This window comes from Lacrimispora algidixylanolytica (genome assembly GCF_003609635.1).
Lineage (GTDB): Bacteria > Bacillota > Clostridia > Lachnospirales > Lachnospiraceae > Lacrimispora > Lacrimispora algidixylanolytica.
Window position 1 is genome coordinate 1 of sequence record NZ_MCIA01000018.1, and the last position, 57,671, is coordinate 57,671.

Sequence of the window (57,671 nt, forward strand, 5' to 3'; positions counted from 1 at the left end):
AGCATCGGCCGTTTTTTGCAGAGATATCATACGATTACTGTTCCGCTACCAACTGATCTAGTGACCTGAATTGATATCCCATTTCCTCGTATTTGGTTAACAGCTCATCAAGAATCTGTCCATTGGTTTTAGAGGTGCTGTGAAGCAAAATAATGGCACCTGGATGGACTCTGCCAAGAAGTTTTTTAAAGGCTTCTTCCTTTGATGGTTGCTTATCCTGATACCAGTCAACATAAGCCAGACTCCAGAAAAAGGTCTTATATCCCATATCCTTAGCCATCTGTAAGTTAGTTTCATTGTATTTGCCCTGTGGTGGACGGTAATATTTCCTCAAGGGCTGTCCTGTGGTTTTTTCATACAAAGTCTCTAAATCCTTTAACTCTTTTTCAAAGGACTCCTTGGAAGCCATCTTAGACATATCGGGATGGTGATAAGTATGATTTCCTACGGTGTGACCTTCTGCGACCATACGTTTCACAAGATCAGGAGCGGTTTCTATGTAGTTGCCTACGATAAAAAAGGTAGCGGGGGCATTGTGCTTCTTTAGAGCATCCAGTATCGCGGGAGTATTGCCGTTTTCATAACCAGCATCAAATGTAAGATACAATACTTTATCTTGTGTTTTCTGTGCGTAATAGGAATTAAACTGCTTTAGATAATCCATGGTGGCATTGGCTACGGGAGGTTGGCCTTCCTGCTGGAAACTAAGACCCCAGTTTCCATCTGCTGCGGCTGTAACCGTTTTCTGATGTGCCGTAAGCATGGCGCCCATACGACCTGCCATAAATGCACAGAGAAAAAGGAGAAAAATCTTAGCAGACCGTTTCCCAGTTTGAGGAGAAACAGGAATGGACCGGATTTTTTCTACTATCTTTAGATTTTTAAGAAACTTCATAAAATAGAACTCCGTCAGTACGTTTGTTTCAATATATGAAGACGGACTTGTCTCTATTCGGCAAAATCAGCGATCCGCTCACTTTTCGCCCCATGACATTCCAGGGTTTTTAATTAAATATGTTTATTTTTCATTTAATATGATTCCATGTGTTTCATTTAGATTCTTTGTAACTTTTTGGAAATCATATAGAATTAATGTAATAACTTGTCATTCAAAAAAATGGCGGGTAGTATGTTAAACATACTACCCGCCAAAATTACATAGGGGAAGATTTCCAAAAGATTAATCCTTAATAATCGTTCCAGCGTTATCTTCAAGGCTAGCCTTCGCCATTTGCAAAGAAGTAATAATCGCCTTTCTATTCTTACCATGTTCAATAAAATCAACAGAAGCCTCAATCTTTGGTAGCATGGAAGAAGATTCAAACTGTCCTTCTTGAATATAGTCAGCAGCTTCTTTTACGTTCATAAGGCCAATTGGTGTCTCATCTGCCTTTCCATAATTTAAATCTACGTTATCAACACCGGTTAAAATCATAAGTACTTCAGCATCGATTTCCTTTGCCAAAAGTCCAGCGGCACGGTCTTTTTCAATGACTGCACTGGCACCCTTTAACACACATCCCTGTTCCATAACCGGGATTCCGCCACCGCCACATGCAATTACGATCTGGTCTGCATCTAAGATAGCTTTGATGATATCAATCTCAACAATGGATACAGGTTTTGGAGAAGCAACCACCCTGCGGAAACCCTTACCAGAAACTTCTTCCACGTAATTTCCTTTTTCCTCCTCTACCTTTGCGTCCTCTTGTGACATAAAACGGCCAATCGGTTTCATGGGAGTGTAAAATGCCTCGTCATAAGGATTTACCATCATCTGGGTTAAAATTGTTGCCACAGATTTGTAAATGCCTCTCTTAAGTAGTTCTGCGCGGATACCGTTTTGTAGATCGTAACCAATGTAGCCCTGACTCATGGCAGAACATACGGACATGGGGGCGGAAGTATAACCGTCATGCTGCTTGCCGAACTCATTCATAGCGGTGTGGATCATACCAACCTGGGGCGCATTGCTGTGAGTGATGGCTACCTGCCAGCCGCCTTCAATAAAATCTGCGATCACTTTGGCGGTTTTGCCAACAGCTTCTTTTTGCTCGGGAAGGTTCGTTCCCAAAGCATTATGTCCCAACGCCATAACAATACGTTTTTTTGCCATATCAGTTTCCTCTCAGTTCAATCGTAATTTAATAAAAAAGATAAGAATATTATAGTATCCAGAGGTAAAAAAAGCAACAGGTTTTAAGTCATGGAAGAGTATGAAGAAAAAGGTATGGAATATTTTCGAAAGAATTATAAAAATAATTATGGATATCTTAAGATCAGGTGGTATAATGTTTAGAATGAAACAGAGAGGAAAGGACTCCATACACATGACATCACTGATCCTGCATCTGATACTTCCAATGTTTTTTTATACCGGAGTATCCAGCATTTTGTTTCTGAATCTAAACATAGGTGCATTATATGCCGCTGCCTTATCTTCCGTTATATGTGCTCCATTCTTATATTTCGTGTATTCGAGAGATCAGAAGCTGCGTAGCATAACACCAGCGATTCATTTAAGACTTAACGGCTGTTTTTTCTATATTCTGCTACTTGGTACTGCTTTATGCGTGTTTGGCAATGAGATTGTGGCGATGTCAGGATTGGACCACATATCACAGGCATATGAAGAGGCGAAAAACGCCATCTATATGCCAACGCTTCCAGTACAGATTGCAGCTGCCGGATTTATAATTCCATTGACCGAAGAATTGATCTTTCGGGGACTTTGCTTTGCCGCCTTAAGGGACAGACTGTCTTTTCTGCCATCTGCCTTTCTATCTGCGGCTTTGTTTGGAATTTATCATGGGAATCTCCCTCAGGGAGTGTATGCGTTTATCATTGGACTGGCGGTTGCCTGGCTTTATGAGGTGACTCAGACCTTACTGGCGCCTGTTATTCTTCATGTGATGGCTAATTTAGTATCCCTGATTGTTACAAATACAATTCTGGGGAATCTGCTGTCAGGGAGTAATAATCAGGGTGTAATGGCAATTATAGCCATTGTTTCTTTTATGGTATCATTATTATGCATCATACGTATTTACAGGAAAAACAATTTAAAGGAGGATATGGTGTGAAACTCTTATCTGTGGCAATTCCTTGCTATAATTCTGAATCTTATATGAGGCACTGCATTGACTCATTGCTGCCTGGAGGGGAAGAAGTGGAGATTCTTATCGTAAACGATGGCTCCACCAAAGACAATACTGCTGCTGTTGCCGATGAATATGAGAGCAGATATCCCAATATATGCCGGGCGATCCATCAAGAAAATGGAGGCCATGGAGAGGCAGTCAATGCCGGACTTAGGAATGCCACTGGAATCTATTTCAAAGTGGTGGACAGCGATGACTGGGTAGACTATTCTGCCTATATGGAGATTTTAAATACATTAAGGGACTTTGTTATAGGTGAAAAGACGCTTGATATGTTAATTAGTAATTTCGTTTATGAAAAGCAAGGCGTAAAACGAAAAAAAGTGATGAATTACCGCACGGCTCTACCAAAGAATGAATTATTCGACTGGGATGACGTAAAGGTATTTATACTGGGACAGTATATTCTTATGCATTCTGTCATTTATCGGACAGAACTTTTAAAACAATGCGGACTGGAGCTTCCAAAACACACCTTCTACGTGGACAATATCTTTGTATACCAACCTCTGCCTCACGTAAAGACCATGTATTATCTTGATGTAAACTTTTATCGGTATTTTATCGGAAGAGAAGATCAATCGGTAAACGAACAGGTGATGATTGGTCGAATCGATCAGCAGATCAACGTAACAAAATTAATGCTTGGTTACTATGACGTAATGAAGATTAAGCAGCGAAAACTTCGCAGGTATACGGTACGGTATCTAGAAATTATGATGACCATTTCGTCCATTCTGGCAATCAAATCTGGTTCAGAGGAAAATTTAGAAAAGAAAAAAGAACTTTGGCAGCATTTAAGAAAGCAGAATTTAAAGCTGTTTTTGCGCTTGAGATGGGGATTCATGGGACAGGGAGTTAACCTTCCAGGAAAAGGTGGCATGAAATTTCCAATCGCAATATATCAGATGACCCAGAAGTTTTTTGGGTTTAACTAGGAAAATCCCCGACAGTGATTATACTGTCGGGGATTTTTTAACCAATTGCCTTTTCGGACACTTTCTTTCTGCTAGGTTCATAACTTCCGGCATATACGAAATAATACATGATATAAGCCATTGCGATAGAACCAAAACCATCAATTGCGGAATGCTGCTTTAAAAATACAGTAGCCAGACAAATTGAAACCATGAGTACAAAGGAAGAGATCTTTAAAATGCCGTATTTGCTCAGACGTTCGCTTCTTAAAACTGCAAGGTGTACACAGATGGAATTATATACATGAATGCTTGGAAATACATTGGTGCAGGTATCTGCGGAATAGAGATAAGAAACTATTTTAGCAAATACATTCTTTGAGGGATCTATTAAAGGCCTAAAATCCGTACCGTTTGGAAACACGGTGCAAACCAAAAGACTAATAGTCATTCCTGTAAAAAGCATGGTACATAGTTTATAATAGCTTTTCACATCAGTAAAAAAGAAATACGCTACAGCGCCAGCCACATATAGAAACCATAAAAGATATGGTATAATGAAAAATTCGTTAAAAGGAATCAAGTCATCAAGTGCAATATACATGATATGGTAATTGCTCGTTACCGTTTTTTCCAGGTATAAAAACCATGGAAGATAAATAAAAGCGTAGCCCAGTAACCAGACATGGCTGTATTTTTTTAAAGTGCTTTTCATTTTAAGTCACCATTCTCCATTCTTATGGTCAGGAATCAATTGATCAACTTTGGTGGATTATATCATACTCGATTTCACAGTACAATAGTATTTCAAAAATGTTAAGTTTTTATTCTGATAAGTTTTACTTTTTAGTGAAAATTTACCAAACTTAAAAATAATCTTTTTATAAAATAGTTGATACAGCGCCAATCTTTGTGTATAGTATATAAGCAGACTTTAATGAGCAGAAGTTGGAAATCAGGAGAACATAAGGGTGAAAGACTGCAGGCAGAGGCTGAATGGCCAGCCTGTTTGATAACCATAGGAAATCCAGTATTCTAGCTGTGGCAGAAGGCCTGACATTGTATGGCTTTCACTTACGGCATTCTAAGATTCTGGTAGGAAGAAGGACAGAATGGAACGAAAGAATGAAGAGGGATTGACGGAAAAGGATTTTCTTTTACAGTATCGTCCGGGGGATTATGAACGTCCGTCGGTGACGGTTGATGTGCTGATTTTTGCGGTGGATCTAGAAGAAGAGGAAGCAGAAGCGGAAATTCTTTTAATTCGTCGGAAGAATCATCCTTACATCGGACATTGGGCCATACCAGGTGGTTTTGCAGGTCTTGATGAGTCGCTGGAAGAGGCGGCTGCCAGAGAGCTTTATGAAGAGACAGGGGTAACAGACATTTGTTTGGAGCAGCTCTATACCTGGGGATCGATAAAACGTGACCCAAGAACAAGAGTAATATCAGTATCTTACTTAGCTGCCGTACCAAAGGATCAGATCAATCCCCAGGCTTCTGACGATGCGGAAAAAGCAGGTTGGTTTAAGGTAAAGAAAAAGAAACTTTCTGATCTGGAGAATGGATCTACTTATTCGCTTACTGTTGAAAATGACGAAGATCATATTTATATGACATATCGAATTACCGAAACTTATCAACGTCAGGGACTGATGTGGAAAAAGGAAACAGACATTGAGCTTTTACCAGCCATTGATATGCTGGATCAGGAAAAACTGGCATTTGATCATGCAGAGATTCTGAATGTTGCCATGGATCGGTTGGAAGAGCTGGAAAAAGAATATAGGGAACAGAATTTCTAGAAAAAACGCATTATCCTATTAGGGTGATGCGTTTTTTTGAATGTTTGTAAGAAAAACTTAATCTGAAAAATAGAAGATATATGATATACTGTTGGAAGAAATTACATGAATAGTGATATAAATACAGGAGAAGAAGGAAATGACAAAAAGATCACTCAGGCTGTGTAGTCTGGCAATTTGCTTTAGTTTAGTCGCATCAATCCCTACATTTGGTGATATCCCTGTTGTTACGCCTTTTCCGGATTCTTCCGGCCAAAAGACGGAAAACGCAGCAGGGCCTGGTGCCGGATTACCAACGGATCACTCTCAAAAAACAGAAACCAACACCACAGGAAGTACAGCAAATCCTGCAACTACAACAAATCCCGCGACAACTACAACAACAACTACTACAACAAATACGACCAACGCGGCAAATGTTACTCAACCTCAAATTGCATCTGAAGGTGCAGTTCTTTTGGATGCTCAAACTGGAACCATTCTTTATGGAAAGAATGCAGAGGCTAAATATTATCCGGCTAGCATCACAAAGCTAATGACGGCTCTTCTTGTAGCAGAACGTTCCAATCTTACGGATACCGTGGTATATTCAAAAGCGGCCACCACCAATCTGGAATCTGGAGCCGTTACCTTAGGACTTGTAGAAGGAGATAGGCTTACAGTAGAACAAAGTCTATACGGTCTTATGCTAAAATCGGCCAATGAAGTTGCTAACGGATTGGCTGAGCACGTTTCTGGCAGTGTAAGTGGTTTTGCCGCCCTTATGAATGCAAAAGCAAAGGAGCTTGGTTGTACCAACACGAAGTTTGTCAATCCAAATGGTCTTAACAATTCTGGACATTATACAACGCCTCATGATATGGCTTTAATCGCAAAAGCTGCATTTCAAAACGATAAGGTAAGAAAAGTGACCTCCACCGTGAGTTATCAGATCCCTGCTACCAAAAAGGCGGGAGCCAGAACTGTTACCATGGGACACAAGATGATTCATTCATCAGACTCCCGTTATTATTCAGGTGTCATTGGGGGAAAGACAGGTTATACTTCAGCAGCTGGCAATACTCTTGTCACCTGTGCAGAAAGAAATGGAGTCCGTCTCGTAGTCGTTGTGATGAAAAGTAAGTCAACCCACTATGCCGATACGAAAGCCCTTTTGGATTATGGATTTGCTGTAAAATCAGGAGGGACAACCTTATCCCAGAATTCGGTTAACGGATGGGAAAAGAACGGAACCAAATGGTTTTTTAAAAAACAAGATGGGAAAAAAGCAGCCAACCAGTGGATGAATGTGGATGGAGTCGACTATTATTTTGACCAAGACGGAACGATGGCTACAGAGTGGAGGCAGTTTTCAAACAGCTCATGGTATTACTTCAAACAAAGCGGTTCCATGGCACGCAATTACTGGGTAGAGAGTAGTGGAATATGGTATTACCTAGGAGGCGATGGGGTGATGTTAAAGAATACGACAACCCCAGATGGATACTGTGTAAATGAATCCGGTGCATGGGTAAAGAAATAATCCCTGTTACATACAAAAAAAGAGCCCTTGGGCTCTTTTTTCGTTTAAGGTAGTCACTTCATGCGGTTAGACCTGGCTTTGATCTCCCTGGTCTGCTTCGATTGAAACTTCACTAATATCAGTTCGATATTCCATAACATCTTCTACGCTACAGTCTAAAATCTTGCAAAGCATATCAATGGTGTGAGTGGATACAAAATTATTTTTCTTAAGCCTCCCGATCTGTCCGGCACTAACCTTATAATACTTAATCAGATGATACTGGCTGACGTTTTTCTTTTTCATGGTCTCCCACAGCCTGTCATAAACAATCATATATGTCACCTCTAACCATAATTAAACCGTGAGTATCTGGTATTGCATATTATCCATAATTGGTATATATTATGTGTAAGGAGGATTACACCAATGAAAAGGAATATATTTAATGCAATTTTTTATCTTGTTTGTTTTTTTATTATCTGCGGCTCCATATACCGCCTTGCGTTTACGGTCCCCCCTCAGCCAGGAACTCAGGGATATACAGAGTATTTTTTTAGCACTATGGTTATGAGTGTAGGAATTGGTTTGATGGTAATACTGCCCAATTTAGTGATCGAATATCTGGCAGGAGATTGGTTTTCTTAAGCTTGACGAGGTAGAAAGTTCATTGTATGATGAAAAGACAGCAGGAAAATAAAACGAAAAGTTGAGGAAATCGATATGTTATTTGCTGTCGGAGTTTTTTGTCTCGCTGCTATCGCAGCATTTTTACTGCGTTCAGAATATGAAAAGGAACAACTTTCTAGAGAAGATATTGTTCTTAAAAGCGAAAAGATTATAAAGGATCATCGGATTCTCTTTCTATCCGATTTACACAATCATCAGTTTGGAACAGGAAACCAAAGGCTTCTTGATGCAGTGGACCTTATTAATCCGGACCTCATTTTGGTGGGAGGAGATATGTTAGTCAGCAAGGGAAGTGCTGATACGTCCATCTCCCTAAAGCTATTTAAAACCCTTGCTTCCCGCTATCCGGTTATCTATGGAAACGGCAACCATGAGAATCGGATGAGCTGGAATCCAGAAGTTTATGGCAATCAGTACGAGGAATACAAAAATAGCTTAAAGAGACTGGGCGTAAAGGTTCTTGAAGATAAGACAGAACTATTTGCCCAGGATTTGGCTGTTACGGGCATTGATTTAGAGTACCGATTTTATAAGAATTTTCAACGTGAGGAATTAACACGGGAACAAATAGAGAAAAAGGTGGGAAATGCAGATAAGGATCGGTTCCAGATTCTTCTTTGCCATTCCCCCCTTTATTTTCGTGGTTGTAGAGCATGGGGAGCAGATCTGACTTTATCCGGGCACTTTCATGGAGGAACCATAAGACTGCCTGTATTAGGTGGTGTCATGACGCCTCAGTATCAGTTTTTCAATCCATATTGTGGAGGAACGTTTGAAACGGATGACAGATATATGATCGTGAGCAGAGGGCTTGGAACTCATTCCATAAATATCAGGTTTAACAACAAACCCCAACTGGTAGTAGTAGATTTAAAACGGAAAACATGATTTTGGGGCTGGCATATATTTACAGATGAAGCAGGATTTGTTATACTAGTCCGTGGTGTATGATATATGCTTTGGAGGAATTTATGGGAATCTCTTATAAACTGGATATTTTTGAGGGGCCGCTGGATCTGCTGCTTCATTTGATTGATAAGAATAAAGTGAATATTTATGATATTCCCATTGCGACAATTACGGAACAATACTTAGATTATGTCAACAACATGGAAACAGAGGATTTAAACATTGTCAGTGAGTTTTTAGTTATGGCGGCAACACTGATTGATATCAAGGCGCGCATGCTGCTTCCAAAAGAAGTGAATGAAGAGGGGGAGGAAGAAGACCCCAGAGCAGAGCTTGTGGCACGTCTTTTAGAATACAAATATTATAAATACATGTCTATGGAATTAAAGGACCGGGAGGTGGGAGCCGACCGTCTGTTTTATAAAGATTCCACGGTGCCACCTGAGGTAACAAAGTACGAGCCGGTCGTTGATCTTGATCTGCTTTTAGATGGACTTACTCTGGCAAAGCTGCAAGAGATCTTCAGACAGGTCACAAAGCGTAAAGCAGACCGTGTTGACCCAATCAGAAGCAGCTTTGGAAACATCCAAAAGGAATCCGTAAGTCTGGAGGATAAGATTATATCCGTTATGGATTATGCCAGACAGCACCGGAAGTTTTCTTTTCGCAGGATGCTTGAGAGGCAGACAGACAGACTGGAAGTTGTGGTAACATTTTTAGCGATTCTGGAGCTTATGAAGATCGGAAAGATCCGTTTGACTCAGGAGTGTTTGTTTGAGGATATGTTCATTGAAACTTTGGAAGAGGAAGAAGAAGTAGGAGCTTGACCTGGTGGAACATGGACAAGGATTCGGGAGAGAGGAAACACATGGAAAAAGATACTCTTTTTGAGGAAGGGCTTAAAAAAAGCACAAAAGAAGAAAAAACATGGGAAGCTGTCATTGAGGCTGTTCTTTTTACCATGGGAAATTCTGTGGAGCTAAGCCGCCTTGCGGTTGCCATCGGACAGGACGAGAACACAGCAAGAGAAGCCGTTCTCCGTCTGAAAAAGCGCTTTGACACGGGGAAACGTGGGATGCAGATCATTGAACTGGAGAACAGCTATCAGATGTGCACCCGTACAGAATACTACGAAAATCTGATTCGTGTTGCAGTCACTCCCAAAAAACAGGTATTATCAGATGTGATCTTGGAGACTCTCTCCATTATTGCCTATAAGCAGCCGGTAACAAAGCTTGAGATTGAGAAAATTCGTGGAGTTAAATCCGATCATGCAGTCAATAAGCTGGTAGAATATAATTTGGTTTATGAAGTGGGACGACTTGACGCACCTGGGCGCCCGGCCCTATTTGCGACAACAGAGGAATTTTTAAGAAGATTTGGAATTGGATCTACCCAGAACTTACCGGTTGCAGATCCGGTGGTAGCGGCAGAAATTCGCTTGCAGGTAGAAGAAGAGCTCTCTGACAGCAGTGATTTGATATCAGAGGAAGATAAGAAAAAAGTGGATTTTCAGGAGGAATAAAAGTGACACAAACGATTAAAATTAAATATTTTACAGATGAGATAGAACGTCTTTGCTATATTGGTGGAAAGTCAGATTGGATCGACTTAAGAGCTGCAAAGGAAGTGGTGATAAAGGCAGGAGAGTTTCAATTGATTCCTCTTGGCATTGCCCTGGAACTTCCCTCAGGTTATGAAGCGCATGTGGTCCCAAGAAGCAGTACGTTTAAAAATTACGGAATCATTCAGACAAACAGCATGGGAATTATTGACGAAACCTATTGTGGAGATAATGATCAGTGGTTTTTCCCAGCCTATGCCTTAAGAGATACCGTAATTCGTGTAAACGACAGAATCTGTCAGTTCCGCATCATGGAACATCAGCCGGTTCTTGCGTTTGAAGAAGTCACAGAGCTGGTTCATGAAGACAGAGGCGGTCACGGAAGTACAGGGAAACAATAACATTCATAGCTTTTATAGAGTTGGAGATAATAGCATGAGAAAAAAGACTGGATATGCAGTGTTTGTTGTTCTTATTTGTTTGGTGGTGTCCTTATCCCAGGGCTGCGCAGGCAAAGACAACCGGTATACGTTCCGGGAGGCGGGAATAACCGCGTTGAAGGAAGGAAATTATGATGAGGCCATCGTTTCTTTTGACAAAGCCATACAGTCCTCAAAGGGCCTGGTTCAGAAGGTGGATATTGATATACTTAAATATAGGGCTGAGGCGGAGTTTTTATCTGGAGATTACAAGCAAGCGGAAGCAACCTATGACAAACTCATAAAAGCTGACGGTAAAAAGTCAGAGTACTTTAATTTACGTTCCATAGCTAGAGCTGAGGCAGGGGATTTAAAAGGAGCTCTAGAGGATTACAAAAAGAGCGGAGAAATTAAAAAGGATTTTAAAACTCCAGGCAGATTAAAAGCTCTTATTTCCGTAGGGTCTCTTATGGAAAAGAACGGATCTCTTGACGACGCCATGTCTCTTTATCAGGAGGCATTAACAGCAGGTGAAAAAAGTGCCGGGCTATATAACCGAATAGGGCTTTTGAATATAGCAAAGAAAGATTACGATTCTGCCTCAAGTTATTTTGAACTAGGTCTTTCCGCAGAAGATGGCAGTACTGTTCCTGAGCTTTTATTTAACCAGGCAGTTGCCAGAGAATATAAGGGTGAATTTAAAGAAGCCCTGGAATTGATGCAGAAGTATGTCTCCGTTCACGGTCCGGATGAAGCGGCTGAGAGGGAGATCACATTTTTAAAGACAAGATAGGTTGGATAAATTATGGCAGAACTGATTGATTTAAAAGATATAGAAGAAAAAGTCATTCTCATAGCCGTTAGTATTGGAGATGGGGATGGTACAAAGGCTTCCGTTGATGAGCTGGAAGAGCTTGTTAAAACAGCGGGAGCTGTAACCGTGGATAAGATGATTCAGAACCGGGAACGAGTTCATCCGGGAACGTATCTTGGAAAAGGTAAGATTCAAGAGGTAAAGGAACGGGCATGGGAGCTAGGTGCCACAGGTGTGGTATGCGATGATGAGCTTTCTCCCGCCCAACTTAGGAATTTAGAACAAGAACTTGATATGAAGGTCATGGACCGAACCATGGTAATTTTGGATATTTTCGCTTCCAGGGCGACCACTAGAGAGGGAAAGATTCAGGTGGAACTGGCTCAGTTAAAATATAGGTCTGCCCGCCTGGTTGGACTTAGAAGTTCCTTATCTCGTTTGGGAGGCGGAATCGGAACCAGAGGACCTGGAGAGAAGAAGCTGGAGATGGACCGCCGTCTAATCCATGATCGAATTGGAATTTTAAAGTCAGAACTTGATGATGTAAAGCGTCACAGGGAAGTTGCCAGACAGCAGCGGGATAAAAATCATGTAACGGTTGCGGCAATTGTAGGGTATACCAATGCGGGAAAATCCACCTTGCTTAACCAGCTCACTGATGCTGGGATTCTTGCAGAAGACAAGCTGTTTGCTACCCTTGATCCTACGACAAGGAATTTAAATCTTCCAGGAGGTCAGCAGATTCTTCTAACCGATACGGTTGGGTTTATCAGGAAACTGCCTCATCATTTGATTGAAGCCTTTAAAAGTACGTTGGAAGAGGCAAAATACAGTGATGTGATTCTTCATGTGGTAGATGCCTCCAATCTACACATGGAGATGCAGATGTACGTAGTATACGATACTCTGCGGGAACTGGGAGTTAGTGATAAGATTGTAGTAACGGTATTTAACAAGATGGATGCCGCTGACCCTAATACCACTCTTCGCGATATCACCTCGGATTATCAGGTGAAAATATCAGCCAGGACTGGGCAAGGCTTTGACGAGCTTTTAAATCTTTTAGAGACGATATTACGAAATCAAAAAATACATTTAGAAAAAGTATATTCCTACAATGAAGCAGGTAAGATTCAACTGATCCGCAAGTATGGTCAGCTGTTAGCAGAAGAATACCGGGATGATGGTATTTATGTAAGTGCTTATGTTCCATCGGAATTGTTAGCCAATTTATAGGCAATGCCGATTTAATTAACGACGAAAGAAAACACAATATGTAGAATTGGTGTTAAAATCCAATCTATATATTGTGTTTTTGTTTTCGCTCTGTTATAATACACTTGTGTTTTAATCTTGAAGTCAATAAAGGGGTTCTAAGAGGAAAGGAGCTAGCTTTTAATGATCCAGGTAGTAAAAAGAGATGGGGAAATAGCTGAATTCAGCCTAATTAAGATCACGGAAGCCGTTAAAAAAGCATTTAAGGCCACGCAGAAGGAGTATAATGATGAAATCCTTCAATTGTTGTCTCTTCGGGTAACGGCTGATTTCCAGAACAAGATGACAGGTAGCCAAGTTTCAGTGGAGGAAATTCAAGACAGCGTAGAGCACGTTCTGGAACAAGCCGGATATACAGATGTAGCAAAGGCATACATTCTTTATAGAAAACAGCGAGAGAAAATTCGTAATATGAAGAATACAATACTTGATTATAAAGATGTAGTGAACAGCTATGTAAAGGTAGAAGACTGGCGGGTCAAAGAAAACTCTACGGTTACTTATTCCGTGGGCGGTCTGATTTTAAGCAATTCCGGTGCGGTTACGGCAAACTACTGGTTATCAGAGATTTACGACCAAGAGATTGCGGATGCCCATAGAAATGCGGATGTACATATTCACGATTTATCTATGCTGACAGGTTATTGTGCTGGCTGGTCATTAAAACAACTTCTTATGGAAGGGCTAGGAGGAATCCCTGGTAAGATTACCTCTTCACCCGCTAAACATTTATCCGTTCTTTGCAACCAAATGGTAAATTTTTTGGGAATTATGCAAAATGAATGGGCAGGAGCTCAGGCCTTTTCTTCCTTTGATACGTATTTGGCACCTTTTGTTAAGGCAGATAACTTATCCTACAGTGAAGTGAAAAAGTGTGTAGAAAGCTTTATTTTTGGTGTAAACACTCCAAGTCGTTGGGGAACTCAGGCACCATTTTCTAATATTACTTTGGATTGGACCGTTCCTCCTGACATGGCAGAATTGAATGCCGTTGTAAGTGGTAAGGAGATGGATTTCAAGTACAAGGATTGTAAGAAAGAGATGGATATGGTCAATAAGGCATTTATTGAGACCATGATTGAAGGAGATGCCAATGGAAGAGGATTCCAATATCCCATTCCAACCTATTCCATTACAAAGGATTTTGATTGGACAGATACAGAAAACAACCGTTTGCTGTTTGAGATGACCTCAAAATACGGAACTCCTTATTTTTCTAACTATATTAATAGCGATATGGAGCCAAGCGATGTAAGAAGCATGTGTTGCCGTTTGAGACTTGATCTTCGGGAATTAAGAAGAAAGACTGGTGGTTTCTTTGGTTCTGGAGAAAGCACTGGCTCTGTAGGCGTTGTGACCATAAACATGCCAAGGATTGCATACCTAGCAAAAGATGAAACTGACTTTTTCAAACGTTTGGATCACATGATGGATATCTCTGCTAGGTCTTTAAAGGTGAAACGGGATATCATCACAAAACTTTTAAATCAGGGCTTGTACCCATATACCAAGCGGTATCTTGGAACCTTTGAAAATCACTTTTCCACCATCGGACTCATTGGCATGAATGAGGTTGGACTAAATGCAAGATGGTTAAAAGAAGATTTATCCAACACGAAAACCCAGAAGTTCACGAAGGAAGTGTTAAATTATATGCGGGAAAGGCTTTCCGATTATCAGGAGCAATACGGCGACCTTTATAATCTAGAAGCAACTCCAGCAGAATCTACTACCTACCGCCTGGCAAAGCATGATAAAGATCGTTATCCAGGAATACGAACTGCAGGAAAAGAAGGGGATACCCCATACTATACCAATAGTTCCCATCTTCCAGTGGAATTCACAGCAGATATTTTTGATGCTCTGGATATTCAAGATGGGCTTCAGACCCTTTATACCTCAGGAACTGTATTCCATGCATTCCTGGGTGAAAAGCTCCCAGACTGGCAAGCAGCAGCAAAGATGGTGAAAACCATAGCGGAGCATTACAAACTGCCTTATTATACGATGTCCCCCACATATTCTATTTGTGCGGAGCATGGTTACCTTTCGGGAGAACATAAGATATGTCCGTTCTGTCAAAAACCAGCAGAAGTGTACAGTCGGATTACCGGTTATTACCGTCCAGTACAGAACTGGAATGAAGGAAAAACGCAGGAATATAAAAACAGGATCACCTACAATCCCCTGAGTATAACGAAGGAAAAAGTAGAAACTGTAAAAGCAGAAAAGGTTCTGACTAAAAAAACAGAGATTCCAACGGGAGCATATCTTTTCACCACAAAGACTTGTCCAAACTGTAAGACAGCTAAGGGATTTTTGCAGAATATGGACTATGAGACCGTGGATGCAGATGATAATGCAGAGTTGGCCGCAAAGCTTGGAATCATGCAGGCGCCTACTCTGGTAGTCGTAAAAGAAGGTTTGATTCACAAGATTACCAATGCTTCCGATATCAGAAAGTATGCGGAACGTACAGGGCAGTGACGTGTTTTATGGTTAAGGAGCATGTTGCTAAAATAACTCTGATGAAAAAGTGGAAATAAGCAACAAAAAAACACCTTAATTTAAAAGGAACCTCTTTCGTTAGACATTGTTTTGTCTGACAAAGGGGTTCCTTCACTTTAAGGCGCATCTTCATACAATTTATGAGATTGTTTCGCTCAATGATTCTTCCGACTTATTATGTTGAAGTTTTGTGATAATTTTGGTCATCATATCTCATAATGATGGTATTCACGGTCTAGTTTTCTTTGCTCTTCCACCAGATCAGCAAGAGTGATACCGTCAATGACGCCAGAGATAGCATCATCAAGCTTTCTCCATACCATAAGGCTTGCACAGACATCAGCACGGTGACAATGGTTTACCTCGTCCTCCATGCAGGCAACGGGAACAAGGCTGCCTTCAGCAAGACGTAGGATCATGCCAACCGTATATTCCGAAGGATCTTTTGTGAGAAAATACCCTCCCTTGGCACCTCTGCGGCTTTTTACGAAACCGGCCCGACTTAGGATGGTCACGATCTGTTCTAAGTATTTGTCCGAAATTTCCTGGCGTTTTGCCACCTGATTTATCTTTGTGCATTCGTTTGGATGAAGTGCAAATTCAAGCATCATACGAAGCGCATAACGCCCCTTGGTAGAAAATGTCATTGCTAAAATTCTCCTTCCTAATTATTCTTATCAGTTTAGTAGGATATTAGTGTATTTTACACGAAATACTATAAAAAGTAAACCTTAAATTCTCTGGCTTCCCAATTTGGTAAAATGGATGTATACTAATAAACATTGGGAGGACGGGAGAAGAGCAGGAGGAATATGTGAGAAAAAATCAAAAAGCAGATCATGTAATTATGACCGAAGGAGTCATTTGGAAACAGCTTCTTGCTTTTTCCATGCCGTTACTCATCGGAAACCTATTCCAGCAGCTTTATAACACCGCTGATTCAATTGTAGTTGGTAATTTTGTAGGCAGCGATGCACTGGCAGCTGTTGGTTCAAGCAATTCCCTAATCAATTTAATCATTGGTATGTCTATGGGAATCGGTACTGGTGCAGGAGTCATCATATCCCAGTATTATGGAGCAAAAGAGGATCAAAAGCTCCACTGGGCAGTCCATACCTCCATTGCACTTAGTTTGGTTGGAGGTGTTCTTTTAACAATTCTTGGTGTTATCCTAACCCCGGTATTATTAATCTGGATGGGGACACCTATTGAGGTTTTGCCTAGTGCTATTTCTTTTTTAAGAATATATTTTCTGGGTTCCGCCTTTAATCTTTTATATAATATGGGAGCAGGGATTTTAAGGGCAGTTGGAGATTCCAAAAGACCTCTTTATTATCTTTGTGTTTCCTCTGTAGTAAATATAGTGTTGGATTTGGTGTTTGTCGTTGGTTTTCATATGGGAACGGCAGGAGCTGGTTTTGCAACCGTAATCGCCCAGGCGGTCTCTTCGGTGCTCATTGTAAAGGCACTGATGAGAACAAAGGAAAGTCATAGGCTGATCTTATCGAAGATCCGAATTGACAAAAGAATGATGAAAAGAATCTTAAAGCTTGGAATTCCAAGTGGAATCCAGCAGTCTATCATCTCCCTGTCAAACGTGGTGGTGCAGGCCAATGTAAACAGCTACGGAGCAGCCGCAATGGCTGGATTTGGCGCCTATTCTAAAATCGATGGGTTTGCCATGCTTCCCCTGCAAAGCTTCTGTATGGCAGCAACTACCTTTACAGGACAAAACATTGGAGCAGGAAAATGGAAACGAGTAAAGCAAGGAATGGTACAGGGAATTATTATAAGCTTTATCTATACAATTATAATCTCCGTAATTTTATTTCTGGACGCTGAGCGGATTCTTTCCATCTTTTCTCCAGATAAGAATGTAATTGCTTATGGAAATTCCACCATGCTGATCCTTCTTCCGTTTTATTGGACCCTTGCCATTCATCAAATTTTAATGGGCAGCATCAGAGGCAGCGGCAGAACTGTAGTTTCTATGCTCATTGGCGTGGGGAATATGTGTATTTTGCGTATGATATACATTAATCTTTTGGTTCCATTTTTCCCCAGTTTTGAAGCAGTGATGTGGTGTTATCCTATCACATGGATAACAACCATGATTATGGATTTGATTTACTCATTGAAAGCAAAATGGATACCAGCAGACTTTCATAAAAAGATAGGAGATAAATAAGGATGAAACATGGATATATCCGGGTTGCAGCAGCGACCCCTGACGTTAAAGTAGCAGATCCGGAATTTAATCGGGAAAAAATATGCGAACTGATTAAAGAAGGAATTAAAAACCATGCAAAGATTATGGTATTTCCAGAGTTATGTCTTACGTCCTATACCTGTGGGGATCTTTTTGGACAAGATGCCCTGCTCCATAAAGCAAAAAAGGAATTAAAAGAAATTCTTAAGGTTACCAAAGGTCATGATATGCTGGTTTTTCTCGGTATGCCTTGGGAGAACCTTGGTAAGTTATATAACACAGCAGTGGCAGTACAAGATGGAAAAATTCTTGGTATTGTTCCTAAGAGAAATCTTCCGAATTATTCTGAATTCTATGAGCTTCGTTATTTTGAACCAGGAAATGAAATTCCGGTATTTACAAAGTGGGAAGGCGAGGACATCCCCATGGGCACAAACCTTATCTTTGCCTGCGAGGACATTCCTTACCTTATGGTAGCGGCGGAAGTCTGTGAAGATGCTTGGGTCCCTAACCCACCTTCCATTCGCCATGCTCTGGCAGGTGCTACCGTGATTGTAAACTGTTCAGCAAGTGATGAGACAACAGGCAAGGACATTTACAGGAGAAGCCTAATAATCGGTCATTCTGCCTGCCTTGTATGTGGGTATCTCTATGCCAATGCAGGAGAGGGAGAATCCACTCAGGATCTAGTATTTGGAGGGCAGAATCTGATTACGGAAAATGGAACGCTATTGGCAGAATCCAAGCGATTTGGAAATGAGACCGTTTACGGAGATATGGATCTAGAACGCATCAATCATGAGAGACGGCGGATGACAACCTTCCCTCCGGCAAACAGAGAAAACTATACCGTAGTTTCATTTCACATGAAATCAGAAGAACTTAATCTAAAACGTTACATCGATCCTAGGCCCTTTGTTCCAGACAATGAAGCGGAACGAAGCAGACGGTGTGAAGAGATCATAGCAATTCAGGCGATGGGATTAAAAAAGAGACTTTCTCATACCGGATGTCGGAATGCAGTTCTTGGTATTTCGGGAGGACTAGATTCCACCCTCGCTCTTTTAATAACAGCCAGAGCCTTTGACATGCTTGAAATACCAAGAAGCCAGATTCATGCCGTCACTATGCCTTGCTTTGGAACCACGGACAGAACCTATCAAAACGCCTGTCAGCTGACCAATGAACTTGGTGCTGAACTAACTGAGGTTAATATAAAAGAAGCTGTTACCATTCATTTTAGAGATATTGGTCAAAATCCTGACGTTCACGATGTAACCTATGAAAATTCTCAGGCCAGGGAGAGAACCCAGATTCTGATGGATTTGGCAAACCGTTTAAATGGACTGGTTATTGGAACAGGAGATATGTCAGAGTTGGCTCTTGGGTGGGCTACCTATAACGGAGATCACATGTCCATGTATGGTGTTAATGCGTCCGTACCTAAAACTCTGGTACGTCATCTGGTGCGTTATTATGCGGATACCTTTGAAGAAGGAGCACTTAAAGATGTTCTTTTGGATGTTTTAGATACACCTGTAAGTCCGGAACTCCTGCCTCCAAAGGATGGTAAAATTGCCCAGAAAACGGAAGATCTTGTTGGCCCTTATGAGCTTCACGACTTTTTCCTATATCAGATTCTTAGGTTTGGCTATCACCCCGAAAAAGTATATCGCATGGCTGTTTATGCTTTTAAAGGACAGTATGAAGGAGAAATTATATTGAAATGGCTTAAAGTGTTTTACCAAAGATTCTTCAGTCAGCAGTTTAAACGCTCCTGTATGCCCGATGGTCCCAAGGTTGGATCTGTTTCCGTATCTCCTAGAGGGGATTTAAGGATGCCAAGCGATGCGGTAAGCCGTCTGTGGCTGGAAGAATTGGATAATTTATAGAAAGAGGTATTATATGATTACCAGCAGTGCCAATGCAAAAGTGAAAAATGTGATGAACTTGGTAAAAAAGGCGAAGGTAAGAAAGCTTTCCGGTCTTTTTGTAGCGGAGGGCTTACGAATATTTCGGGAAATCCCAAGGGACATGATTGACAGCCTATTTGTATCCGAAAGTTTTTTAAAGGATGAATCTCACCGGAAACTGATAGAAGGGCTTTCCTGTGAAGTTGTGTCTGATGAAGTATTTAATGCTATGTCTGATACCCAGACTCCTCAGGGGATTTTAGCTCTTGTTCGGCAATTTTCTTATAAAATGGAAGATTTACAAACGAAGGGTTCTCCCGTATTTTTAATGATTCTTGAAAGTATTCAAGATCCAGGGAACTTAGGCACCATAATAAGGGCAGGAGAAGGAGCTGGTGTTACTGGGATTATCATGGACGATGCCACGGCAGATATATACAATCCTAAGGTGATTCGTTCTACCATGGGGTCTATTTGCCGAGTGCCTTTTGTTTATACCAATGATCTCTCAGGCACATTAAAGAACTTAAAGGTTCAGGGAGTCAGACTTTATGCGGCTCATCTAGATGGCAGGAATAATTATGAAAAAGAGGATTATACTGTTGATACAGGCTTTTTAATTGGAAATGAAGGAAATGGCTTGACGGAGGAAACCTCCGCGCTGGCAGATGCCCTTGTAAAGATCCCTATGATGGGAAAAGTGGAATCTTTAAATGCAGCAGTTGCTGCATCTATACTTATGTTCGAGGCGGCAAGACAGCGTAGATAATAAGCGTCAGAAAAAAGTAAGGCATTTCATTGACGTAAATATTGAGAAATATTGAAACATATAGTATGATAGTGACACAGACAGTTTTGCCGTTACGGCAGGGAAGGAGAATGATAAAATGGAAGCGATCTATTGGTTGATTATCTTCGTGGTGCTTCTGGGAATTGAAGCGGTTACCATGGCTCTTACCACCATCTGGTTTGCAGGTGGAGCATTGATTGCATTTTTGTTGGCCTTATTTGGAGTGAATGTACAAATTCAGTTGGCCGCTTTTGTAATTGTGTCCTTTATACTTTTGTTTTTCACCAGACCATTCGCACTTCGGTATGTAAACAAATATACCGTTAAGACCAATTTAGACAGTCTTATTGGGAAACATGCTAAAGTTACGACCCAAATCAGCAATATAGAGTCAAAAGGAGCTGTAGTCCTCAATGGACAGGAGTGGACTGCAAGGGCATTGCTTGATGAGAAGATTTATCCGGCAGGCACTATGGTGAAAGTAAAAGATATACGAGGTGTAAAGTTAATTGTTAGCAAGGAAGAGGAGGAATTATAAGTATGGGAACATTAGGATTTACTGCAGTAATTATTGTATTGATTATTATTCTGGCTTTACTGGCGTCATGTGTGCGTATCGTGCCACAGGCTCAGGCTTTGGTTGTAGAGCGTTTGGGAGCATATATGGAGGCATGGTCTGTAGGTGTGCATATTAAGCTGCCAATCCTTGACCGGGTGGCAAAACGTGTTAATTTAAAGGAGCAGGTAGCTGATTTCCCGCCACAGCCTGTAATCACAAAGGACAATGTTACCATGAGAATTGATACGGTAATATTTTTCCAGATTACAGATCCAAAGCTTTATGCTTACGGTGTGGAAAATCCTATTATGGCGATTGAAAACCTGACAGCTACTACCCTTCGTAATATCATCGGTGATCTGGAACTTGACCAGACCCTGACTTCCAGAGAGACCATCAATGCCAAGATGAGAGAAATCCTTGATATTGCCACTGATCCATGGGGCATCAAGGTAAATCGTGTGGAGCTTAAGAACATCATGCCTCCGGCAGCTATTCAAGATGCCATGGAAAAGCAGATGAAGGCAGAGCGTGAACGCCGTGAAGCCATCTTAAGGGCAGAAGGTGAAAAGACATCCACCGTCTTAGTTGCAGAGGGTAATAAGGAATCTTCCATTCTTTATGCTGAGGCTGAAAAGCAGGCAGCTATTTTGAAAGCGGAAGCAGAGAAAGAAAAGAGGGTTCGTGAAGGTGAGGGTGAGGCAGAGGCAATCTTAAAGGTCCAGCAAGCCACTGCGGAGGGTATCCGTATGATAAAGGCCGCAGGTGCTGACCGCTCAGTTCTGGTCTTAAAGAGCCTGGAAGCATTTAAGGCAGCTGCTGACGGCAAAGCAACGAAAATCATTATCCCGTCTGAAATTCAGGGATTGGCAGGACTTGTTTCTTCCATTACAGAGATTCCTAAGGATATGGAATAATTAGATTTTTAGACATACCGCAGCAGGAGGCACAGTGCCTTTTGCTGCGTTTTTCAGTCGCAGGTTAGTTTAGGAGGTCTTATGGAACTGAAACTGGATTTGGATAAGGAGTATGGGCTTGTACTGGAAGGCGGCGGAGCCAAGGGTGCTTATCAGATTGGAGCATGGAAAGCACTTAAGGAAGCCGGTGTAAAGATAAAAGGAATCGTTGGAGTGTCTGTAGGTGCCTTAAATGGTGCACTGATCTGTATGGATGATCTGGAGCGGGCAGAAGAAATCTGGAAGAATATTGATTATTCCAAGGTTATGGCTGTAAACGACGATACTATAAAAGCACTAAAGAAAAAGGACTTCAAATCCTTAGGTCTGGCAGAGCTGATCAACAGCGGACTGCAGATTGTAAAGGAAGGTGGATTTGATGTTACTCCTTTAAAGAATCTGATTTCAGAAGTAGTAGGGGATGGCGAAAGAATTCGAAATTCAGAGCGAGAGCTATATACGGTGACTTATTCTGTCAGCGACAGAAAAGAACTAACGGTAGATGTAAGAGCTGGGGAAAGAGGTTCCGTGAAGGATATGCTTTTAGCCAGCGCTAATTTTCTGGCATTTAAAAATGAAAAATTGGGTGGAAAGAAATATATGGATGGGGGCGGTTTCAATAATGTTCCTATTAATGTTCTTTTAGACCATGAGTATAAAGACATCATTGTAATTCGAATCTACGGCTGGGGTTTTGATAAGGAACGCGTAGTTAAAATTCCCGATGGGGTCAATGTGTCCCATATTGCGCCAAGGCAGGATCTGGGAGGGATTTTGGAATTTGACAAAACCCTTGCCAGAAAAAATATGACATTAGGGTATTATGATGCCCAAAGGTTTCTATATGGTTTATGTGGTAAAGTCTATTATATTGATGCTCCCAATTTGGAACCCTATTATTTTGACCGAATGATGTCTGAACTTGAGCTGTTAAAATACTATATCAAAGATATTGTTACAGAAGAAGGAATGGAGACCTTAGCTGGCTACCGAATCTTTACAGAAAAGCTGTTTCCCAAGCTGGCGGAAGAATTTAAACTAAAGACGGACTGGGATTATAAGGATATGTACCTGGGCCTATTAGAAGATCTGGCAAAGAGGTTAAAGGTGAAACGGTTTGGAATCTATACGGTGGAAAGCCTGTTATTGGAAATTCGAAAGAAAATTAAGATGCAGGAAGAAGTAAAACCTTTAATATAACGACCTTTTATAAAAATATGTTGCATATTTATACATTATATACTATAATGATGTATAAAAATACAACATATCATGGAGGAAGCGCTATGAATTTAAAAGGAAGAAATTTTATAACATTAAAAGATTTTACACCAGAGGAAATTGAATATCTGTTGAATTTATCTGCAGATTTAAAGGCAAAAAAGAAACAGGGGATTACAGGAAGCTCTTTAAAAGGAAAAAATATTGCGCTCATTTTTGAAAAGCCTTCAACCCGTACCAGGTGTTCCTTTGTAGTGGCCGCCGTTGACGAAGGGGGTCATCCAGAATATTTAGGAAAGGATGATATCCAGCTTGGTCATAAAGAAAGTGTAGAAGATACGGCTAGGGTTCTTGGAAGAGTTTTTGACGGAATCGAATTTCGTGGATTTAAGCATAAAACAGTAGAAGATCTGGGTAAATATGCAGGCGTACCTGTTTGGAACGGACTTACAGATGATTACCATCCAACTCAGATACTTGCAGATCTTTTGACCATGAAAGAGCAATTTGGCTATTTAAAAGGTCTTCATTTTGTATATGCAGGAGATGGACGCAATAACATGGCAAACAGCCTGATGATTGGAATGAGTAAGATGGGAGTTCATTTTACCATTTTAGCACCAGAATGTCTGTGGCCTGTGAAAGAATTGGTAGAGTTGTGTCAAGGCTATGCAAAGGAAAGCGGAAGTACCATTACCATAACAGAGGATTGTGCGGCCGTTAAAGACGCAGATGTTTTATACACCGATGTATGGTGCTCTATGGGAGAAGAAGAAAAGGCAGCCGAGAGAATCTCTCTTTTAAGGCCTTATCAAATCAATAAAGAACTTATGAATCAAACAGGTAAAGATACCACCATATTTATGCATTGCCTGCCGGCTGTCAAGGGATATGAAGTGACAGAGGAGGTTTTTGAATCCGGCGCATCGGTGGTGTTTGATGAAGCAGAAAATAGAATGCATACCATCAAGGCGGTAATGGTTGCTACCTTAGGAGATTAAGATGTATATACAGGAACGAGGAAGAAATTTAAGAAATGCATCCATGATGGTGGATCTTGTTCACATTGTGGTTGGTATCTTCATTGTAGTGCTATCAGTTATTTCGTTTTTAAACCCAGAAGAACATATGGTATTGTTGCCGGCAATCTTTTTTCTTGCCAGTGTTCTTAACCTCGTCCACGGAATCTATAAGATACGTTTGAGTGGGAGAGAGAAGAGAAAGAAGGCAGCAGCAGTTGCAGCAACTCTTTTTGGAGTATGCTTATTTGCCCTATCCGTTGTTAGTGCAGTAAGTATATGGCGGGGGTAATGGGATTGAAAACAGAAATTCTAAAACTTCTAAAAGAAAACGACGGATATATTTCAGGACAGGAACTTTGTGAACGCTTTGGTGTTTCCAGAACCGCTATATGGAAAGTCATCCAGAATCTGGAAGAAGAGGGGTACAAAATTGAAGCGGTTCGAAATAAAGGGTACCATTTCATCGATTCTTGTGATATAATGACGAAAACAGAGATAGAAAGTTGCATTAGGGGGAAACTTGGCAGAGTGGTGGAATATCACGATGCCATTGATTCCACTAACATAAGAGCCAAACGTTTGGCAGAGGATGGAGCTTTATCTGGAACTCTAGTCGTATCGGATTGCCAGAAGGCAGGAAGAGGCAGAAGAGGCAGAGAATGGGTATCCCCCTCTGGAACGAATGTGTTCATGAGTCTGATTCTTAGGCCAGATATTCTCCCAGGTTCCGCTTCCATGCTTACTTTGGTGGCAGCACTGGCTGTACATGAAGGAATTTTAAGAGAAACTGGACTGGAGACTTCCATTAAGTGGCCCAATGATATTGTTGCTGGCGGTAAGAAACTGTGTGGCATCCTTACTGAGATGAGTGCTGAACTGGAGGGAATCCATTACGTGGTGGTTGGCATTGGGATCAATGTCAATATGGAGGGGTTTCCAGAGGAAGTATCTTCTGTGGCAACCTCCCTATACTTAGAATTAGGGGAAAAGGTGAGGAGAAGTTCTCTGATTGCCTCTATTTTAGAAGCTTTCGAGGGTTTTTATGAAGAATTCATCAGCCAGGGTGATTTATCCGGGCTGATAAGTGTCTATAATAGCTGTATGATTAATGCAGGGAGAGAAGTGAGAATTCTTGACCATGCAGGTGATTATACAGGAAAAGCTATTGGGATCAATGAGAAGGGAGAACTTCTCGTTGAAATGCAGTCAGGAGAGGTAAAACATGTAATCTCCGGAGAAGTATCCGTCCGGGGACTCTATGGATATGTATAGAAATGAAACAATCGTTATATGATAAGTTACAGATTTTAGAGCCAGAGGGAGTAGTACTTTCCGATCTTGATCGATTAAGAGCTATGGAACGTCCTCTTCTTTCCTGGTACAAAGAGAACGCTAGAGTCCTTCCCTGGCGGGAGGATCCAAAACCGTACCGGGTCTGGATATCAGAAATTATGCTTCAACAAACCAGAGTTGAGGCTGTAAAGCCTTACTTTGCCCGCTTTATGGAGGCGCTGCCAGATATTCAAAGTTTGGCTGATGTTTCAGAAGATGAGCTTTTAAAGTTATGGGAAGGTCTGGGTTATTACAGCAGAGCAAAGAATCTTAAAAAAGCCGCAGAGCTTCTAGTGGCGCAGTATGGGGGAAACCTTCCTGCGTCCTATGAGGAACTAAAAAAGCTTCCTGGGATCGGATCCTATACAGCAGGAGCCATTGCCTCCATTGCTTTCGGGATCCCGGTCCCTGCTGTGGATGGGAACGTACTTCGGGTGATTTCAAGGGTCACAGGGAGCAAGGAAGACATTCTAAAACAGTCGGTCAAAGCTAGCGTAGAAGAAAAGTTAAAAGCAGTTATGCCGCAGGATTCTCCTAGTTCCTATAATCAGGGGCTTATTGAAATAGGTGCTGTCGTATGTATTCCAAATGGTGCGCCTCTATGCGAACGTTGTCCCCTTAATTCTCCTTGTATCGCCAGAGCAAAGGAATTAACGGGTGTGATACCGGTAAAGACGCCAAAGAAGCCAAGGAAGTTGGAAGATAAGACGGTTATGCTGTTATGGCAAGATGGTCGGGTGGCCATAAGGAAACGAGAGGACACCGGACTTTTGGCTTCGCTCTATGAATTCCCTAATGCGGAAGGCCATCTTGATGAAACACAACTGCTTTTGTCTCTGGATATAAAAGAGGCAAAGATCACTTCTCTACCTCCTTCGAAACATATATTCAGTCATGTAGAATGGTATATGATTGCATACCGTATTGATTTAGAGGAAGAGCCGCGAGGAGATTATTTATGGGTCACTCCGGAAGAAATTAAAAAAACTTATTCTCTGCCAGGTGCATTTAAGGCGTATACAAAGTTGATCAGGTGATTATAATGAAAAAGATGCTTTTTATATTTAATCCGCGATCCGGCAAGGCGCAGATCAAAAACAAATTAATGGAAATTCTCGATATATTTGCAAAATCAGGGTACGAGCTTATCGTACATGTGACCCAGGGGCCAAGAGATGCTACCCAAGCGGCAGCAACTTTAGGCAAATCCGTGGATCTGGTGGTGTGCAGTGGAGGAGATGGAACCTTAAATGAGACCATCAATGGTTTGATGGAACTTGAGAAGATACCAATACTTGGTTATATCCCTGCTGGCTCTACCAATGACTTTGCAACAAGTCTTAAGATCTCCAGGAATATGATAACGGCCGCCCAGACGGTTGTATCTGGAGTGCCATATCCCATAGATATCGGTTGTTTTTGCAGGGAAAGGCACTTTGTATACATTGCAGCTTTTGGGGCGTTTACAGAAGTTGCATATTTAACTTCTCAGGATTTTAAAAATGTTCTGGGACATCAGGCGTATTTCATGGAAGGAATGAAAAGCCTTACTTCCATAAAATCATATGTCCTTCGTGTCGAATGTGATTCTGTTGTTTTAGAAGGAGATTTCATATTTGGGATGATTACCAATACCATAAGTGTTGGAGGCTTTAAGGGGTTGGTTGCGCAGGATGTAGCCTTAAATGATGGAGAGTTCGAGGTTCTTTTAATTCGCACTCCCAAAACCCCCCTAGATTTTACGAATATCATTAATTATATGTTTTTAAAAGAAGAGCCCAATGAATACGTTCATAAGCTACGGACAAGCTGTATTAAGATATTCCCTGAAGAGCCCATCGACTGGGTCCTTGATGGTGAGTTTGGAGGATCCAGAAGGGAAGTTGAAATTTTCAATTTGAAGAAACAAATTAAAATTTTGAGAAATCCGCAAAAAAAGCAATAAATCTACTTTTTGAAAAAGAAATATGTTGAAATATGAAGCATGGTAGTATATAATGAAATGTTGTGTGGGCTTTATGTATACTTCTTAGCGAAAGGACGTTTTAAGTGGAAAAGGAAAATTTTTTAGAGAAGCTGGGTAAGCTTGTCGATCTAGCAAAAACAAAGCAAAACGCTTTGGATGTAACGGAGATTAATAACTTCTTTATAGGTGAGGAGTTGACTGCAGAGCAGATGGATCAGATTTATACGTACCTGGAGAACCGCGGCGTTGACGTGGTCCCGGTAATTGACGATTCCGTTTTAACTGATGATGTGCTCTTATCAGAAGACCTCTTGTTGGATGACGACATTGATGATGGCTTCACAAAAGACGTTGATGAAGACGACATTGATCTTGACGCTATTGATTTGCTTGAGGGCATCGGCACAGAGGACCCTGTCCGCATGTATTTAAAGGAAATCGGTACAGTACCACTTTTAAACGCAGAGGAAGAACTGCGCCTTGCTAAGAGAAAAGCGGATGGCGACGCTTACGCCAAAGAACGTTTGATCGAGGCGAATTTACGTCTTGTGGTCAGCATTGCCAAACGCTACACCGGTCGTGGTATGAGCTTTCTTGATTTAGTTCAGGAAGGAAATCTAGGCCTTATTAAGGGTGTTGAAAAGTTTGACTATACCAAAGGTTATAAATTAAGTACATATGCTACTTGGTGGATTCGTCAGTCTGTGACTCGCGCGCTAGCAGACCAGGCAAGAACGATTCGTGTGCCTGTGCATATGGTTGAGACGATTAATAAAATGTCTAAGATGCAGAGAAAACTTACTCTGGAACTGGGATATGAACCATCGGTTGCTGAGCTTGCAGAAGCTTTGGACATGACGGAAGATAAAGTTATGGAGATTATGCAGATAGCCAGAGAACCTGCATCCTTAGAGACCCCTATTGGTGAAGAGGATGATTCAAACCTTGGAGATTTTGTAGCGGATAACAATGTACTGACACCAGAGGGCAATGTGGAATCTGTTATGTTAAGAGAGCATATTGATGCGCTTCTCGGCGATTTAAAGGAGAGAGAGCGTCAGGTTATTGTACTTCGTTTTGGACTGGAAGATGGCCATCCTCGTACCTTGGAGGAAGTGGGTAAAGAGTTTAATGTTACCCGTGAGCGTATCAGACAGATTGAGGCAAAGGCACTTAGAAAGTTAAGGAATCCTGTGCGCAGTAAGCGTATCCGCGATTTCCTATAAGAAGCAAAAGGCGTAGCGGTAACTTCTACGCCTTTTTTGCAATTTTCATACATTGTTTTCGTACAGCGAAGGGAGACATTATGAACCGCAGAAATTATCAGAAGGAACTTGATCAGATCATTTTGGGATTAGAGGAAGGAAAAAAGGTTCCAAGGTTATTGATACATAGTTGTTGCGCCCCCTGCAGTAGTTATGTATTGGAATACTTATCTCAGTATTTTGCTATAACGATTTATTTTTATAATCCTAATATTTATCCTCCAGAGGAATACGTAAGGCGTGTAGAGGAGCAGGAACATCTTGTTGCTGGTATGGAATTTATTCACCCAGTAACCGTGGAAAGCGGCGCCTACGAGCCACAGGAGTTTTACCGTATCATAAAGGGATTTGAGAAGGAACCAGAAGGTGGTGAGCGTTGTTTTCGCTGCTATGAGCTGCGCCTTCAGGAAGCAGCTAAGATAGCGCTTGCAGAGCGTTTTGATTATTTTACCACAACACTGACCATTAGTCCTTTAAAGAACGCAGAGAAGCTAAATGAGATCGGAGAAAAGCTTGCTAAGGAATATCATGTATCTTATCTGCCGTCTGATTTTAAAAAGAAAAATGGATATAAGCGCTCTGTTGAATTATCAAAAGAACACGGGCTCTACCGTCAAGATTACTGCGGTTGCGTATTCTCCCAGAGACAAGTGGCTAACCAGGTGGAAAATAAAAAAGACATGCCGGGTTTGGCTTGACACAAACTTAATATTGTAATAAAATTAACAACAAGGCGTATAAAAAATTGAGGATAAAGGAGAGAACAATATGTTATCTAAAACACTGACTGTTAAAAATCCATCTGGACTTCACTTAAGACCAGCAGGAGTTCTGTCTCAGACAGCTATGAAGTTTAAATCTGATATAATTGTTGAATATGGAGAGAAAAGAATTGTTGCTAAGAGCGTATTAAACGTTATGGCAGCAGGAATTAAAAGCGGTGCTGAAATCACTCTCATCTGTGATGGTGAAGATGAAGCAGCAGCTATGCAGACTATGACTGAGGCGATTGAAAGCGGCCTTGGCGAGATGTAATTTATTTCACTCATAAAGAAGCAGATCAAAGTCCTGGAAACTTATTTCTAGGACTTTTTTTAATGAGCAAATCAAGGTGGTTTGATCCGGAAATTTCATTATAAAACAGAAGAATGATAAGGAACTTCTTATTATAAAAAGCGAAGACTTAATATAATTAGGAATTTCAACCATTTTCTAATGCTGGGTGTAGAATTGTATTTGTGAGTATGAAAATAATGTATATACAAGTGAGAAGACTGACATAAAAGCCGAGAATGTTTGAAAAGTCTAATTATCTGACAATTAGCAAATAATACGCATTTACAAAGTGATAAAAATGTAGTATTATCAACTAAAATTTACTGTTACACTTTAGCACTCAAAAGTAGAACTGGCAGTTGGGAAAGGATGAGATTATGGATATGAGTTTATACTCCCCGAACAAGATAGTGACTCCGGGACTTTACGATCCCCGTTTTGAGCATGATAACTGCGGTATTGGCGCGGTTGCCAATATGAAAGGTGAAAAGACCCATAAGACCGTTGAACAGGCACTTCATATTGTAGAAAATTTGGAACATAGAGCAGGAAAAGATGCAGAAGGAAAGACCGGTGACGGTGTAGGCATTATGCTTCAGATCTCTCATAAGTTTTTTAAGAAAGCGACCAAGGCTCTGGGTATAGAGATTGGGGAGGAGAGAGAATACGGGGTAGGTATGTTCTTCTTTCCTCAAGATGAGCTTGCAAGAAATCAGGCGAAGAAAATGTTCGAAATTATTGTCGAAAAAGAAGGGCTTGAATTCTTAGGTTGGAGAGAAGTACCAACTCATCCGGAACTGATTGGTAAAAAGGCCGTGGATTGTATGCCTTATTTCGCTCAGGGCTTTGTTAAAAAACCGGTGGACGTTAAAAAAGGACTTGATTTTGACCGAAAGCTTTATGTATCAAGAAGAGTGTTTGAACAGAGTAACGATAACACTTATGTCGTTTCCTTAAGCAGCAGAACCATTGTTTATAAAGGAATGTTCCTGGTAAAAGAGCTTAGGAAATTCTTTATGGATCTTCAGGATAAGGATTATGAATCTGCAATTGCTGTTGTTCATTCTCGTTTTAGTACTAATACAAATCCAAGCTGGATGAGAGCCCATCCCAACCGTCTTATCGTACATAATGGGGAGATCAACACCATTCGCGGTAATGTAGATAAGATGATGGCTAGAGAAGAGAACATGGAATCAGAGTATTTCCAGAATGATATGCATAAGGTTCTTCCGATTATTAATCAGGAAGGTTCCGATTCTGCAATGCTTGATAACGCACTGGAATTTATGATGATGAGCGGCATGGATCTTCCTCTTGCAGTCATGGTAACAATTCCAGCTCCATGGGAACATGATAAGTCCATGCCACAGGAAATTAAGGATTTTTACCGCTACTACGCTACCATGATGGAACCTTGGGATGGCCCGGCTTCTATTGTATTTAGTGACGGTGATCTTTTGGGAGCAGTCCTTGACCGTAACGGGCTTCGTCCTTCTAGATATTACATCACAGACGATGATCACATGATTTTGGCATCTGAAGTAGGCGCCATTGATATTGATCAGAGTCGTATTGTTAGAAAAGAACGACTTCGTCCAGGCAGAATGCTTTTGATTGATACTGTAAGAGGTTGTCTGATTACAGATGAACAGTTAAAAGAAAGTTATGCATCACGTAAGCCATACGGAGAGTGGTTGGATTCTAATTTAATAGAGCTAAAGAGTCTTCAGATCCCCAATAAGGGTGTTCCAGTCATGAGTAAAGATGAACTGGCTAAGATGCAAAAGACTTACGGATATACGTATGAAGAGTATAAGACAATGATTCTCCCCATGGCTTTAAATGGAGCGGAAGCAGTATCTGCAATGGGTACAGATAGTCCTCTTGCCGTATTAAGTAAGAAGCATCAGCCTCTTTATAATTATTTTAAACAGCTTTTTGCCCAGGTTACCAATCCCCCCATTGATTCCATTCGAGAAGAAATTGTAACTTCAACCACGGTGTATGTGGGAGAGGAAGGTAATATTTTAGAAGAAAAAGCAGAAAATTGTAAGATTCTTAAGGTGAGTAACCCGATTCTTACGTGCACAGATCTTTTAAAGATTAAGCACATGAAGAAACCAGGTTTTAAAGTAGAAGTAATTCCAATTACCTATTATAAGAACACTTCATTGGAAAAAGCCATTGACCGGTTGTTTTTGGAGGCTGATCGCGCTCATCGAGATGGAGCCAATATCATTATCCTGTCTGATCGGGATATTGACGAAAATCATGTACCGATCCCATCACTGCTTGCAGTCTCTGCTTTGCAGCAACATCTGGTGAAGACAAAAAAGAGAACCTCAGTTGCACTTATTTTGGAAAGTGGCGAACCAAGAGAAGTTCATCATTTCGCAGCGCTTCTTGGTTATGGTGCTTGTGCCGTTAATCCATACTTGGCTCAGGAATCTATTCATTATTTAATTGAGAGTGGTATGCTTGATAAGGATTATTATGCAGCAGTGGAGGACTACAACTCAGCCGTTCTTCATGGTATTGTAAAAATCGCTTCAAAGATGGGTATTTCTACCATTCAGTCTTATCAGGGAGCTCAGATTTTTGAAGCAGTTGGTATCTCAAAACATGTGATTGATAAGTATTTTACAGATACAGTAAGCCGAGTTGAGGGCATTTCTTTGGAAGACATTGCAGATGATGTAGATGATCTGCATTCCGCAGCATTTGATCCACTTGGACTTGACGTAGATTTGACTCTTAACAGTGTGGGAAGCCATAAGGAAAGAGCTGGAGAAGAGGAACACTTATATAATCCTCTCACCATTCATCTTCTTCAGGAGGCGACCAGGAGCGGAAGTTACGAAACCTTTAAGGAATATACACATGCTCTAACTGACGAAGGACAGATGGTGAATTTAAGAAGTCTTTTGGATCTTGATTATTCCAAGGCAAAAGAAATTCCTTTGACAGAGGTAGAAAGTGAAGATTCCATTGTTAAGCGTTTTAAGACTGGAGCAATGTCTTATGGTTCTATCTCTAGAGAGGCCCACGAAACCTTAGCAATTGCGATGAACCGGATTCATGGAAAGTCAAACAGCGGAGAAGGAGGCGAGAGCCTTGACCGTCTAACCCTAGGGACCGATGGCTTAAATCGTTGTTCCGCCATCAAGCAGGTTGCTTCTGGTCGATTTGGTGTAACTTCCAGATACCTAGTAAGTGCAAAAGAAATCCAGATTAAGATGGCTCAAGGCGCAAAACCAGGAGAAGGTGGTCAGCTGCCAGGACAGAAAGTATATCCTTGGGTTGCGAAGACTAGACATTCTACAACCGGTGTTGGGCTTATTTCCCCTCCACCGCACCATGATATTTATTCCATAGAGGATTTGGCTCAGTTGATCTATGATCTGAAAAACTCCAATACAGAAGCTAGAATATCAGTGAAGCTGGTTTCGGAAGCTGGAGTTGGTACGGTTGCGGCAGGTGTTGCCAAGGCAGGTGCTCAGGTTATTCTTATCTCTGGATTTGACGGAGGAACCGGAGCTGCTCCAAGAAACTCTATTTATAATGCAGGGCTACCTTGGGAACTTGGCGTGGCAGAAGCTCATCAAACCCTTATTATGAACGGACTTCGAGACAAAGTCATTCTTGAGACAGACGGAAAGCTGATGACAGGTCGGGATGTTGCCATTGCCTGTATGTTGGGGGCAGAAGAATTTGGATTTGCCACAGCACCACTTGTAACACTTGGCTGCGTTATGATGAGGGTTTGCAATCTGGACACTTGCCCAGTTGGGGTAGCTACCCAAAATCCAGAACTTCGTAAGCGGTTTAAGGGAAAACCTGAATACGTTGTAAACTTCATGTACTTTATCGCAAAAGAGTTGAGAGAGTATATGGCAAAGCTTGGTGTGCGTACGGTGGATGAACTGGTAGGAAGAACGGATCTTTTAAAGAAAAAAGAGGCTCTTTCTTCGAAACGTGCCAGCAAGGTAGACTTAAGTGCGATCTTAGGAAATCCCTATGCAGAGCAAAAGCTTGCAGGTTATAGCAGCAAACAGATCTATGATTTTGAACTAGAAAAGACCATGGATGAAAAGATTATTTTAAAGAAATTAAAGCAAGCACTGCAGGCAGGACAGAAAAAGGGACTTCAAATCGATGTTTCCAATACAGACCGCGCCCTTGGTACCATCTTTGGATCTGAAATTACAAAGCTATATCCAGAAGGTCTTGCAGAAGATACCTTTACCATTAATTGTACTGGTAGCGGCGGTCAAAGCTTTGGGGCGTTCATACCAAAGGGACTAACCCTGGAATTAGTGGGTGATAGCAATGACTACTTTGGCAAAGGTCTTTCCGGTGGAAAGCTAGTTGTTTATCCTCCGCAGGGAGTGAAGTTTAAGGCAGAAGAAAATATTGTTATTGGTAATGTAGCTCTTTATGGAGCCACTAGCGGTAAAGTATTTATCTGTGGTGTAGCAGGTGAGAGATTCTGCGTTCGTAACTCTGGAGCAACAGCGGTTGTAGAGGGCGTAGGAGATCACGGTTGTGAATACATGACAGGAGGACGTGTGGTAGTTCTAGGTTCCACAGGAAAGAATTTTGCCGCAGGAATGAGCGGCGGAATCGCTTATGTTCTTGATGAGAAGATGGATCTTTACAAACGTCTGAACAAGGAGATGGTTGCTTTTGAAGAGGTTACAAATAAATACGATGTTTTGGAATTGAAAGAAATGATTAAGGAACATGTGGCTTACACCAACTCTGCAAAGGGAAAAGAAATCCTTGATAATTTTGGAGAGTACCTACCTAAATTCAAAAAGATCATGCCACACGATTACAGACGCATGATGAATACCATTGTCCAAATGGAAGAAAAGGGACTCAGCAGTGAACAGGCACAGATTGAAGCATTTTATGCCAATTCAAAAGGATGAGGAGGAGTAGAACATGGGAAAGCCAACAGGATTTTTAGATTATGACAGAAAAACAGGAAAAACGGTAGACCCCAAGGCTCGTATTAAGAATTACAACGAGTTCCATCTGCCTCTTTCTGAAAAAGAACAGAGATGTCAGGGCGCACGCTGCATGGATTGCGGCGTCCCCTTCTGCCAGTCCGGTGTAATGATTAAAGGGATGGTTTCTGGATGTCCAATTAACAACTTGATACCGGAATGGAATGAACTTGTTTATAACGGTACGTGGCAGCAGGCCTATAACAGACTGAAAAAGACCAACAGCTTTCCAGAGTTTACTGCAAGAGTATGCCCTGCCCCTTGTGAGGCAGCGTGTACTTGCGGTTTAAACGGGGATCCAGTGAGTATCAAAGAAAACGAATATGCTATCATAGAACGTGCTTACCAATCAGGCATTGCAGGTCCTACCCCTCCAAAGATCCGCACAGGGAAAAAAATCGCTGTCGTCGGTTCCGGTCCAGCTGGTCTTGCGGCGGCAGATCAGCTCAACAAAAGAGGGCACAGCGTAACTGTATTTGAGCGTGAGGATCGTATTGGTGGGCTTTTAATGTATGGCATACCTAATATGAAACTGGAAAAACATATTATTGAACGTAAGGTAAAGATCATGGAAGAAGAGGGCATCACATTTGTCACAGGGGCAGATGTGGGGAAAACCCAGAAGACCAAGGAGTTATTAAAAGATTTTGATCGTATTATCTTGGCTTGTGGTGCCTCAAGTCCTAGAGACTTAAAGGTTCCCGGAAGAGATGCCCAAGGGATTTACTTTGCAGTGGATTTCTTGAAATCTACAACAAAAAGTCTTCTTGACTCTAATTTGCAGGATAATCTTTATGTCTCAACAAAAGGGAAGCATGTCATTGTAATCGGCGGAGGAGATACTGGAAATGACTGTGTGGGAACTTCCGTACGTCATGGCTGTGCTTCTGTGACCCAACTTGAGATGATGCCAAAGCTTCCTGAAAAGAGAACTGCAGATAATAGCTGGCCAGAGTGGCCTAAGGTTTTAAAAACCGATTATGGTCAGGAAGAATCCGTTGCTGTGTTTGGAAAGGATCCAAGAGCTTACCAGACAACGGTGAAAGAGTTTATAAAAGATAAATCAGGTAAAGTGGTAAAGGCAGTCCTCATGAGTCTGGAACAGAATAAGGACGAAAAGACTGGACGGATCTCCATGGAACCTATAGTAGGAAGTGAGAAAGAGGTACCAGCTGATATTGTGTTAATCGCAGCGGGATTTCTGGGAGCACAGAGCTATGTGGCTGAGGCGTTTGGTGTTAAATTAAATGAGCGCAGCAATGTAGAGACTCCAAAAGGCAAGTATCGGACCGATGTAGATAAGGTATTTGTGGCTGGAGATATGCACAGAGGTCAGTCCCTTGTGGTTTGGGCAATTAGGGAAGGCCGTGAAGTAGCTAAAGAGGTTGATAAGAACCTTATGGGTTATTCTAACCTTGCATAATTAAAAAGAGGAGACAAAAACTTGTCTCCTCTTTTTGCGCCTGATATTATAGTTCTATGGTTAGTCCTACCCCAACCTCATGAATAGGTAGTTTGTCCATCATCTTAGCTTTTGCTAAAAGGGAAATGCAGTGGCATGGATATACCTTGTCCACATGGCAGTTTTTAAGATGATCTACGGTTTGTACAAAGCGTTCGTTCACGTCAAACAGGTGGAATCCTCCTAAGACACCTGCAACTTGATCTTCCTCGCATATTTCCTTGGCGTAATCAAGGGTATTGCAGATACCGCCGTGAGAACAAGAGGAGATTAGGAATAGCCCTTTTGAGGTCTTTAAAGCGAGAGCAGAATCATCTATAAGATAATCATCCTGCCATTCGCCATCAGACATCACTTTGCCTAAAGGACTTCTTTGCTCAAATTCATTCTTCTGGGGGATCTCACCTAAAAACACACAATTATCTGAGAGAAAATATGGTTTGTTAGTGGGGATATATTCTGTCTTATTACTAATATCTTCTTTGCTAAATGGGGCGCCTATGTTCTGGTTTCCTGCTATCTTAGAATTGAAACAGCCAGAATGAGAGATGATCTTTATCTTGGATAATTGAATGGCTTCATCTAAAAACTTCAATCCATTGGTATGATCGTTGTGCCCATGGGAAAGGACAATGTGAGTCAGCTTGGACAAATCAATTCCCATCTTTTCTGCATTTGAAAGCACTATGTCAGAATATCCGGTGTCCAAAAGGATCCTCAGATCGTCAATTTCTATGTAAAAACTTGCGGCAGGCTCCCCTTTATAAAATTGGTCTTCTAAAGTACTGTTGTCTACAACTATTTTCACTAACATATGAACTCCTGATCTGGCTATTTATTGAATTTATTATAGCATAAAATGAGTTAAAATAAAGTTAAGATTACAATAAAATACAGTAAATGAGCAATATTTGCATAAAATAACCAAAAAGGAGCACAAACCTTGTGTTTGTGCTCCTTTTCAAATCGTATTATATTAATGAGAACAAGGGAAATCTTCCTTGTAAACTTTCTTTATAGCGGGAATCATACTTGCTCCTACCATGTTTCCAAGAGAAATCACAAGCATATACAGGACTGCTTTTAAACTCCAGGCACCGGCCATTGTAAAATAAAACATGTCTGCGATACTATGTTCAAAGCCTGAAAGTATAAATACCATGATAGGAAGGATAAGAGCCAGGTGTTTACCAACATCGTCCTTTACGGTCTGGAAACCAACCACAGCGATACACATTAAGACGCCACACATAAAAGCCATTACAAATGTGCTAAATAAGGTATCAGTCAATTTTAAATCCACAATTTCAGTTGCGTGTTCCACTAATTTTACTAGCTTCGTGTGGCGAAAGATCAAGCCGGAACCTAGTGTTCCTATAAGATTTCCTATGTATACAATTAAAACCGTTTTTAAATAAGAAGGTCCTTCGTGGACGATGTAACATATCTTTCCTGTGTATAAGTTAAATCCAAACGTATAGATGGTAAATAAACCGATGGAAAATAAAAAAGAACCAGCAATCCGATTTTCAAGAGTCAGATATATGATTCCTCCCATTGCGATGCAGACTCCTGCAGCAATTGCTTTAATCAGTGTTTTCATGTTAATACTCCTTTTCTTTTGTCGATTCTTGTCTCACGTAAAAAGAGGTTTTTTGTCCTGTCATATTATAGCATAACGAATGTAGTTTTCAAGAATATTTATGCAATTGATATAAAATTATCATTTTGATTTTGCGCAAAGAAAAGCCGGTGCTTTCAGGCACCGGCCGATAAGCGTTATACGTTGAATCGGAAGAGGATAACATCCCCATCTTTAACTACATATTCTTTGCCTTCTGAGCGGACAAGTCCTTTTTCTTTTGCTGCGCTATAAGCTTTGCAGTCTAAAAGATCCTTGAAATTCACTACCTCTGCACGGATAAAACCTCGTTCAAAATCGGAATGAATCTTTCCTGCTGCCTGAGGCGCTTTTGTGCCTTCCTCAATGGTCCAGGCTCTTGTTTCCATAGGACCGGCTGTCAGATAGCTGATAAGGCCCAGGAGCTGATAACTTGCACGAATGAGTTTTTCAAGACCGGATTCGGTAAGACCAAGATCTTCTAAAAACATCTTTTTCTCATCTTCTTCCAGTTCAGCAATTTCTTGCTCAATCTGGGCGCAGATGACAAAAACTTCGCTGTCATTTTCTTTTGCAAAAGCTCTTACCTTTGCAACGAGTTCGTTGGTGGCACCGTCATCGGCCAGATCATCTTCGCAGACATTAGCAGCAAAGATAACAGGCTTATAAGTAAGAAGGTTGAGAGAGGAAATAAATTCGATCTCATCGGATTCATCTAGATCCATGCTTCTTGCCAGTTTGCCGTCTTCTAAATGGGCTTTAATTCTCTTAAGGATATCTAATTCCTTTGCAAGGGACTTATCGTTCATTGATCCTTTATTCGATTTAGCGATGCGACGGTCTAAAATCTCAAGATCGGAAAAAATTAACTCTAAGTCAATTGTTTCAATATCGCGCAAAGGATCTACGCTACCGTCAACGTGAATGACATTGCCGTCTTCAAAACAGCGTACCACATGTACGATGGAATCTACTTCCCTGATGTTGGAAAGAAACTGATTTCCCAGACCTTCCCCTTTTGAGGCTCCTTTTACAAGACCAGCAATGTCCACGAACTCAATGGCAGCTGGGATGATCTTTGCGGAATTATAAAGTTCAGCCAACTGACCCAGGCGTGCGTCTGGAACAGGAACGACCCCTATATTTGGGTCAATCGTACAGAATGGATAGTTGGCAGATTCTGCCCCAGCCTTTGTAAGAGAATTGAACAAAGTGCTTTTACCTACGTTCGGTAATCCGACAATACCTAATTTCATAGCAATTACCTTCCTAATATTGTTTATATTCATGGTTGATTTTTATTTACAACTAATATAGAATAACATATTATCCGCAAAAAAAAAAGACAAAAAACACAAGAAACCCATCATTTGTCGAAAAATAGTCGAATATGTCGGGCGAATCTGTTTGATTTTTGTGTTTTCACGGGGTAAAATAAAGAAAAATCGAAAGGAGAAGACGAATGGCAAATACGGCAGATATTAGTTTTGTACATTTGGGAATTACGATTTCTCATTTGCGAAACAGTATCTCAATATTTGGGTTCCGCATTGCATTCTACGGGATTATCATTGGGATTGGAATTTTAACAGGCCTCTGGATTGCTTCGAATGATGCAAAACGAAGAGGACAAGACCCGGAACTGTATCTGGATTTTGCCCTGTATGCAATCGTAGTTTCTATTATATGTGCCAGAATCTACTACGTTATTTTCGATTGGGCTAATTATAAAAATGACCTGTTACAAATTTTGAACTTGAGAGCAGGGGGGCTGGCTATTTATGGCGGTGTCATTGGTGCAGCTTTAACTCTGATCGTCTATACCAGGGTGAAGAAACTTTCCTTCTTTTCCTTGGCGGACACTGGATGTCTTGGACTGATAACCGGGCAAATTATAGGAAGATGGGGAAACTTCTTTAATTGCGAAGCGTTTGGCGGATATACAGACGGCCTGTTTGCTATGAGAATCAGAAGGGCGCTAGTTAACGAGAATATGATATCGAAAGAACTATTAAACCATTTAATCGTTCAAAATGGTGTAGAGTATATACAGGTACATCCAACCTTCTTTTATGAGTCGGTATGGAATCTATGCGTACTTGCATTCATGCTCTGGTACCGGAAACGCAAACGGTTTGATGGGGAGATGTTTCTTATCTACCTGCTTGGCTATGGACTAGGACGAGTATGGATAGAAGGAATCCGTACGGACCAGCTAATATTCTTTGGTACTGGCATTCCGGTGTCTCAGGCACTGTCATTGATCCTGGTAGTGGTATCTACTCTTGTGCTCTTCTTCCAACACAGACAGATTAGATTAAAGAGCAAAGGAGAAACATGATATGATAATTTCAAAAGAAGAGTTAATTCGAAATATCGAAGAAGCAAGGGAAAGACTGAATAAAAGTATTGATTATGATGATGGAGATGTTATTTATCTTAGGAGTGTAGAACTGGATAAATTGATTGAACAATATATAGAAGCAGGTTATTAAGTTATATATGTATGCGGGAAGGCTAAATGCCTTCCCGCATTTTTTGTGCAAAAAATTACCATGATATTTATGTTAAATATGATCATTATAATATGAAGAAACACTAAAATAGAAGCACTTTGGAAATACCTTGTCTAATTGTGGGAAATATTGGAAATAATTGCATTTAACGTCTTTTGTAACCGAAATCAATGAAAAATAATCAAAAATTTCCTTGCTATTTCTAATCAAATGTACTAAAATTAAAGTACAAGTGGAGGAAAGTGGTACAAAGTGGTAGAAAATGGTGGAAAAGCAATAAAACACCCTACCTATGTACGAGCAGGTGATTGGTATGTTCATGGGAGAGTACAATCATACAGTTGATGCGAAGGGACGTCTTATTGTCCCATCTAAATTCAGAGAACAGCTTGGAGAAGAATTCGTCGTGACGAAGGGCTTAGATGGCTGTTTATTTGTGTATGATAACACCGAGTGGACTGCCTTAGAAGAAAAGCTAAAAAGCCTGCCTCTTACCAATACCAATGCAAGAAAGTTTTCTAGATTCTTTCTGGCCGGTGCAACCTCCTGCGAAGTGGACAAGCAGGGAAGAATTCTTCTTCCAGCAGTTCTTAGAGAACATGCAAGCATTGAAAAAGATGCGATTTTAGTGGGAGTAGGTAGCCGGATTGAGATTTGGAGTAAGGATGCATGGACAGCAGCCAATACCTATGATGATATGGAAGAAATTGCGGAAGCTATGGAAGGACTTGGAATATGATGTTTGAACACAAGTCAGTGCTGCTAGAGGAAACCATCGACAGCCTGAATATAAAACCGGACGGAATTTATGTTGACGGAACGTTAGGAGGCGGAGGACATGCTCTTGAAGTGTGTAAACGTCTTTCTAAAAACGGAAGATTAATTGGAATTGACCAAGACGCAGATGCCATAGAGGCAGCGACAATGCGACTTGAGGAACATAAAGATAAAGTTACAGTCGTAAGAAGTAATTACGTAAATATAAAGGCAGTACTAAGTGAACTTGGAATTGAGAAGGTAGACGGTATTTATCTGGATCTGGGTGTATCCTCGTACCAGTTGGATGCTTCAGACCGAGGATTTACCTACAGAGAAGAAGATGCTCCTTTGGATATGAGGATGGATCAGAGAAACGATCAGACGGCTGCTGATATTATCAATAACTACAGCGAATTTGATATTTACCGGATCATAAGAGATTATGGCGAGGACAAGTTTGCCAAGAATATTGCCAAGCATATTGTCAGAGCAAGAGAAATAAAGCCAATTGAGACGACAGGGGAACTGTCAGAGATTATTAGAGCAGCCATTCCTGCAAAAGTAAGAGCTAAAGGTGGTCATCCTTCTAAGAAGACGTTTCAGGCAATTCGGATCGAACTTAATAAGGAATTAGAAGTATTAAGTCAGTCACTGGATGCTATGATTGATTTGCTTAATCCAGACGGGCGAATATCGGTTATTACGTTTCACTCCCTGGAAGACAGAATTGTAAAGACTAGATTTAGAACCAATGAAAATCCTTGTATTTGTCCTCCGCATTTTCCGATATGTGTCTGCGGCAGAAAAAGCAAAGGTAAGGTTATAACAAGAAAACCCATCATACCAACAGAGGAAGAGATCGAAGAGAATAAGCGTTCAAAAAGCTCCAAGCTTAGGGTGTTTGAGCGCATAGATTAAGGGAGGAAATTCGAGTGGCTGCCAAAAATAATGTGCGATCCTACAGAAATACTGATTACGTACATGGAAATGCTGTCCGTAAAGCAATACCGGCACGCATACCGGCTAATACGCCAGAAGAAGTCCGCAGAACATCTGTAAATCACAGAGTAAGGCGGAATCGTGAAAAAGCTTTGCAAATGGATCTGCCCTATGTTCTTATGCTGACGGTTGCGGTTGTCTGCACCCTCTGTATCTGTATCAGGTATTTACAACTGCAATCATCTATTACGACCAATATTCACGGAATTGGCGTACAGGAAGCGCAGCTGGAAAAATTACGAACTGAAAACAATGCACTGGAGATAAGTATTAAAACTTCCGTTGATTTGGATCATGTGTATAAGGTAGCCACTGAGGAACTTGGTATGGTCTATGCAAATAAGGATCAGATCCTTCACTATGATAAAACGGAAAGTGAGTATGTAAGACAGAATGAGGATATCCCGAAATACTAACAAAAACAGGAATAAGAAGAGTAAAGTATTCCCGCGTTATATGCAAGAAAAGCTAGCGATTACGGTTCTTGTAATTACGCTGGCTTTGTTTGCATTGGTTATGGTCCTTTATAATTTGATGACACATAAAAAAGAAGATTTTAATCAGATTGTACTGTCTCAGCAACAATATGACAGCAGGGTAATTCCTTTTAAACGAGGCGACATTCTAGATCGGAACGGTACATATCTTGCAGCAAGTGAAAAAGTTTACAACTTAATACTTGATCCGAAGCAAATCATGTCGGATCCAGATGCGTATTTGGAGCCTTCTGTTACTGCTCTTACAGAGTGCTTTGGTTATGATAGGAATGAGATCATGAATCTTATCCAGGAAAAAAAGGATAAGCAATATGTTCGTTATACCAAGCAGCTTACTTACGAAGATAAAACGAAATATGACAAATATAAGCTAGACAAGACAAAGGCATTAAAAAAAGAGAAAAAAGACATCAAGGGAATCTGGTTTGAAGATGAGTATAAAAGAATCTATCCTTATAATTCCATGGGAAGCAAAGTGATCGGATTTGCCAATGGAGATGGTATGGGAGGAACTGGAGGCATTGAACAGTTTTATAATACCACCCTTATGGGAATCAACGGAAGAGAGTATGGTTATTTAAACGATGATTCTAATTTGGAGAGAGTTATAAAACCTTCCTCCAACGGCAATACGGTTGTTTCTACCATCGATGTGAACATACAAAAAATCGTTGAAAAGTACATAAATGAATGGGAGCAACAGACAGGAAGTAAAAAAGTCGGAGTCATTGTAATGGATCCTAATAACGCAGAGATTTTAGCAATGGCAGATGATAAATCTTTTGATCTTAACAATCCTCGTGATTTAAGGCCGGAATTTACCCCTGATTTACTGCGTCAACTTGGGATTAAGGAAGCTATTGATGATTTCAAACGTAAAAACAAAGATGCTCAGCCTCTCACTGAGGAGACAGTGACTCAACATTACAACGATGAACAAATTATATCGTTAGGTACTCAGGTAGCATGGAACCAGACTTGGCGTAATTTCACCATTAGTGATGGATTTGAACCAGGATCAACGGAGAAGATATTTACGGTATCCGCTGCTTTGGAAGAAGGCGCCATCACAGGACAGGAAGTATTTGATTGCAATAGGTTCCTGGAAGTGGGAGGACATAAGATCAAGTGCGTTAGTCGTTTTGGACATGGTCCCATAACGGTGGAACAAGGACTTATGAAATCCTGTAACGTGGTAATGATGAGAATTGCCCAGCAGATAGGAAAAGATAAGTTTTATAAATATCAGCAAATGTTTGGTTTTGGTTCCAAAACGGGTATTGATTTACCAGGTGAGGCGGATAATAGATCTACTATATATACTGTGGATAATGCGGGTCCTACGGATTTGGCCACCAATTCTTTTGGACAAAATTTTAACACTACGATGATTCAGATGGCAGCTGCATACGGTTCTGTTATTAACGGCGGTTCCTATTATGAACCTCATGTGATTAAGCAGATTTTAAATGAACAAGGTGCCATTGTTAAAAAAGTTGATCCAGTTCTTGTACGCGAAACCGTATCTGAACCAACAACCAAATTTATTAATGAAGCTCTGTTTAAGACGGTCAATGCAGAAGGCGGCACCGGCGGTGCGGCTAAAGTGGCTGGATATAAAGTGGCTGGAAAGACAGGTACTGCGGAAAAGATTCCACGTGACAAGAAAAACTATGTAGTATCCTTTTGTGGATATGCACCGGCAGATAATCCTCAGGTCTTGGTTTATGTAGTAGTAGATGAGCCTCATGTAGAGGATCAGCCCCATAGTACATATGCCAGCCAGATTTTTCAAAAGATTATGGCTGATATTCTTCCTTATTTAAATATCTTCCCAGATACAGACACGGAAGGTGCTCCTTCAGGTGACGGAGCAAAGCTTCCGGAACAGGAAGGAATTACCAGTGAGACCACAGCTGCCTCTGAAGGAGATGGTACCTCTCAGGAAACAACTGCCCAGGAGACTACAGCAGCAGTTCCTACCTTGGAAAATGGACAGACTGTTGCTCCGGAAGACTTAAATCCTTCGGAAGAGTACGTCAATAGACAGGAAGGTGATGATTCTGAGCTGCCAGCTTCAGTTCCTCAGGATACATCAGAGTCTTTGGAGGGTGAATCTCAATCAATAGAAGAAACGACAGCCCAATAAGGAAAAGAAACCAAGAGGGCTCATAAAAAAGACAAATATTCATATACTGTAACAATAATGACGGTGGAGCAGTGTATGAATTCAAACAAAACACATCATAGAGAGAAAATAGCCCTCCTGTTTTTCCTGTTGTTTCTTGCCATGACGGGACTAATGGGACGGCTTATTTTTCTAATGGTTTTCCGTTCTGAGCATTACAGTGCCATGGCTGAAGATCTCCATGAGCGGGAGAGGACAATAAAGGCTGCCAGAGGTAATATCATTGATGCCAATGGTACCGTCATTGCTACCAATCGAACGGTTTGTACCATATCGGTTATTCATAATCAGGTGAAACAGCCGGATGAGGTGGTAGCAGTCCTGTCAAAAGAACTGGGAATCGATGAAGAGGAAGTACGAAAGAAAGTAAAAAAGTACAGTTCAAGGGAAATCATTAAAACCAATGTAGACAAGGCGTTAGGAGATCAGATTCGTACATACCATTTGGCTGGCGTAAAAGTGGATGAAGACTATAAACGTTATTATCCTTACGACACTATGGCTTCTAAGGTATTGGGCTTCACTGGAGGTGATAATCAGGGTATTATTGGACTGGAAGTAAAATACGAACAGTATTTAAAAGGATTAAATGGTAAGATATTGACCATGTCCGATGCAGCAGGAATCGAAATTGAAAATGCAGCGGAGGACAGGATTGAGCCTGTCTCTGGCCAGACACTGCAGATTAGTCTAGATGTGAACATACAAAAGTATTGTGAGCAGGCGGCTTATCAGGTAATGGAGAAGAAGGGAGCAAAAAAAGTATCCATCATTATAATGAACCCTAAAACAGGGGAAATCATGGCTATGGTAAATGCACCTGAATTTAATCTGAATGATCCATTTACCCTAAATACCAATACAGAAATCCCTACTTCCGCGAAAGAAAAACAAGATCTTTTGAATCAAATGTGGAGAAATCCCTGTATTAACGATACCTATGAGCCAGGGTCCACGTTTAAGATTATTACGGCAGCAGCAGGCTTGGAAGAAGGAGTCGTTAAGCTTGATGATCACTTTTCATGCCCGGGCTTTCGTGTGGTAGAGGATCGAAAGATCCGGTGCCATAAGGTAGGAGGGCATGGCTCCGAAACATTCCTTCAGGGGATGATGAACTCTTGCAATCCCGTTTTGATAGATGTGGGCCAGCGGCTTGGAGTGGATAATTATTATAAGTATTTTGAACAGTTTGGTTTAAAAGGAAAGACAGGAATCGACGTTCCAGGTGAGGCGTCCACCATCATGCATAAAAAGCAGGATATGGGTCTAGTAGAGCTCGCAACCGTTTCTTTTGGTCAATCATTTCAGATCACTCCTTTGCAACTTATTACCACGTCAGCTTCTATTGTTAATGGAGGAAACCGCATTACTCCTCATTTTGGCGTAAAGGCAATCAGTTCTGACGGAGAAACTTCTAATGCTTTTACCTACCCGGTAAAAGAAGGTATTGTATCAGAAAAGACCAGCGAAACCATGCGCTACATCTTAGAACAAGTGGTTTCGGAAGGAAGTGGAAAAAGAGCAAAAATCGACGGCTATCGAGTTGGTGGAAAAACTGCCACCTCTGAAAAACTTCCAAGAAGCTTAAAGAAATATATTTCTTCTTTTGTGGGCTTTGCACCGGCAAATGATCCTCAGGTAATTGCTCTTATTACCATTGATGAACCTCAGGGAATTTATTACGGAGGAACGATTGCAGCGCCAGTAATTGCTGATATATTAAAGAATATACTTCCTTATTTGGGAATAGAGCCAACAGAGGAAAAAACTGTTTCCACGTTTCGAATCAGTGGTTGATTATTCGGAAAAAAAGACGTATACTACTTACTGTGTGCTTTTGATATACGAATACATAAAATATTGAGGTGTGACATGATTAACGAAACGATTCTGGCAATCATCATAGCTTTTGCCATCAGCGCCATGCTGTGTCCAATAGTAATTCCATTTCTCCACAGGCTGAAATTTGGCCAAGAGGTACGTAAGGAAGGTCCGGAGAGCCATTTAAAAAAACAGGGAACTCCCACCATGGGTGGCCTTATCATTTTGACGAGTGTCATTATCACGTCCTTGTTTTATATCAAGGATTATCCGAAAATCATTCCCGTTCTTTTTATGACGGTAGGATTTGGAATTGTTGGATTTCTTGATGACTATATCAAGATCGTGATGAAACGGTCAGAGGGGCTTACCGCTATTCAAAAGATGGCCGGGCAGTTAATTATCACTGGGATTTTTGCGTATTATCTCATGCATTCAAATGATGTGGGCACTAGAATGTTGATACCTTTTACCGGAGGTTTTGATAAAGGACTGTATTTGAGTCTGGGAATATTCTTTGTACCTGCAGTATTTTTTATTGTCATAGGAACGGATAATGGCGTTAATTTTACCGATGGTTTAGATGGACTATGTACCAGTGTCACCATTTTGATTGCCACATTCTTAACCGTGGTAGCAATTGGAGAAAAGACTGGAATCAGCCCGATTACAGGAGCAGTCGTTGGAAGTCTTTTGGGATTTTTACTTTTTAATGTTTATCCGGCCAGGGTCTTTATGGGAGATACCGGCTCTCTCGGGCTTGGAGGTTTTGTGGCTTCCAGTGCTTTTATGATGCAGATGCCGGTTTTTATCGCCATAATTGGATTTATTTATTTGCTGGAAGTTTTATCAGTCATCATTCAGGTGGTGTATTTTAAGAAAACAGGCGGCAAAAGATTTTTTAAGATGGCTCCCATTCATCACCATTTTGAGCTTTCTGGGTGGTCTGAAACTAGGGTGGTTGCTGTATTTGCTATCATTACAGCAGTTCTTTGCTTGCTTGCGTATCTTGGATTATAGGAGAGAAACCATATGAGTCAGAAAATTTTAGTAGCCGGCAGTGGAAAAAGTGGTATCGCCGCCTCCAGGTTGATTTTAAAAACAGGTGATGAAGTGATCCTGTATGACAGCAACGATGCCTTAAATAAGGATGAGCTGTCAGAACAGTTTAAAGAAGAGGGAACCTTCTCTGTTTTACTGGGAGAATTAAAAAAAGAGGACATAAAAGACATTGACCTTTGCGTTATCAGCCCAGGTATTCCTCTAGACGCTCCTTTTGTCTCTGTTTTAAGAGATGGAGATATTCCTATTTGGAGTGAAATACAGCTTGCCTATCATCACGCAAAAGGCAAACTTTTTGCAATTACAGGTACCAATGGAAAAACCACCACCACTGCCTTAACAGGAGAGATTATGAAAGCCTTTTATGCTGAGGTTTTCGTAGTAGGAAATATTGGTATTCCATATACGGAGGAGGCATTAAAGACCACGACGGATTCGGTCACTGTGGCAGAGATCAGTAGCTTCCAATTAGAGACCATAACAGACTTTAAACCGGAAGTCAGTGCAATACTTAATATCACTCCAGATCACTTAAATCGTCATAAAACAATGGATTGTTACATAAAAATTAAAGAGAGCATTACGAAAAATCAGGGGGATCAAGAAGTTTGTGTTCTGAACTATGATGACCCGGTTTTGCGTGAGTTTGGAAATTCCATAAAAGCTAAGGCTGTATTTTTTAGCAGCAGAGTGGTTTTAGATGAGGGGTATTGTCTTGATGGGGACATGATAATACGTAACCATAATGGGGAACGGTATGAGATTGTGTCTGTCAAGGAATTAAAGCTTCTTGGGCGTCATAACCACGAGAATGTGATGGCCGCCATTGCCATCGCTGTAGAAGCTTTAGTCCCCATAGAGGTTATTAGAAATGCAGTCTGTGAATTCAAAGCAGTGGAGCATCGAATCGAGTTTGTAGCCGAGAAATCAGGTGTAAAATATTACAACGACTCTAAGGGAACAAATCCTGATGCAGCTATACAGGCAGTGAAAGCCATGCCTGGGTCTACAATTCTCATAGCAGGAGGTTATGATAAGAACTCCGAGTATGATGAATGGATCCGGTCTTTTGACGGCAAGGTGAGATATATGGTGCTGTTGGGACAGACCAGAGAAAAAATTGCTGAATGCGCCGCTAGACAAGGCTTTACCAACGTGATGTATGCGGAGGATATGCAGGAGGCTGTCCGTGTCTGTGCTTCTTATGCCAATATAGGAGACTATGTGCTGCTTTCACCGGCGTGTGCCAGCTGGGGAATGTTTAAATGCTATGAGGAACGCGGCGATATTTTTAAAGAATGTGTCCGCAATCTGTAACGTTATTTCTGCATAGAAGTATAGGTGGCGAGGAGGAATGATATGGCAGAAAAAGGGCCAGTAAAGAAAAAGAATAGACCACGCCGTTTTTACGATTACAGCCTTTTGTTTACCGTGATATTCCTGACGGTCTTTGGACTTGTCATGATATACAGTTCCAGTTCTTATGCTGCTCAGCTTAAATTTGGCAATGCGGCGTTTTTCATGATGAAGCAGGCAAAGATTGCACTTGGAGGCTTCGTGATCATGGTCATTATATCCAGGCTGGATTATCACTGGTATGGAAAGTTTGCAGTATTTGCTTATGTGCTTTCCTATGTTCTCATGATTGCAGTTTCTTTATTTGGAATTGAAGCCAACGGAAAGAAGAGATGGCTTGGAGTAGGAAGCCTTTCTTTTCAGCCCACAGAGTTTGTTAAAATCGCCTTGATTGTAATGCTGGCAGTTTTAATTGTGCAAATGGGTAAGAACATCAATTCAAAAAATGGAGTAGTTCTGGTGATTATAACTACCATTCCTATTGCGGGAATCGTAGCTGCGAATAACCTAAGCTCCGGTATCATCATTGTGGGAATTGCTTTTGTCATGCTATTTATTGCGTGCAAAAAGAAATGGCCGTTTTTTGTTTGTGGTTTAGCAGGTTTTGGGGGTCTGGCGTTTGCAGGGCCTATCGCTACAATTCTCCAGAAACTAAACATCTTACACGATTACCAGTTGGGCCGTATTCTTGTCTGGCTGGAGCCAGAGGCATATCCGTCTACTGGAGGTTATCAGGTATTGCAGGGGCTATATGCCATTGGTTCAGGGGGTCTTGTAGGAAGAGGCCTTGGAGAGAGCATACAAAAGATGGGATTTGTGCCAGAGGCGCAAAATGATATGATTTTTTCCATCATCTGTGAAGAACTGGGGCTTTTTGGGGCGGTATCTGTAATCCTGATTTTTCTTTTCATGATTTACCGTTTCATGCTTATTGCAGACAATGCGCCAGATCTCTTTGGATCGCTTCTTGTCGTTGGGGTCATGGGGCATATTGCCATACAGGTTATACTTAACATCGCAGTAGTAACCAACACCATACCAAATACTGGTATTACTTTGCCTTTTATCAGCTATGGAGGTACTTCGGTACTTTTTCTTATGATAGAAATGGGCATGGTTTTAAGTGTTTCCAACCAGATAAAACTGGAAAAATGATAAAATTTGATACCATTCTCTCACTTTTAACATAGGATAGTATATAAGAAGCCATGGGAGGTACCGGATTGTCAGTCATACAGGTCCAGGGGTTACGATCCTTAAAAGGTGAGATAAAGATTCAGGGTTCTAAAAATGCTGTTCTGCCCATCATGGCAGCGGCGGTTCTCCATAAAGGTACTACAGTGATTCATAATGTCCCCAGGATACAGGATGTGTTCTGTATGCTGGGGATACTTCAGCGTATTGGATGTAAGTGCCGGCTAGAAGGCAATACACTGATCGTGGATGCGGTAACAATTACTCAGGCAGAGATTCCGGAAGATTATATAAAGAGCATGCGGTCATCCATTATTTTGTCGGGCTCACTTCTTGGAAGAACCGGTCTTGCAGTCACAAGCTTCCCAGGAGGTTGCTCTATCGGAAAAAGACCCATTGATCTACACCTTTCTGCGTTTAGAAAGCTTGGAGCAGTGGTGGAAGAAGAGGCCGAAAAGCTGATTGTATCTGCAAATACACTGATAGGTGCTGATATTGAATTGAGATTTCCCAGCGTGGGAGCAACGGAAAATGCGCTGCTTGCTTCTGTTTTAGCCAAAGGAATCACTGTAATCCGGGGAGCGGCAAAGGAACCGGAGATTATCGCTCTTTGTGAGTTTTTAAACAATATGGGAGCGAGGATTGAAGGAGCCGGAACCTCAAAGCTGATGGTCGTCGGTGTAAATAAACTGCATGATTCTGAATTTACAGTTGCAGGAGACCGGATCGTCGCTGGAACTTACTTAGCGGCAGTCATGGCCGCAGAAGGAAACATCTTTATAAAGGGTATCCGACCAAATGATTTAACTGCAACTCTCTCTCTGGTAGAACGAATGGGAGCAGAGCTGAAAACCTATCATGATGGTTTGGAGGTGTCTATGAAAGGTCGCCCTGACTGTCTGGACGTGGTGACATCGCCTTATCCTGGATTTCCTACGGATCTCCAGTCTCAGATGATGGCGGTGATGGCATCGGGGCATGGAACCGGAAGACTTACGGAAACTATATTTGAAGGGCGGTTTGCTACTGCCAAGGAGCTTAAAAAACTAGGGTCAGATATCGTGATAGATGGGAAGCATGCCATCGTACATGGTCTTTATCCCCTGTCAGGTAACCGGGTAATAGCTCCCGACCTAAGAGGCGGTGCAGCGCTAGTGGTGGCTGGCCTGGCAAGTGAAGGTGTGACAGAGATCCATGAAGGCTATCATATTGAGCGAGGATACGAAGACATCTGCCGGGATTTAAGCAGTCTTGGTGCGGTAATCAGAGGGATGGAATGAGATATTTAAAAAGCAGCAAAGGAAAAATTAAGATTGCGATTGCAACAGCAGTATTATTGCTGGTAGCTGTTGTCTTTTTATCACTGCAAATCAAAGAGATCAAGGTGACTGGCAATAAGAAATATACTCAAGAACAAATTGTGAACCTTTTGTTCAAGGGCAGCTGGGACCGGAATGCGATTTTTTGTATCTACAAGGACCGCTTTCAGAAACATGAGCAGATTCCGTTTGTAGAAGATTATAAAATCGTATTCCTAAGCCCAGTTAAGGTTGAGGTTATCGTATATGAGAAGACCGTGGTGGGTTTTGTTTCCTACATGGGCAGCTATATGTATTTTGATAAGGACGGGATCATCGTGGAAAGCTCTAGTGCAGAGCTGACCGGTGTTCCGCGGATCGTAGGGCTCCAGTATGGGCACATTGCCCTCCACCAGCCCCTTCCCGTAGAAAATGGCAGGATTTTTAGTGAAATACTGACTCTTACCCAACTTTTATCCACTCACGATATCTCCGTTGATCAGATTCAATATGATTCCAAAGGAGATGCCAGTCTGACGATGGAAGACATCAAAGTCTTTCTTGGAAGCAATAACCAGATGAATGGAAAGATCTCGGAGTTAAAAGATCAGCTTCCTGTTTTAGAAGGACTAAAGGGAACCTTATATTTGGACACTTACGATGAGGCGGAAACTGTCACATCGTATCGATTTGTAAAGAATAATTGAATTTACATAATTTGCAAGCAATTTTATTAAAAAAATAGTTGATATTTTTGTTAAAATCAAATATTATATTAATTAGGTTTATACAGTAAGCTGTTTATGGTTAAAGGAGGATATAATCTTGTTAGAGATTAAGATAAATGAGGCGGACAATGCCGCAAGAATTCTGGTAATCGGAGTAGGTGGTGCCGGAAACAATGCGGTGAACCGCATGATCGAAGAGAATATCGCTGGTGTTGAATTTTTTGGCATTAACACGGACAAGCAGGCGTTACAGTTTTGCAAGGCACCAACTGCCATGCAGATCGGAGAAAAGCTGACCAAGGGTCTTGGTGCAGGTGCAAAGCCAGAAGTTGGTGAAAAGGCAGCAGAAGAGAATGCGGATGATCTAGCTCAAGTTATGAAGGGTGCCGATATGGTATTCGTTACCTGCGGTATGGGAGGCGGAACCGGAACTGGTGCTGCTCCTGTTGTTGCAAAGATCGCAAAAGATATGGGAATACTTACGGTCGGAGTTGTAACAAAACCTTTCCGTTTTGAAGCAAGAACCCGTATGACCAATGCATTGAATGGTATAGAACGATTAAAAGAGAGTGTTGATACCTTAATCGTAATACCTAACGACCGTCTTCTTGAGATTGTGGACAGACGCACTACCATGCCAGATGCACTTAAGAAAGCGGATGAAGTTCTTCAGCAGGCAGTACAGGGTATTACAGATTTAATCAATGTTCCTGGACTTATTAACTTAGATTTTGCAGACGTACAGACGGTAATGACAGACAAAGGAATTGCCCATATTGGTATCGGACGAGCTAAGGGTGATGAGAAGGCTCTGGAGGCTGTGAAACAGGCGGTATCCAGTCCACTGCTTGAAACCACGATTGAAGGTGCTACTCATGTAATTATTAATATCTCTGGTGACATTAGCCTGATCGAGGCCAATGAAGCAGCCAGCTACGTACAGGAGATGGCTGGAGACAATGCCAATATTATTTTTGGTGCTATGTATGATGAGAATGCTCAGGACGAAGCAAGCATTACGGTTATTGCTACCGGACTTGACATGCAGTCAGAGACACCAGTATCCAAGGTTATGACGAATTTTTCCAACCCAGGTTTTAAACAGCCAAAGACAGTAGCTCCACAGAATCAGCCAGTTAACCAGGAAGCAGCGGCAACCGCAGCAAATCCAGCTTTTAATCAGAATTATAATAACAACAATTATTCTAATCCTAATTATAACAATAATCAGAATTACCAGAATGGTAATGCCAATTATGGGAATCAGAATTATGCAGGCAATAATAACAACAGTAATTTCCAGAAGCCGAACTACACTCCACAGACTAACCCTCAGGCAGCGCCCCAGGGGAACGGACAGCCATACCGTCCTACTGTGAATAAAGAAGTTCAGATCAACATACCAGATTTTTTGAGAAATAAAAGATAAAACATATTATGTTACATATCAGGCAGGTTCCGATGAACCTGCCTGTTTTGGAAAGGAGTGACAGTATGTCTGATAAATTGGATGATTGGGAAATCTCTGAGGATTACTATGCCAATCAAGAAGATGATAAAAAGATGTCTTTGGAGGATTTTATACTGGATTCAGATTTGGAAGATGGAGAGTCATTATCTCCCGGTCCAACCGATGAATTATTAAAAAAGACCATTGAAGACGTTCGACAGGTACTGGCATTGGCCAGCGAAGGAAAAAATATAAAAGCAATTGCTGTATTTACCGGTCTTGAGGAAGCATACGTATATAATATCCAGGTTTGTGCCCAGGGCTTCCATGAAGATGATGAAATTGCTGTGGCTCACCTGGTACTTGGATAGGGGGAGACAAAAGTGAAAAGAAAAATATGCCCGATTTGTGATCTTCCGGTTACTGATGCCAATTATTGTTCCCGTTGTAAGAAAATCGTTCGCCGCCCAGTGATGTGGGAAATGGATTATTATTTGAATGAAAAACTGCCGAATCAGGGGTTTCCTTCTTCTGATACGCAAGCAAGTGGTGCTGCTAGGCCCCCACAGCAGACTGGTAGGCCAATTTCGTCACCTCAGCCACAGTCTAGGTCTGCGCCACAACCTACCAGAATGGCTCCACCTCCTAGTACTGCGCCACAACCAACTAGGATGGCTCCACCTTCAGGCAATTACATGCCACCTGCTCCTTCGTCGCCACCTCAGCAAAATACACGTAAGAGGCTTCCGTTTTCCATCGCAGGAATTATTACGTTTCTTATCTTGGTGATGGGCTCGGCTCCTGATCTTGTAAAAAAAGCGGAGCGTTTTTTTGATAATCAAACCAACTATGAGACCGCGGCACCATTTGATGATTCTGGTTTTAGAGATCTAGTAGAAGCGGATGTAAAGGCTGCTGGTATTGCTTGCAATGGTTATGATCATTTTCCAATGGCAGGGGAAGAAATCCATAATTCCTTAGGTCAATATATAGAAGCTAATAATTATGGATATCTCCTTAAACCACAGGATGTTTATTCGGATAATTATGAGATGGGAACGGAATCTGAATTCGTATCCTATTATGAGACGACAGTAGGTTATTATTTAGAAGATGAGGTCACCAGTAAGCTATCCCCTCAGGATGAAGGATATATATACCAGTATGTAGAAATTAATTACGATACTGGTACTGGAGAGATGCATGATTATATGTCTACTTTAAAAAATGAAGAGGCATCTCTTAACTATTTGGAACAATTTTTAAAGCTTACAGAAACTGCAGCAGACGTTCCGGCAGAGAGCAGCAGTATTCCAGTTATTATGGAACAAGTCAGAGGCGGACTTTCAAGAGGGGAAGAAGTGATCTTTACCGATGGAATTTTTTCGTTATATGTTTCCAAGGGAGAGGATTCTATCCAGACGACTGTAAACTATAACAGTTTGCTCACTAGGGAAAATAGTGAGACATAATTATTTCCAGAAATATTACAGGTAATCTATTTGACACGCTGTCCTCCATCTGATATAATTGGTTCAATCGTAAAAGGGAGTAGCTGCCAGCTTTAGCTAGCTGGATAAGATTGCGTCAGAACGGTAAAGAAATTTATCCGCATCCTTATGAAATGTGCAAGACTTTTACTGATACCGTTAAGGTGTCAGTAAAAGTCTTTTTTATTTCCTTTACGAGAGCATGAACATAGAGGGTAAGTAAAGAAAGGAGCACATTATGGAAACATTTGATCCTCAAAAAAAAGAGGTATGGAAAAAGGTAAAAGGGATCCTTAAAAAATCAGGGATTGCAGCCATCCTATTGGTTGCGGTTCCAGTTATTGGTTTTGGTTCTATCTACAATATCCAGGAGCAAGAGCAGGCAGTGGTAACGACCATGGGTAAGCCTAGGGCAGTAACAGATCCAGGATTGCATTTTAAAGTGCCGTTTGTTCAGAGTGTTAAGAAGGTGAACACTACCATTCAAGGATTTGCTATTGGTTATAACCCCAATGATAATGAAAGCAAAGAAGAAGATTCATTGATGATCACCAAGGATTATAATTTTGTCAACGTAGACTTTTTCACCGAGTATAAGGTTTCAGATCCGGTTAAGGCTGTCTATGGATCAGAAGATCCCCTAAAGGTTTTACAAAGTATTACAAAGAGCAGTATCCGTACGGTAATTGGGACCTATGACGTAGATTCTGTGTTGACCAATGGAAAGAATGAAATCCAGACGAAGATCAAGCAGATGATTATGGAAAAGCTAAAAGCCCATGAAATAGGCCTAACCGTTGTAAATGTCACCATTCAAGATTCCGAACCACCTACAAAAGAGGTTATGGAAGCCTTTAAGGCAGTAGAAACAGCAAAACAGGGAAAAGAGACTGCGATCAACAATGCAAATAAATACCGGAATGAGAAGTTACCAGAGGCAACAGCTCAGACCGATAAGATTTTACAGGATGCGGCAGCTGCAAAGGCAAGAAGAATCAACGAAGCCACTGCAGAAGTAGCTAAATTCACTGCAATGTATATGGAATACGAAAAGAATCCTGATGTCACTAAGAAACGTATGTTTTATGAAACCATGGAAAAGGTTCTTCCCAATATGAAAGTAATTATTGATGGAACCGATAAGACCAGTACCATACTTCCTCTGGATAGTTTCACAGGAGGAAATAATACAGAAAAGGAGAAAACAGAATGAGAAAAAAATTAAAAAAGGTTGCCCTGGCATTTGCAGCTCTTGTTGTGCTCATTGCAATCTCTGGCTCTATTGTAATTACCAATGAAAATGAATATAAATTAATACGTCAGTTTGGTCGTGTGGAGCGAGTTATAAATACCTCTGGTGTTACCATAAAGATTCCCATGATTCAGACAGCAGATACTTTGCCAAAGCAGATCTTGATTTACGATCTTGCAGCATCAGACGTAATCACCATGGATAAGAAGACCATGCTAAGCGACAGTTATGTCTTATGGAAAATTGAGGATCCTCTAAAGTTTGCTCAGTCCCTAAATTCTTCTTTAGTCAGTGCAGAGGCTAGAATTGATACGGTAGTATATAACTCTGTTAAGAATGTTATCAGTAGTATGAGTCAGAACGATGTCATAAGCAGTCGAGATGGAGAGCTATCCCAGGCCATCATGAACAATGTGGGAGAAAATATGGGCCAGTACGGCATCAGACTTCTGGCCGTTGAGACAAAACGACTTGACCTTCCAGTGGATAATAAGGCGGCTGTGTATGAAAGAATGATATCAGAGCGGGATAAAATCGCAGCTACTTATACAGCAGAGGGTCAAGCGGAAGCAAAGATAATTCAAAATACGACTGACCGGGAAATTGCAATCAGCATATCAGATGCCCAGGCAACGGCTGCATCAGTGACAGCGGAAGGGGAGGCGGAATATATGAGACTTCTGGCAGAAGCCTACAGCGATTCTCAAAGGGCGGATTTCTTTTCTTTTATCCGTTCTCTTGAAGCAGCCAGGACCTCTCTTGGTGGAAAAAACAACACTCTTATTTTGCCAGGAGATTCTCCAATCGCGAAAATATTTACAGGACGTTAATTGTTGCAGGAACGAATTTTTTATGGTAAAGTGTTAAAAAGATAAAGAGACGATAGATTGGAGACAGACAGCATGAAGATTAAAGACATTTTAAGCCAGGGAAAGCCAACCTTATCTTTTGAAGTGTTTCCCCCGAAGACAGAGGATAAATATGAATCCGTAGAGCGGGCAGCAGCAGAGATTGCGAAGTTAGATCCGGCTTTTATGAGTGTCACCTATGGAGCAGGTGGAGGAACCAGTAAGTATACGGTTGATATTGCCTCTGCACTGCATCATAATCA

General features: G+C 41.2%; 53 protein-coding genes and 1 pseudogene (1 of these 54 running past the window's edge). 46 read left to right on the forward strand and 8 right to left on the reverse strand.

What is annotated here, in order from left to right; all coding sequences use genetic code 11:
• Nucleotides 1–34 precede the first annotated feature (34 nt).
• A complete protein-coding gene (locus BET01_RS11705; protein WP_243117203.1) occupies nucleotides 35–784 on the reverse strand; it encodes a polysaccharide deacetylase family protein in 750 nt (249 codons plus the stop codon).
• A 396-nt stretch (nucleotides 785–1,180) separates the two neighbouring features.
• Nucleotides 1,181–2,116 (reverse strand): carbamate kinase, encoded by a 936-nt coding sequence (gene arcC, locus BET01_RS11710; RefSeq protein WP_120197007.1) that lies wholly within the window; start codon nucleotides 2,114–2,116, stop codon nucleotides 1,181–1,183.
• Between the two features lie 184 nt (nucleotides 2,117–2,300).
• Between arcC and BET01_RS11715 the strand changes: the two genes are divergently transcribed.
• Both BET01_RS11715 and BET01_RS11720 read left to right on the forward strand, forming a co-directional pair.
• The gene (locus tag BET01_RS11715) at nucleotides 2,301–3,083 is read left to right on the forward strand and encodes a CPBP family intramembrane glutamic endopeptidase (RefSeq protein WP_158585045.1); all 783 of its coding nucleotides are present in this window, start codon (nucleotides 2,301–2,303) and stop codon (nucleotides 3,081–3,083) included.
• Nucleotides 3,080–4,099, forward strand: a complete 1,020-nt coding sequence (locus BET01_RS11720) for a glycosyltransferase family 2 protein (RefSeq protein WP_120197009.1) — start codon at nucleotides 3,080–3,082, stop codon at nucleotides 4,097–4,099. Before BET01_RS11715 ends, BET01_RS11720 begins: the two co-directional genes overlap by 4 nt.
• Before the next feature lie 37 nt (nucleotides 4,100–4,136).
• On the opposite strand, the gene BET01_RS11725 is transcribed toward BET01_RS11720, so the two are convergent.
• A complete protein-coding gene (locus BET01_RS11725) occupies nucleotides 4,137–4,793 on the reverse strand; it encodes a phosphatase PAP2 family protein (RefSeq protein ID WP_120197010.1) in 657 nt (218 codons plus the stop codon).
• Nucleotides 4,794–5,190: 397 nt separating this feature from the next.
• Here BET01_RS11725 and BET01_RS11730 point away from each other — a divergent pair, with 397 nt between their 5' ends.
• Together BET01_RS11730 and BET01_RS11735 are read left to right on the forward strand one after the other, a co-directional pair.
• Entirely contained in the window at nucleotides 5,191–5,883 is a 693-nt protein-coding gene (locus tag BET01_RS11730; RefSeq protein ID WP_120197011.1) for an NUDIX domain-containing protein, read from the forward strand.
• Between the two features lie 139 nt (nucleotides 5,884–6,022).
• On the forward strand, nucleotides 6,023–7,405 hold the full coding sequence (locus BET01_RS11735) for a serine hydrolase (RefSeq protein WP_120197012.1): 1,383 nt from the start codon (nucleotides 6,023–6,025) through the stop codon (nucleotides 7,403–7,405).
• 66 nt (nucleotides 7,406–7,471) lie between these two features.
• Here the strand turns inward: BET01_RS11735 and BET01_RS11740 are convergent, their stop codons facing one another.
• The gene (locus BET01_RS11740) at nucleotides 7,472–7,720 is read right to left on the reverse strand and encodes a helix-turn-helix domain-containing protein (protein ID WP_120197013.1); all 249 of its coding nucleotides are present in this window, start codon (nucleotides 7,718–7,720) and stop codon (nucleotides 7,472–7,474) included.
• A gap of 93 nt (nucleotides 7,721–7,813) precedes the next feature.
• On the opposite strand from BET01_RS11740, the gene BET01_RS11745 reads away from it, so the two are divergent.
• The 8 genes from BET01_RS11745 to BET01_RS11780 all read left to right on the forward strand — a co-directional run bounded on the left by BET01_RS11745 (nucleotide 7,814) and on the right by BET01_RS11780 (nucleotide 15,542).
• Nucleotides 7,814–8,032 (forward strand): hypothetical protein, encoded by a 219-nt coding sequence (locus BET01_RS11745; protein WP_120197014.1) that lies wholly within the window; start codon nucleotides 7,814–7,816, stop codon nucleotides 8,030–8,032.
• A 75-nt stretch (nucleotides 8,033–8,107) separates the two neighbouring features.
• Nucleotides 8,108–8,962: a metallophosphoesterase gene (locus BET01_RS11750; protein ID WP_120197015.1), complete on the forward strand. Its 855-nt coding sequence runs from the start codon at nucleotides 8,108–8,110 to the stop codon at nucleotides 8,960–8,962.
• Nucleotides 8,963–9,045: 83 nt separating this feature from the next.
• Nucleotides 9,046–9,810 (forward strand): segregation and condensation protein A, encoded by a 765-nt coding sequence (locus tag BET01_RS11755; RefSeq protein WP_120197016.1) that lies wholly within the window; start codon nucleotides 9,046–9,048, stop codon nucleotides 9,808–9,810.
• A gap of 41 nt (nucleotides 9,811–9,851) precedes the next feature.
• A complete protein-coding gene (gene scpB, locus BET01_RS11760; RefSeq protein WP_120197061.1) occupies nucleotides 9,852–10,508 on the forward strand; it encodes an SMC-Scp complex subunit ScpB in 657 nt (218 codons plus the stop codon).
• A 2-nt stretch (nucleotides 10,509–10,510) separates the two neighbouring features.
• Nucleotides 10,511–10,948, forward strand: coding sequence for a dUTP diphosphatase (locus tag BET01_RS11765; RefSeq protein WP_120197017.1), 438 nt, complete (start codon nucleotides 10,511–10,513; stop codon nucleotides 10,946–10,948).
• 34 nt (nucleotides 10,949–10,982) lie between these two features.
• Nucleotides 10,983–11,759, forward strand: coding sequence for a tetratricopeptide repeat protein (locus tag BET01_RS11770; RefSeq protein ID WP_120197018.1), 777 nt, complete (start codon nucleotides 10,983–10,985; stop codon nucleotides 11,757–11,759).
• Between the two features lie 12 nt (nucleotides 11,760–11,771).
• Nucleotides 11,772–13,016: a GTPase HflX gene (gene hflX / locus BET01_RS11775; RefSeq protein WP_120197019.1), complete on the forward strand. Its 1,245-nt coding sequence runs from the start codon at nucleotides 11,772–11,774 to the stop codon at nucleotides 13,014–13,016.
• A 162-nt stretch (nucleotides 13,017–13,178) separates the two neighbouring features.
• Nucleotides 13,179–15,542 carry a ribonucleoside triphosphate reductase gene (locus BET01_RS11780; protein ID WP_120197020.1) on the forward strand — a complete coding sequence of 788 codons (2,364 nt, stop codon included), beginning with the start codon at nucleotides 13,179–13,181 and terminating at the stop codon, nucleotides 15,540–15,542.
• A gap of 227 nt (nucleotides 15,543–15,769) precedes the next feature.
• On the opposite strand, the gene BET01_RS11785 is transcribed toward BET01_RS11780, so the two are convergent.
• On the reverse strand, nucleotides 15,770–16,210 hold the full coding sequence (locus BET01_RS11785; protein ID WP_120197021.1) for an RrF2 family transcriptional regulator: 441 nt from the start codon (nucleotides 16,208–16,210) through the stop codon (nucleotides 15,770–15,772).
• Between the two features lie 200 nt (nucleotides 16,211–16,410).
• Between BET01_RS11785 and BET01_RS11790 the strand changes: the two genes are divergently transcribed.
• From BET01_RS11790 to BET01_RS11865, 16 genes are all read left to right on the forward strand, one after another.
• On the forward strand, nucleotides 16,411–17,751 hold the full coding sequence (locus BET01_RS11790) for an MATE family efflux transporter (RefSeq protein WP_120197062.1): 1,341 nt from the start codon (nucleotides 16,411–16,413) through the stop codon (nucleotides 17,749–17,751).
• Between the two features lie 2 nt (nucleotides 17,752–17,753).
• Nucleotides 17,754–19,664: an NAD(+) synthase gene (locus BET01_RS11795; RefSeq protein ID WP_120197022.1), complete on the forward strand. Its 1,911-nt coding sequence runs from the start codon at nucleotides 17,754–17,756 to the stop codon at nucleotides 19,662–19,664.
• A 13-nt stretch (nucleotides 19,665–19,677) separates the two neighbouring features.
• On the forward strand, nucleotides 19,678–20,454 hold the full coding sequence (locus BET01_RS11800; RefSeq protein ID WP_120197023.1) for a TrmH family RNA methyltransferase: 777 nt from the start codon (nucleotides 19,678–19,680) through the stop codon (nucleotides 20,452–20,454).
• A 118-nt stretch (nucleotides 20,455–20,572) separates the two neighbouring features.
• A complete protein-coding gene (locus tag BET01_RS11805) occupies nucleotides 20,573–21,013 on the forward strand; it encodes an NfeD family protein (RefSeq protein ID WP_120197024.1) in 441 nt (146 codons plus the stop codon).
• 2 nt (nucleotides 21,014–21,015) lie between these two features.
• On the forward strand, nucleotides 21,016–21,951 hold the full coding sequence (locus tag BET01_RS11810; protein ID WP_120197025.1) for an SPFH domain-containing protein: 936 nt from the start codon (nucleotides 21,016–21,018) through the stop codon (nucleotides 21,949–21,951).
• 81 nt (nucleotides 21,952–22,032) lie between these two features.
• Nucleotides 22,033–23,190, forward strand: a complete 1,158-nt coding sequence (locus BET01_RS11815) for a patatin-like phospholipase family protein (protein WP_120197026.1) — start codon at nucleotides 22,033–22,035, stop codon at nucleotides 23,188–23,190.
• Nucleotides 23,191–23,276: 86 nt separating this feature from the next.
• Complete coding sequence (gene argF, locus BET01_RS11820) at nucleotides 23,277–24,212, forward strand: ornithine carbamoyltransferase (RefSeq protein WP_120197027.1); 936 nt, start codon at nucleotides 23,277–23,279, stop codon at nucleotides 24,210–24,212.
• A gap of 1 nt (nucleotide 24,213) precedes the next feature.
• The gene (locus BET01_RS11825; protein ID WP_120197028.1) at nucleotides 24,214–24,522 is read left to right on the forward strand and encodes a DUF6637 family protein; all 309 of its coding nucleotides are present in this window, start codon (nucleotides 24,214–24,216) and stop codon (nucleotides 24,520–24,522) included.
• Between the two features lie 5 nt (nucleotides 24,523–24,527).
• Nucleotides 24,528–25,505, forward strand: a complete 978-nt coding sequence (locus BET01_RS11830) for a biotin--[acetyl-CoA-carboxylase] ligase (protein ID WP_120197063.1) — start codon at nucleotides 24,528–24,530, stop codon at nucleotides 25,503–25,505.
• Nucleotides 25,506–25,507: 2 nt separating this feature from the next.
• On the forward strand, nucleotides 25,508–26,602 hold the full coding sequence (gene mutY, locus BET01_RS11835) for an A/G-specific adenine glycosylase (protein ID WP_330512797.1): 1,095 nt from the start codon (nucleotides 25,508–25,510) through the stop codon (nucleotides 26,600–26,602).
• Between the two features lie 5 nt (nucleotides 26,603–26,607).
• Entirely contained in the window at nucleotides 26,608–27,510 is a 903-nt protein-coding gene (locus BET01_RS11840; RefSeq protein ID WP_120197030.1) for a diacylglycerol/lipid kinase family protein, read from the forward strand.
• Nucleotides 27,511–27,614: 104 nt separating this feature from the next.
• A complete protein-coding gene (gene rpoD / locus BET01_RS11845; protein WP_120197031.1) occupies nucleotides 27,615–28,757 on the forward strand; it encodes an RNA polymerase sigma factor RpoD in 1,143 nt (380 codons plus the stop codon).
• An 80-nt stretch (nucleotides 28,758–28,837) separates the two neighbouring features.
• Nucleotides 28,838–29,494, forward strand: coding sequence for an epoxyqueuosine reductase QueH (locus BET01_RS11850; protein ID WP_120197032.1), 657 nt, complete (start codon nucleotides 28,838–28,840; stop codon nucleotides 29,492–29,494).
• A 70-nt stretch (nucleotides 29,495–29,564) separates the two neighbouring features.
• Nucleotides 29,565–29,831, forward strand: a complete 267-nt coding sequence (locus BET01_RS11855; RefSeq protein ID WP_120197033.1) for an HPr family phosphocarrier protein — start codon at nucleotides 29,565–29,567, stop codon at nucleotides 29,829–29,831.
• Between the two features lie 398 nt (nucleotides 29,832–30,229).
• Entirely contained in the window at nucleotides 30,230–34,789 is a 4,560-nt protein-coding gene (gene gltB / locus BET01_RS11860; RefSeq protein WP_207667606.1) for a glutamate synthase large subunit, read from the forward strand.
• Nucleotides 34,790–34,802: 13 nt separating this feature from the next.
• The gene (locus BET01_RS11865; protein ID WP_120197034.1) at nucleotides 34,803–36,290 is read left to right on the forward strand and encodes a glutamate synthase subunit beta; all 1,488 of its coding nucleotides are present in this window, start codon (nucleotides 34,803–34,805) and stop codon (nucleotides 36,288–36,290) included.
• A gap of 46 nt (nucleotides 36,291–36,336) precedes the next feature.
• Here the strand turns inward: BET01_RS11865 and BET01_RS11870 are convergent, their stop codons facing one another.
• From BET01_RS11870 to ychF, 3 genes and pseudogenes are all read right to left on the reverse strand, one after another.
• Nucleotides 36,337–37,143, reverse strand: coding sequence for an MBL fold metallo-hydrolase (locus tag BET01_RS11870; protein WP_120197035.1), 807 nt, complete (start codon nucleotides 37,141–37,143; stop codon nucleotides 36,337–36,339).
• Between the two features lie 162 nt (nucleotides 37,144–37,305).
• Nucleotides 37,306–37,941 (reverse strand): annotated as a pseudogene (locus BET01_RS11875) (formate/nitrite transporter family protein); the annotation flags it as partial.
• 167 nt (nucleotides 37,942–38,108) lie between these two features.
• A complete protein-coding gene (gene ychF / locus BET01_RS11880; RefSeq protein WP_120197037.1) occupies nucleotides 38,109–39,206 on the reverse strand; it encodes a redox-regulated ATPase YchF in 1,098 nt (365 codons plus the stop codon).
• A gap of 206 nt (nucleotides 39,207–39,412) precedes the next feature.
• Here ychF and lgt point away from each other — a divergent pair, with 206 nt between their 5' ends.
• From lgt to metF, 18 genes are all read left to right on the forward strand, one after another.
• Entirely contained in the window at nucleotides 39,413–40,291 is an 879-nt protein-coding gene (lgt, locus tag BET01_RS11885; RefSeq protein WP_120197038.1) for a prolipoprotein diacylglyceryl transferase, read from the forward strand.
• Nucleotide 40,292: 1 nt separating this feature from the next.
• The gene (locus BET01_RS11890) at nucleotides 40,293–40,445 is read left to right on the forward strand and encodes a Spo0E family sporulation regulatory protein-aspartic acid phosphatase (protein ID WP_207667607.1); all 153 of its coding nucleotides are present in this window, start codon (nucleotides 40,293–40,295) and stop codon (nucleotides 40,443–40,445) included.
• Nucleotides 40,446–40,779: 334 nt separating this feature from the next.
• On the forward strand, nucleotides 40,780–41,205 hold the full coding sequence (gene mraZ, locus BET01_RS11895; protein WP_120197039.1) for a division/cell wall cluster transcriptional repressor MraZ: 426 nt from the start codon (nucleotides 40,780–40,782) through the stop codon (nucleotides 41,203–41,205).
• Nucleotides 41,202–42,143 (forward strand): 16S rRNA (cytosine(1402)-N(4))-methyltransferase RsmH, encoded by a 942-nt coding sequence (rsmH, locus tag BET01_RS11900; protein WP_120197040.1) that lies wholly within the window; start codon nucleotides 41,202–41,204, stop codon nucleotides 42,141–42,143. The genes mraZ and rsmH overlap by 4 nt, the downstream gene beginning before the upstream one ends.
• 14 nt (nucleotides 42,144–42,157) lie before the next feature.
• On the forward strand, nucleotides 42,158–42,640 hold the full coding sequence (locus BET01_RS11905) for an FtsB/FtsL family cell division protein (RefSeq protein ID WP_120197041.1): 483 nt from the start codon (nucleotides 42,158–42,160) through the stop codon (nucleotides 42,638–42,640).
• 40 nt (nucleotides 42,641–42,680) lie between these two features.
• Nucleotides 42,681–44,870, forward strand: coding sequence for a peptidoglycan D,D-transpeptidase FtsI family protein (locus BET01_RS11910; RefSeq protein ID WP_330512802.1), 2,190 nt, complete (start codon nucleotides 42,681–42,683; stop codon nucleotides 44,868–44,870).
• 75 nt (nucleotides 44,871–44,945) lie between these two features.
• Nucleotides 44,946–46,706: a peptidoglycan D,D-transpeptidase FtsI family protein gene (locus BET01_RS11915; protein ID WP_120197043.1), complete on the forward strand. Its 1,761-nt coding sequence runs from the start codon at nucleotides 44,946–44,948 to the stop codon at nucleotides 46,704–46,706.
• 75 nt (nucleotides 46,707–46,781) lie between these two features.
• Nucleotides 46,782–47,750, forward strand: coding sequence for a phospho-N-acetylmuramoyl-pentapeptide-transferase (mraY, locus tag BET01_RS11920; RefSeq protein WP_120197044.1), 969 nt, complete (start codon nucleotides 46,782–46,784; stop codon nucleotides 47,748–47,750).
• Between the two features lie 12 nt (nucleotides 47,751–47,762).
• A complete protein-coding gene (gene murD / locus BET01_RS11925) occupies nucleotides 47,763–49,109 on the forward strand; it encodes a UDP-N-acetylmuramoyl-L-alanine--D-glutamate ligase (protein ID WP_120197045.1) in 1,347 nt (448 codons plus the stop codon).
• A gap of 42 nt (nucleotides 49,110–49,151) precedes the next feature.
• A complete protein-coding gene (locus BET01_RS11930; RefSeq protein WP_120197046.1) occupies nucleotides 49,152–50,303 on the forward strand; it encodes an FtsW/RodA/SpoVE family cell cycle protein in 1,152 nt (383 codons plus the stop codon).
• A 68-nt stretch (nucleotides 50,304–50,371) separates the two neighbouring features.
• Nucleotides 50,372–51,622 (forward strand): UDP-N-acetylglucosamine 1-carboxyvinyltransferase, encoded by a 1,251-nt coding sequence (murA, locus tag BET01_RS11935; RefSeq protein WP_120197047.1) that lies wholly within the window; start codon nucleotides 50,372–50,374, stop codon nucleotides 51,620–51,622.
• Nucleotides 51,619–52,347 (forward strand): cell division protein FtsQ/DivIB, encoded by a 729-nt coding sequence (locus BET01_RS11940; protein ID WP_120197048.1) that lies wholly within the window; start codon nucleotides 51,619–51,621, stop codon nucleotides 52,345–52,347. The genes murA and BET01_RS11940 overlap by 4 nt, the downstream gene beginning before the upstream one ends.
• A gap of 118 nt (nucleotides 52,348–52,465) precedes the next feature.
• Nucleotides 52,466–53,797 carry a cell division protein FtsZ gene (ftsZ, locus tag BET01_RS11945; RefSeq protein WP_120197049.1) on the forward strand — a complete coding sequence of 444 codons (1,332 nt, stop codon included), beginning with the start codon at nucleotides 52,466–52,468 and terminating at the stop codon, nucleotides 53,795–53,797.
• A gap of 65 nt (nucleotides 53,798–53,862) precedes the next feature.
• Nucleotides 53,863–54,189, forward strand: coding sequence for a hypothetical protein (locus tag BET01_RS11950; protein WP_243117202.1), 327 nt, complete (start codon nucleotides 53,863–53,865; stop codon nucleotides 54,187–54,189).
• A gap of 12 nt (nucleotides 54,190–54,201) precedes the next feature.
• Nucleotides 54,202–55,290, forward strand: a complete 1,089-nt coding sequence (locus tag BET01_RS11955) for a hypothetical protein (RefSeq protein ID WP_147422810.1) — start codon at nucleotides 54,202–54,204, stop codon at nucleotides 55,288–55,290.
• Nucleotides 55,291–55,546: 256 nt separating this feature from the next.
• Nucleotides 55,547–56,521: an FtsH protease activity modulator HflK gene (gene hflK / locus BET01_RS11960; RefSeq protein WP_120197052.1), complete on the forward strand. Its 975-nt coding sequence runs from the start codon at nucleotides 55,547–55,549 to the stop codon at nucleotides 56,519–56,521.
• Nucleotides 56,518–57,390, forward strand: coding sequence for a protease modulator HflC (hflC, locus tag BET01_RS11965; RefSeq protein ID WP_120197053.1), 873 nt, complete (start codon nucleotides 56,518–56,520; stop codon nucleotides 57,388–57,390). The genes hflK and hflC overlap by 4 nt, the downstream gene beginning before the upstream one ends.
• A gap of 72 nt (nucleotides 57,391–57,462) precedes the next feature.
• A protein-coding gene (gene metF, locus BET01_RS11970; RefSeq protein WP_120197054.1) for a methylenetetrahydrofolate reductase [NAD(P)H] crosses the window boundary here: on the forward strand, nucleotides 57,463–57,671 show its beginning. The gene runs 649 nt beyond the window's last position; only the first 209 of its 858 coding nucleotides appear in the window; its start codon is at nucleotides 57,463–57,465; its stop codon lies off the right edge, out of view.

What these genes read in the sequence shown, in the direction of transcription:
- BET01_RS11705 (WP_243117203.1), bottom strand. Translation starts at nt 784, where the DNA reads ATGGCAGGTCGTATGGGCGCCATGCTTACGGCACATCAGAAAACGGTT.
- arcC (WP_120197007.1), bottom strand. Translation starts at nt 2,116, where the DNA reads ATGGCAAAAAAACGTATTGTTATGGCGTTGGGACATAATGCTTTGGGA.
- BET01_RS11715 (WP_158585045.1), top strand. Translation starts at nt 2,301, where the DNA reads ATGAAACAGAGAGGAAAGGACTCCATACACATGACATCACTGATCCTG.
- BET01_RS11725 (WP_120197010.1), bottom strand. Translation starts at nt 4,793, where the DNA reads ATGAAAAGCACTTTAAAAAAATACAGCCATGTCTGGTTACTGGGCTAC.
- BET01_RS11730 (WP_120197011.1), top strand. Translation starts at nt 5,191, where the DNA reads ATGGAACGAAAGAATGAAGAGGGATTGACGGAAAAGGATTTTCTTTTA.
- BET01_RS11735 (WP_120197012.1), top strand. Translation starts at nt 6,023, where the DNA reads ATGACAAAAAGATCACTCAGGCTGTGTAGTCTGGCAATTTGCTTTAGT.
- BET01_RS11740 (WP_120197013.1), bottom strand. Translation starts at nt 7,720, where the DNA reads ATGATTGTTTATGACAGGCTGTGGGAGACCATGAAAAAGAAAAACGTC.
- BET01_RS11745 (WP_120197014.1), top strand. Translation starts at nt 7,814, where the DNA reads ATGAAAAGGAATATATTTAATGCAATTTTTTATCTTGTTTGTTTTTTT.
- BET01_RS11750 (WP_120197015.1), top strand. Translation starts at nt 8,108, where the DNA reads ATGTTATTTGCTGTCGGAGTTTTTTGTCTCGCTGCTATCGCAGCATTT.
- BET01_RS11755 (WP_120197016.1), top strand. Translation starts at nt 9,046, where the DNA reads ATGGGAATCTCTTATAAACTGGATATTTTTGAGGGGCCGCTGGATCTG.
- scpB (WP_120197061.1), top strand. Translation starts at nt 9,852, where the DNA reads ATGGAAAAAGATACTCTTTTTGAGGAAGGGCTTAAAAAAAGCACAAAA.
- BET01_RS11770 (WP_120197018.1), top strand. Translation starts at nt 10,983, where the DNA reads ATGAGAAAAAAGACTGGATATGCAGTGTTTGTTGTTCTTATTTGTTTG.
- hflX (WP_120197019.1), top strand. Translation starts at nt 11,772, where the DNA reads ATGGCAGAACTGATTGATTTAAAAGATATAGAAGAAAAAGTCATTCTC.
- BET01_RS11780 (WP_120197020.1), top strand. Translation starts at nt 13,179, where the DNA reads ATGATCCAGGTAGTAAAAAGAGATGGGGAAATAGCTGAATTCAGCCTA.
- BET01_RS11785 (WP_120197021.1), bottom strand. Translation starts at nt 16,210, where the DNA reads ATGACATTTTCTACCAAGGGGCGTTATGCGCTTCGTATGATGCTTGAA.
- BET01_RS11790 (WP_120197062.1), top strand. Translation starts at nt 16,411, where the DNA reads ATGACCGAAGGAGTCATTTGGAAACAGCTTCTTGCTTTTTCCATGCCG.
- BET01_RS11795 (WP_120197022.1), top strand. Translation starts at nt 17,754, where the DNA reads ATGAAACATGGATATATCCGGGTTGCAGCAGCGACCCCTGACGTTAAA.
- BET01_RS11800 (WP_120197023.1), top strand. Translation starts at nt 19,678, where the DNA reads ATGATTACCAGCAGTGCCAATGCAAAAGTGAAAAATGTGATGAACTTG.
- BET01_RS11805 (WP_120197024.1), top strand. Translation starts at nt 20,573, where the DNA reads ATGGAAGCGATCTATTGGTTGATTATCTTCGTGGTGCTTCTGGGAATT.
- BET01_RS11810 (WP_120197025.1), top strand. Translation starts at nt 21,016, where the DNA reads ATGGGAACATTAGGATTTACTGCAGTAATTATTGTATTGATTATTATT.
- BET01_RS11815 (WP_120197026.1), top strand. Translation starts at nt 22,033, where the DNA reads ATGGAACTGAAACTGGATTTGGATAAGGAGTATGGGCTTGTACTGGAA.
- argF (WP_120197027.1), top strand. Translation starts at nt 23,277, where the DNA reads ATGAATTTAAAAGGAAGAAATTTTATAACATTAAAAGATTTTACACCA.
- BET01_RS11825 (WP_120197028.1), top strand. Translation starts at nt 24,214, where the DNA reads ATGTATATACAGGAACGAGGAAGAAATTTAAGAAATGCATCCATGATG.
- mutY (WP_330512797.1), top strand. Translation starts at nt 25,508, where the DNA reads ATGAAACAATCGTTATATGATAAGTTACAGATTTTAGAGCCAGAGGGA.
- BET01_RS11840 (WP_120197030.1), top strand. Translation starts at nt 26,608, where the DNA reads ATGAAAAAGATGCTTTTTATATTTAATCCGCGATCCGGCAAGGCGCAG.
- BET01_RS11850 (WP_120197032.1), top strand. Translation starts at nt 28,838, where the DNA reads ATGAACCGCAGAAATTATCAGAAGGAACTTGATCAGATCATTTTGGGA.
- BET01_RS11855 (WP_120197033.1), top strand. Translation starts at nt 29,565, where the DNA reads ATGTTATCTAAAACACTGACTGTTAAAAATCCATCTGGACTTCACTTA.
- gltB (WP_207667606.1), top strand. Translation starts at nt 30,230, where the DNA reads ATGGATATGAGTTTATACTCCCCGAACAAGATAGTGACTCCGGGACTT.
- BET01_RS11865 (WP_120197034.1), top strand. Translation starts at nt 34,803, where the DNA reads ATGGGAAAGCCAACAGGATTTTTAGATTATGACAGAAAAACAGGAAAA.
- BET01_RS11870 (WP_120197035.1), bottom strand. Translation starts at nt 37,143, where the DNA reads ATGTTAGTGAAAATAGTTGTAGACAACAGTACTTTAGAAGACCAATTT.
- ychF (WP_120197037.1), bottom strand. Translation starts at nt 39,206, where the DNA reads ATGAAATTAGGTATTGTCGGATTACCGAACGTAGGTAAAAGCACTTTG.
- lgt (WP_120197038.1), top strand. Translation starts at nt 39,413, where the DNA reads ATGGCAAATACGGCAGATATTAGTTTTGTACATTTGGGAATTACGATT.
- BET01_RS11890 (WP_207667607.1), top strand. Translation starts at nt 40,293, where the DNA reads ATGATAATTTCAAAAGAAGAGTTAATTCGAAATATCGAAGAAGCAAGG.
- mraZ (WP_120197039.1), top strand. Translation starts at nt 40,780, where the DNA reads ATGTTCATGGGAGAGTACAATCATACAGTTGATGCGAAGGGACGTCTT.
- rsmH (WP_120197040.1), top strand. Translation starts at nt 41,202, where the DNA reads ATGATGTTTGAACACAAGTCAGTGCTGCTAGAGGAAACCATCGACAGC.
- BET01_RS11910 (WP_330512802.1), top strand. Translation starts at nt 42,681, where the DNA reads ATGCAAGAAAAGCTAGCGATTACGGTTCTTGTAATTACGCTGGCTTTG.
- BET01_RS11915 (WP_120197043.1), top strand. Translation starts at nt 44,946, where the DNA reads ATGAATTCAAACAAAACACATCATAGAGAGAAAATAGCCCTCCTGTTT.
- mraY (WP_120197044.1), top strand. Translation starts at nt 46,782, where the DNA reads ATGATTAACGAAACGATTCTGGCAATCATCATAGCTTTTGCCATCAGC.
- murD (WP_120197045.1), top strand. Translation starts at nt 47,763, where the DNA reads ATGAGTCAGAAAATTTTAGTAGCCGGCAGTGGAAAAAGTGGTATCGCC.
- BET01_RS11930 (WP_120197046.1), top strand. Translation starts at nt 49,152, where the DNA reads ATGGCAGAAAAAGGGCCAGTAAAGAAAAAGAATAGACCACGCCGTTTT.
- BET01_RS11940 (WP_120197048.1), top strand. Translation starts at nt 51,619, where the DNA reads ATGAGATATTTAAAAAGCAGCAAAGGAAAAATTAAGATTGCGATTGCA.
- BET01_RS11950 (WP_243117202.1), top strand. Translation starts at nt 53,863, where the DNA reads ATGTCTGATAAATTGGATGATTGGGAAATCTCTGAGGATTACTATGCC.
- hflK (WP_120197052.1), top strand. Translation starts at nt 55,547, where the DNA reads ATGGAAACATTTGATCCTCAAAAAAAAGAGGTATGGAAAAAGGTAAAA.
- hflC (WP_120197053.1), top strand. Translation starts at nt 56,518, where the DNA reads ATGAGAAAAAAATTAAAAAAGGTTGCCCTGGCATTTGCAGCTCTTGTT.